Raw genomic sequence first — 57,671 nt, forward strand, 5'->3', positions numbered from 1 at the left:
TTGCGGTATCGGTGTAAGTATAATTTTGTTTGGCCTTTGCATCCACATAAATCATTTCAGTTATTGGCTTTAAAGCACCCGCTACTTCGTTAGTTCTGTATACATAAAATCCTCTGCTATCTACCGCGTTATCTCTCCATGAAATGACATTACCTTCTTTAGATTTTGAAACAGTTACCTGTGATGGTAATTCAGATTTTGTGCTCTTTTGAGATAGTGCATAAATTTTAACGCTTCTTTCGGTGGTTTGGCCTATTCTATCGTTCACCACCAGATAATAGTAATATTTTTGTCCAGCAATAATATCTCTATCTATATAATTGTAACCTGTAGTTGATTTGATCAGTTTGTAGCCATCTTCATACGCCGTAGAGCGAAAAATATTTACCACACTGATAAAATCGGGTTTTATAAACGACCAATTGAGGGTCACCGCATTTTTAATGGAATCGGCAGATGCCGTAAAAATTTTAGGGATCAGAAACTGCGAATCTACAGCGGCGATTTGGATGGTATCTGATACTACATTTGCACCACCTCCAAATCTATTAACAGGTGTGATGGTGTATTGATAAAGCGCTTCTTTACTTACATTCTGGTCTTCTAAAGTATAAATCACACTGTCGCCCTTTTGTTCGATGCTGTACGAATTAAGTAGTCTTTTAAAGGGAATATTGATTCCTTCACTTCGTTTTACGAGTAATACTTCAGGCAATTCTCCGCTTAACTTAGCTTTCCATTCCATTCTAAATACCTCGCCCGTAATTTTTCGCCCTGATTTTTTAGGTTTATTAACGATGAATTTATCATTTGCTGAAACTGGCAATGAAGTATATTTTCCCATTTCGGTACCATCAGCTTTTAGTTGTATCACTCTGTATTGATATGACACTTCTCTTTTTGCGGTAGTATCAACCAATAAAAGATTAAAAGCCATTGCCATAGGCTGCTGCGTAAGTTGTACTGAAAGCGAATCGAAATTAAATTTCATTTTGAAAATAGGCCAAACCTCTGCAATGTTGTACGCAGTAATTGGATTATGCTCAAAAGCATTGTTTATTGCTTTTTGATAATTACTTTGTAATTCGTTAAAAGTTGCTGGCGTGCTAAATTTATACAAGGTTTGCCAAGTGGTTTCTTGTACTGTTTTTCTATCCAACCTAAAACCAACAACTTCACCATCAGGATGGGCTACTGAGGCTGGTTTAAAGATATTATAAATATAATTGCCCTTGTAGCCGTTAAATGCAGCTGGAACTTCTTTTAGGGCATTTGCATTTAACCAAAATAACGAAACTACAGCTGGTAATATCTTTTTTAAACTCCTCATCATGATATTCATTTTTAAACTCTTCATTTTTATAGGAAATCGACTTTGAAATCTTTGGCACTAAACGAAGTATTCTCGATGGCAGCACCTAACTGTATTTTTACTTTTTTATTAAATTCGATTTTTTTACATGGTATCGGGCTACATACTTCAAACAATCCAGCATCCCAGCAAGGTGTTTGACAGCTACTGTTGCATATACCTGCACCTACATAGGCACTACCATTTAAATCGAACGTTAATTGTGCCTCTGCACTAAACGCAGGTGTCAAAGGAGATAAAGTACCTATTAAATCTGCATAAGCATCTACCCCCAAACTTATCCCAGCGCAAGCCAAGCCAACACTGGCGCCTGCACTTAATTTCACAAAAGCCCCCACCCTGCCACCAACGGTAAAACTTGTATTGTCGACGCCTTCGAAAAAATTAGCTTTAAAATAAGCTGTTGCAAAAAAGCCATGCTTAAATTCCATTTTTGCAATGGGTTCTAATGGCAAATCAAATTGTGGAATACCTGATATCGGCATTTCCGCTGACAGGATAAACAGCACACCTTTTACATCACCAAAAGTTTTATCGGCTTGTGGAGGCAGGCCCCTATCTGCAAAATGTTTATAGAATGAAGCTTTTTGAGTTGGAGTAATGGTTGAGTTACCCACCATAAAACCTATACCAATTTTCTTAAAAGGCGTATTTTCTACATCGGCTATGCCATTGCTAAACATGTACCAACTGCTGCTTCCTAACTTCATTTCTATATCTAAATCTAGGGTAGCAAAGCTTGTCTTCTGATTTACATGTCCAGAACCGATCAAAGCCTTTTCCTTAAAATCATATACGATACTCAAACCCTGAACCCCTCCCGCATCCATATTTTGCACCCCGATATTTGATGAATTAGCCACCACATCACCTTTGATGGTAAAACTCATTGGCGATGGATTCACGCCTGAAGCCCCAGTAAGATTACCTGAAAATGTAAAGTAATCCCATTCATTATTGGTGACCTTACTCGTGCCAGTAGCCTTATCCAAATAGCTTTCACTGGTATTGGCAATTTTTGCTTTATAGCTATCGTTGTGATTCATGACGCTATTGTTGTAAGTTAAATAAACCCTTGGCGTTGCATTGTTAATTTGTGTTGGAATGAAAAGTTTGGTTTCGCTTTTGTTTTTAGTGAGCTCTACATCTATTTGGTAGCTTGCCGATGGATCTTTATCAACTAAAACACCTTTTAAATACAATTCTCCACCACTGAACTTTTGGTCTTCGGGCTTATCAGAGAATTTCACTAACATTCCTTTGGTGTCTAAACCTAAGTTTGTGAAAGTCTTTTCGTGTACATGCTTTAAGTTTTTATTGGCATCTGCCCGATAAGTTAAATCGTAAACAACGGCATCAAGCCCAGTAAATCCAGGAATATCCATATTTAAATCGCCCCTAATAGTGAGGTATTTCGATGTTCCCCAAATGGTACCTGGCTTAAATTTGGCAATTTTATTTAAGGTAACTGGCGGTTGATTTTCGTCGAGAATTAACCTCGTATCGTTTTCATTGTCTGTATCGTAAAGATTGATGTTCTTAATTTGAATGACATCGGTAGGCAATAAATCATCCAATCCTTTTAAACCAGCTAGGTAAGTTTCCTTATCGCTTGATGGCTTAGCCAAAACTGATACTGACCAAGCGGCCTTTTCTTTAGAATAGCCTTTATCATAACCAAAACTTACCAACGCCTGGCTACCGTTTATGCTAATTGGAAAGGCATCTAATAGTTTTAAGTTGGTTACACTAAATCTACCAAAACCTATTTTATTGCTAAAGATCTGCAAATCGTTAAAAGGAATGGTTAAGCCTTGAGCTGCTAAGTTTCCATTGGTATAAAAACCTTTTGCACCATATTTCCACGTGGTCACACTTAACTCCCAATCTCGCAGTTTAATAACAAAAGCTTGTTCTTTAGATGAATTGAAGCTATTGGTGTTTAAAGTATAAGTTGCTGTGGCTAAACCAAACTTAGAGACTCCTTCTAAATTTGGAGCAATTACCCCCGTAAATTCAATACCCGCATTCGTTAGCGTTACTTTTCCGTCTGGAGTAATGGCAATATCGTCTGCACCATAAAATATAGGCTTTTCTTTTGCCAAAGTAGAAACCACATATTTATCCGCTAGTAAATCGGAATTAGCAGTAGAAAATGTGCTTAAATAAGGCGTAACTTTTGTTTCGGGAAGGGCAACTATTTGTGTATAACTCGCATCTTCCTTATTTAGATAAAGGTAATTTTTATCGCCAGTATAATCAGAGCGAGAATTGCTTACGCCTTTCGAAAAAGAAGTTAAATCTAAAGCTACCTTACCCATAATACTGCCTTTTTCTTGCTCCGCTTTTAAATAGAGCCCGTTTTTGCTCATTATTTTCACCTCATAATTATTAAATAATTTAGCATCAATACTATTTTGCGCAAAAGTCATTTCATTTACGGGAGCCACAACGGTGCCTCTACCACTAATTTTAAATACATCGACCAATACTTTGTAAAATTCCAATTTGCCCGTTGCAGGCGTTACTTTTAAATTGGTGTTTGTACCAGCGCTTGGATCCAATCTACCCGAAATAAGGTATTGCCCATTGTTTTGCTTAACAGCGGCAATGAGCTCCACAGGAAAGCCATGTATGGATTTGATATCCAGATCGGATATTTTTAGGTTTAGCGTTGCTGATAATGTACTGGCGCCATAAGAATAGCAATTTTTACTATCGCCCAAAAAGCCTTCTTTAGTAATGCCAACATAAATATATTTACTTAATGGCAATCTTCTAATGACCCTGGTATCGGTACTGGCAAGTGTAACCAAGGCAAGCGGCCCATTACCATAGGGGTTTACAATTTCATATTCATCATCGTCCATCCCATCTATAAAATAATTATAGTTAGATGCTTTTCTCGTTGCCTTTTCGAAGGTTCCAAAAAGGCCACCATTCGATACATATTTCATATACTCCTCAGTTGCTTTAATGGTTAAGGTTGCAGCTGGTTCTACTTCTACTGTGATACTTACCGGCGATGTTCCATCGGAATGTACCTGAGTTTTCGCGATGGTATAGTTAACATCATCTGGAACAACCCTCAAATCAAACTGAGAACCTCCCGTTGGTATAAGTACTTCGGTATACGGATTACCAAATGATAATTGTCTTTGGGTAAAATTGCTTGTGTTTAGCACGTTTACCTTGCTTGGCAAATATTTATTGGTGCCTTTTATTTTGCAACTTACATTGATTACATGCTGATTGTAATCAACTTTTAGCGTGACGTATTTGATTTCATTTACATTACTTGATGGTGTGATACTTTGATATACGGTAGTAGTTTTATAATTAACCCTATCGTCAGGAATGATGGTAAAACGAACCGACCCCGTTGGTGATTGCACCGCAGCACCAATAACGTAAAGTGAATTATAATCGCCCCAACTAAAATCATCTCCTACGATAATTCTGGCACTTATTTTTTTACCTGCATTATCTACCACATAAGCAGATAAATTAACTGGCAAGTCCATGAAAACTTTACCTAAATTACCACGTTGGCCATTTAACAAAGGTTTACCTTCTTGCACTTTTACGTAAGTAATTAAAAACCCCTTTTTAGTTAAGCGCAATAATTTCCAGCCATTGGCTTTTTCATTTACATTTTCGAAAAGAAAACGACCATTTGTTTTGGTGATGTCGTCATCCACAGGAGTTTTACCTACTAAAAAATTTGCTATTTGCGTATGATTTGCGGTACCTGCCAAACCAGTCATATCAAACAGTTCTACATAAACACCAGACAATACACTTGTACTGGCATTAGTACTTGGATACACTGCACCATCAATGTAAGGCACTAATGGTGTTAGCGGAATGTGGGTAAAACCGACGTTAAAATCTGAGGTTAAAATGGTCTGATCATTTGTAAATGCGCCTTGCTTTGCGCCCTCCATCCTATCGGTTGAAGTTAGATCCCAAGCATCCTTAGTTACAAAATTATCTTGACTGGTACTTGTTGGTTCGGCAATGATAAAATATTTTTCACTCGCATTTTTAGAAACCACTAATCTATTGAAAACAAATTCTCCCATTTTACCAGCATCAGTTGATGAGGTCGTTTTATCTATGATTTCATAATTTTCACCATTATTTATAATGGTTTTCTTAAAATAATTACGATCTGGATCTCCAATATTAACAGGTCTTTCTAAGTAATTTGAAGCGTAGAATTGCTCATCTTTAATTTTACGACAGAGGTATACATCTAAACCTCCTTTTCGCACAAGCTGTCCTCCCTCCATATACCCCACTTTAGAAATATATTTATACTGTCGTACCGTTGCTGTTAGCTCAGGCAGGATGATGTTCTCTTTTTGGTTATATTCAATGGAAGTAGGTTCCGAAAAATAATAATCACTAGACACCAATATCACCAAGTGCGCCCCAGCGCTATTAAAGTCATTATAATCTGCTAAACCTACATCAAAACTATACTCTCCGTTTTTTTTAACAGTTGTGGTATTGATTATCCTTTCATCTTTTAAAATAGTACCTTCTTTAAAAAAATCCTTTGAAACCATATTTCCTTTAACCAAGGTTAGGGTTGTACCTTCAGGAAGCGGCAATTTGGCGTTGGTTTTACCATAGCTATTTTTCCAATGATAAACATACCTGCCTGAGATCTTCATACTGATAAACTTAGGCCCAAAGGTTACTTGTTCGGTAAGGTTACGATAAGCAAAATCGGTAGCGGCAAAAGTGGTGGCTTTACCTTGTGCATTGCTCACATATCTCGGACTAAAATACAAGCCATCCTGTTCATCATTCGGTTCGAAATAAACGGTATAACCATCATTAATTTTAGCACCTGCTACTGCCATTTTTGTAAATGCAACATTAAGTTCGCCAGTGTTTTTGGCATCAATGTTATTCACTCCAACCACAGTATAACTCGCTAAATTGCTGCCCACTACAACGGTTTTACCCTTCGCAGTTGTGGCCGTTTTATAGGTAGGAATTTCCTTTTTTACGCCAACTAGGTTGCCTACCTCACCATTTAACAGGTTGTCGTCGTTGCGTAGCAGATACATTTTGCCTTTAAAATCTCTCTGGCTATTCGACTGTAGTTTCACATTGGCATTGTAACCATATATTTCTACTGTTTGCTCATCAAGTGTAAGGCTGGTTTTATCTGAATTCGGAATGATGTACCAGTTAGGATCGGAGAAGCGATTATCATTAACCCTTACCACTAAACCTTCTACCAAAGCATAAGGAGCAGTTCTGTTTGGAACGACAACATTAGGATCTAGTACTTTAAATTTAGATTGATCGATGGGGATGTTTAATTTAAAATTGCCCATTGCATCGGTAGTGCCGCTTGCAATAACAGTTGATGAAGATAATTTGGGAGCTCCGTAAGGATAAATCTGTAAATCGCTCACCAAAGCAACACTGTCTTGCATCTCCAATTTAGTTATTTCCGCTCCGTTCTCTATTTTCGTTATTTTTCTGTTTACCCTATATTTCGGCGCCAATAAGGTTACTTTTAAAATCTGGATACTTTTATTTGCCAATGGATAACCTCGCTCCTCTGAGCTTAATGCGATATCGGCGTTAGGGTTAACTTGTAGTTTATTTCTTTTTGCGCTGCCCGTAATGTAATCTTTATAGAAATTATATTTTAAACCTCCCGATAAGGCTATGGTATAATTAACAATTGCTTTTTCATATTTTATGGTAAACTGACGTTTTTCGGAAATGGTACCGCTAGCTACATCTTTCACATACCATTCGTAACTGTTTTCGTCTTTTAAATAGTCTTTTAGTTGTTGTGAGGTTTTATAGGTGATATTTGTGGTATTAGTAGGTACTGCAATACCAACGTCTTTAGGATTAACAGGCGCAGCATTCATGCTTCTAAGCGCCCTTTTTTTCGCGGCGGCTTCCGATACACTATCTGCCTTTTTTTCTTCAGGCGTTTTCACTCTTATTACATGTAGCTCGTATTTATTAGCACTATAGTTTTGCTTCATTGCAATACCGTTATAAAAGCCTACATTATCGTTTTGTGAGCTGTTATCTGTAAATATCCAATCGAACTTTAAGTCGTTAAAATCTTTATACCTTCTTTTTAATTCAGGAGTATTTAATGTAAAAGATGATGGTACAAAAGCCCTCTCGCCATACCTAAATTCGGCAGCCGTACTTACCCCATTATTTTTAAATACAATTTTACCAGCAGGATCATAGGCTTTAATCCGCCATGCGTAGCGCTGCCCTACCGCTAGCAAAGCGGCTTCCGACGGTTGTAATATGGTGCTCGTACTAGTATAAACATCTCTATCAACCAATAATAACGAAGTAGAATTTAAAATTTGGTTAGGGTCTTTTCTTTCCAAAGGAGGCATTGCTGCAAGCTGAAATCTGTAAGCGATACCTGCTTGCGGGTAATTACTCATCCAAACAAAGGGCTGACCTGTAAGTGCTGGTATAGTGGTATTGGCAAGCGGGTTAATTAAAACTGGCGCATCTGGATAAATAATGCTCAGCGATGAGCAGCCCATAGGTGCTGTGGCAGATAGCACCTGATTGCTGCCCATATCTATTGCTCTTATGCAAAAGCTATAATTGCCTTCGGGTAGCCGGGAGGTTTGTACTATTTTTACTTTATCTACACCATAAACATTTAAGCTATTTAAATCGAAAATATCTTTTAACGCCAAACCATTAAGTTGTTTGGTTTCGTTTGGCGCCAACACTATTGGTTGTAAAGGCACATAGTTAGATCTTGTTGAGATTTTAATACCGTTATCGCCCACCAATTCTCCAGCTAGTTTGATATTTTTTTGTGTGGCTGTTAAATTTTGGACAATCAATAATACTTTAGAAGCATTTGGACCTGCATAATCTGAATAGAATGGGGAATACGGGGGTGAAATAGTAACCGTAATATTTACAGATGGCGCAGTTGGTGTTTGTGCTAAAACATCCGACTTTCCTAATACAAAAATCATCAACAACAATAAAATTGCTGCTTTTTTAATATTGGCTATAAAATGATAAAAATTGGTCATAATATTGATGATTTTGCATTAAAAACTGTGCACTAAGCCAAGGTTTGATCTTAGTTCATTAAATGATGGCATTACCATATCCTCAGCATTACTTTTTAAATAAATAAGTGCAAAATTGGCTGCATTACGTCTACTGAATTGGTAAGTACTGTTAAAGTTTGCGTTGAATATGTTCCCAACATTTTGCCCGTTATTTTTTTGCCACTGGTAACTGGCAGATGCGCCCAATCCAAGTTTCCCCTTGGCCAGTGCTTGGTTGATGCCTAGGGTTGGACCGTAGAAAACAGAGCGCCCAGCACTCATCTCGGCCGTGGTGTAACTTACATTAGCACTGGCACCAAAATATTTCTTGGGCAAACCAAACTGATAAGAAAAGTTGAGCATCTTACTATCAGATTGACTATTTGGTCTAGTAAAACTATTCAAGTCCACCAGCGATTGTAAATTGCCTATCAATATAAAACCATGAGACACTAGCTCATTATTGATGTTATATCTCAATGATGAACTTAAATTATGGTTGGTTCTTGCCACTCGAAACTGGTCGATGATTGGGTTTAGACCACGATCTTGTGTAATGCCAAAATTGGTATATCTCAAATCGATACCATAACTCGGTTTATTATAAGAGATGTTTAATGAGCCTATTTTTCGATTGGAACGAATTGCTTTATCTTTTAAAACATTATCATTCTGCAAGCCAAAGCTACCTCCAATTTGCATTCGTCCTTTCATTAGCCTTACCATGGTTTCTATTGTATAATTTTGTACGTCGGTTTCGAAGTAATATGCTCCCATACTTTTATAATCGGGGTCTACCCTGCGATACTTTAATTTGATGTTATAGTTAGTAGCATTATAGCTTATACTAGTTTGTCCTGCGGTCAGTAGCTGCGTTGAGGAGTTAAGCGTCACTAAATCTTTAATAAAATCTACTTTGTCTAGTTTTAAGTTTTTAACGGTATCTGATAATACGTTTCTGGTATAGATACTTCCCGCAACATCCATATCAAATACAAATCTTTTCAAGAAACTGAACTTAGATGAAATCCCTAGCACCATATTTTCTGATGGATTTAAGATGCCCGAAGTAATGGGCTGGGTAAGAGAATTAGGGTCGTCTTTTGCATTCAGAAAGATTACATCAACGTGGTTACGCTCCGTTCCCAATCCAATTTTAGCACTATAGCCTGTACGTTTGTAGGCAGGTTGCTGTGACAAAGCTAGTGGTTGATTAAGGTCTTCCTCTATTGCCTTATTAAATCTTCCATAAATAAAACCCAGTCTCAACTTCCCAGGATTAAGTTCTATGCCTCCTCCCAAAAAATTATGTCCTGCCAAAGTAAAAGGCGAAAACTCTAAACTACGCCAACCTGCGTGTACGGTAATCCATTTATAGGTTGGGCTAATGCCGTATTGGTTAAAAGGCTGGGTATAGCTTCGTTGCTGATCACTAACTACTATCGAGAACGGAAAAGAAACCCCATATAACGACAATGTGGGTGCCCCATTAAAAATATAGTTAAAATCTCTTTGCCTAGCGGGGATCCCTTTTACATTATAAGTACCTAAACCTATGCCCAAACTGCCACTTAAAGCAAAAGGCTTTTGCTTTGCGATTTGCGCAACATCTTGTGCTACAACCACAGCTTGAACTAAAATATTTAGAAAGAAGATGATGAACAGCCTTTTCATATGCATTAATAATTAAGGTTTAATGGTTAAGCTGATGTGTACTGAAATATCACATCAGCCCTTTAGGCTATTATTTCAACTTTATAAAATCTTTATCGCTTAAATTGAGCTTTTGCATAGTTTGCAACATGGGTGTATTTGGATTGATGTTGCTTAAAGTTCCTGTTGAGCTTGGCGGCACAACAACTATCCTTACTTTATCAATATTGATTAAAGAAGGCGACGTTGTATTGTATTTGGAAATAACTCTCACTTTTGCTGTGGTGGCATCAATCCGTAAGCTATAATTATAAAAATAGCTTACCCCAATGTTATAATCGGTAAAATTTAGCTGTTTCCAATTAACCACCCCTGCTCCGTTATTTATACGTAAATAGACGAGTACTGTACCTGTTTGTGCAGCAGCAATATGGGCCGCAGGGATATTGTAGACTGAGGTAGAGTCGTTATAATTTCCATTCCTACGCATCATCAGATTTCTAACATCAGTGGTTTCGTAGGCCCAATCAAACGTAGCCGCATCAGCAGTTTCCAAGGCAATTACATTCGAGTTGCCGTCTGCTCCTTTTAAACTAACGCCAGGATATGGCCATGCACCGCCGTTTTTAGGTCCGTACATGGTATAAGTAGTCAAGTCGATGTAGTAATCGCCGTTATTGCCTTGTGTATTTTGTGGAGGGCCACCGCCATTTAAAATGGTATTTCCATTGGTACCGTTAGTTCCATTTGCACCATCGGCACCTTTTAAACTAGTACCTATGCCCCAACCTAAATTGGCATTTTTTGGTCCGTACAGCATTACAGGTAACCTAGAAATGTAGAAATCTCCAGCTTTACCCAAGGTTGGGTCTGGTGCTGTCTCTCCACTATAAATTACAGTTCCATCTGTCCCTGCTGGGCCCATTGGTCCCTGCGCTCCATCAGCACCACGCAATAAAACTCCAGCTCCCCAACCTATATTGTCTTTTGGACCGTATAATAAATAATTTGTTTTATCTAAATAATAATCGCCTAAAACACCAATAGATAAGTTAGGTGCACCTAAGCCCGCATGGGTTGTACTGCCATTGGTTCCATTTGTACCGTTAGTACCGTTTGAGCCCCTTAAAGCAGTAGGGCCTCCCCAACCCGCGGCGGTTTTAGGCCCGTATAAATTACCTGTATTTTTATCTAAATAATAATCGCCATTTACGCCTAATGTAGTAGCAGGTGCGCCTGTACCACTGTGCATAATACTACCATCTTTACCAGCTGGCCCAGTTGGCCCTTGTGCGCCATCTGCCCCTCTCAATAAAATTGGCACGCCCCAACCCGCAGCCGTTTTTGGGCCATAGAGCAAAAAGTTGGTTTTATCAAGAAAATAATCGCCATTAATACCTGTTCCTATCGATGGCGTTCCGTTGCCACTTAAGGTTGTACTGCCATTAGTGCCATTGGTACCGTTAGTTCCGTTAGTACCATTAGTTCCGTTGGCTCCTGTTGCACCCATTAAGGTTAGGGGCGTCCCCCAACCTGCTGCCGTTTTTGGCCCGTACAAATTGCCATTGCTTTTATCCAGATAATAATCACCGTTTACGCCAAGTGTGGTAGCGGGCACACCCGTTCCGCTGTACATAATGCTGCCGTCCTTACCTGCAGCACCTACCGCTCCTGCGGGCCCTTTGGCACCTGCAGGTCCTTCGGGTCCAGTTAAACCAGCTTCCGAGCAAGCATTAAACAATAATGCTATACATATAACAGTTAGGAAAAAATTGCTTTTTCTCATCGTTCTATAAATTTTAGATCTCTGAATTTATAGAAGTATGAGGTGCAAACTGGTAAGTTATCGATGAAGGGAAATGAATAATCGATAAAGGGAAACTAAAGCTATCGTTGGTGAAGGTTTATTGCTTTTCAGCGAAAATTACCGACATCGTTGTCCCCGATTCATTGCTAGTAAACTGCAAGGTTGCACCAACTTTTTGCAATAGTTCCTTCACAATTAATAAGCCATACCCTGTTGATTTGCTTTTGATATGCGTATCGTTCATCAGCTCTTTTATCTTCTCCACTGGAATCATTTCTCCCTGATTTACGATGGCAATAAATGCTTGATTTTGCTCATTAAAACCTGTGCTTAAGCGAATGGCTGTTCCTTCAAAGGAATGGTTGATTGCATTTTGCAATAGATTTCTCAAGACGATAGTCAACAGGTTTTCATCGCTTTGCACACGCTTAACCTCCAAATCTCCAATACTAATTGCTATATTTTTTGCATCGGCTTGATTTTGCATTAATTGTATCGCATCCGTAAATAAGTCATCAATAGCGATTGGAGCGATCACTAATTCAAAGTGTTCCAATTGACTTTTAGACCAAATTAGCAAATCTTCCATGGTAGCCAATAACTGTCTGGATGATTGAATGAGTTTTTGCTGATGTTCTTGTTTATTTTCTGAAAAAACATCGGGGTTAGCTTGCTGCAACTTTAAAAAAGTAAAAAGTTGACTTACAGGGCTTCGTAAATCATGTGATATTATGCTGAAAAGCTTAGCTTTAGTTTGGTTAGCATTACTTAATTGCTCGTTCAAGATATCCAGTTGATTATTTTTTTGAGCTAGCAGTAAATTTGCCTTCTGTTTAACTCTATAACTATATAAAATGCCACCCAATGCCAGCAATAATAAGATGGCGCCACCAATCAATAACCATCTAGTTGTTTTTTCTTGCCGTAACTGTAAATCCTTGATGTCATTCTCTTTATTGAGCGAAACTATTTTCTGCTGCTTAAATTCATTTTGAAATTTGGCCTCCATTTCTGCCAAATTCAACGATATTTTACTTTGATTTAAGCTATCCGACAAAGCGATATATTGATTAAAATGCGTGTGCGCCGATTGCTGATTTCCTGACAAGATCTCTACGGCAGTAAGTGATTTTAATAAATCTACGTATTGCTGTTTATTATATGTTTTTGACGCATTTTCCGCCAACTTATAATACTTAATGGCTAAAGGATAATTCTTTATTTCTTTGTAATAATCGCCGTAAACCACATTTACTGATGAAGTAAGAATTTCCTTATTATCTTTTTTCGCTTGTACATCAGCTTTATCTATGTATTTCTTCGCCTGTGCAAAGTTGCCAGTTTTCATTTCTAAAGCGGCTATCTCAAGACTAGAGGATACGAGTTCTGACCAAGTGCCATCAATCTTATGCAACAGTTCATAATATTTTAAGGCTTCCTTTTTGTCATTTAATTGTGAGTAACTGCGTATAAATTTCCCTAAAGCGGTAACATCAAAAATATTAGAAAGGCCTAAGTATTGCTTTGTTTCATTTAAATACTCGATAGCCTTTTTGGGCTGCTTCATTTGAATGTATATCTCCGCTACCATCGATAGCATCACAGCATAGTCTAACTTTAGTTTCACAATTTTGGTCGTATCTGCAATTGGCTTTTGCAGCTCTACGGCTTTTAAGAAATTACCTAACGCAATACTGTAGTAAAACTTTTGTTGTTGGTTATAAATACCCAAGTTATAGTACGTATTAGCTTTAGTTTTTAAAGTATCATTACTTTCAACAATCAATTTCAGTTTCTGCGCCGCGGAATCGGCCTTTGTTTGCAAGCCAAGATAATGGTATAAAACCACCAAATTTCCTAGCGGCTTTAAACTCTTCTCCAGCAACTTTGCTTGCAGTGCTTCATCATAAGCAATTTCAAAATGTTGCTGTGTTTTTTTGAAGTCTTGTTTATAGTAAAATCCAGTACCAATAGCCATATTAAAAGCAAATTTAAATTCATGGTCATTTGCTTTCGCCATTTTTAAACCGCTTTCACCTTCATTAATCAATGCTTCTAAAGTTTCAGGCTTACCACTGAAAGTGGCCAAAATCTGTTCACATTTTTTTTGCTGCTTCTTTAAGCTAGCAGAATGTTGGTCGCCTTGCGCAAACGCCAAAGTAACCAAGCACATTAGCAATAGTGTAGATAGGTAGTTTTTCATAGTCTTATTTAAAAACTTGTTTCGTTTCTTTTAAGTAGGTTTTTCCAATTGGTAAAACCACTCCATTCATTAAGGTAAGTGCTTTAGCGGCGCAAGTTGAAATACGGCTGGTGGGAACAACATAACTCCGATGGATTCTTTTGAATTTCCCTTCAGGTAGCGATTCCAAAAAACTTCCTAAAGTTGTTAAGGTCAAATGATCTTTTTTATCGGTCACAATTTTGGTGTAGTCACCGTAAGCTTCTAAATAAACAACCTCATTGGCATTGATGCTCACTTGGTTATGACCCTCTTTGAAAATAATCTTTTCATTTTCAAACAGCACATCGTAAGCTTCCGCTTTGTATCTTAATTGAGCAAAATCGTAAATCCGTTTCACGGTATGCTCAAATCTGTCGGTTTCCAATGGTTTTAAAATAAAGTCGAACACATTTAACTGAAAACCTTCCAATGCATATTCTGGATGAGAAGAAATGATTACATTGATCGAATTCAAATCACCAATACATCTTACTAAATCCAAGCCGTTTAATTCTGGCATATCAATATCTAGAAAAAGAATATCAGGCATAGTGTTTTTAAATGCCGACAATGCCTCTATCGGATTACCAAAACTTCCTACTATTTTGAGCTTCTGCAACAAATTAATTTCCGTTTCTATAGCAAGCCGATCAAGACTGTCATCATCTATAATGGCGCATGTTAGTTTCTCTTTCATAGATATTTAGCTTATCTAGTTAAATATACATAAAAGACAACAAAAAAGTTACCTACGAAAATTTCGTAAAAAAATAATCAAAAACTAATTTTTTAGTTAACTTAGTGAAATGAGTTTAAAGCACTATTTTACATTTTTATTTATGCTTTTCCAATTGTCGGTTTTTGCACAAGACAATTTTAGCATTAGCGGAACCGTGCGAGACGAAAAGGAAACCATTCCTGGCGCAGCTATTTACTTAAGTGGCACCAAAATCTCTACCATTACTAATACCGATGGAAAGTTTACGATTTCTAAATTACCTGCTGGGAACTATGATGTGCTTGTACAGGTAGTTGGTTATTTACCTTATTCAAAAAGCGTGATCATTTCCGACAAATCAGTGAATATGGATGTGCTATTGACTTCCAATCCTGTAATGTTAAACGAAGTGGTGATTAAGCCAGATCCCAATCGATTAGCTTACCTCAGCTTGTTTAAGGAATTTTTTATTGGAAGAACACCCAATGCGAAAGATTGTAAGATTTTGAATAGTGAAGTGCTGAACATCGATTATGACAAACAGAGAAAAGTGTTAACCGTAAGTAGTAAAGAGTTCCTCATTATAGAAAACAAAGCATTGGGGTATAACATTAAGTACATGCTTCAAAATTTTGAATATGACTACCGAACGAGAATAGTTTACTTCGCTGGATTTCCATTTTTTGAGGAGATGAAAGGTTCAAAATCAAAAATTAACCGATGGAATAAAAAACGTAACACCGCCTACTTTGGCTCGTCACAACATTTCTTTCAGTCTTTATACGAAAGCACATCGGAAACAGAAGGTTTCGTGATACACAAGTTAGCAACTATTGGCAACAAAAACAGGCACCCAGATAGCGTTATCAATGCGAATATCAAAAGACTTACCGCTGGCTCAAAAGCCATTAATATGCTCACGTTCAATAGAGATGATTCATTAAATTTTTGGCTAAAAGAACGTAGCAAGCCCAAAGCCATGGCCGTGTTAAATAAAGCCAAAGTACTTACCGACACTTTAGTGAAAACCTACAACCAAGATATCAAGTATATTAACTTTACAGATGAGCTGTTTGTAATGTACACCAAAGAAAAGGAAACAGAAGAGTATAGCTATTTGGGATTTCAGGTGAGCAGAGCTCCAGATATGGGAAACTATCAGGTATCACTCATCAACTTAGTAGCCCCCCCAATGTTTTTTTATAAAAATGGAAGCATCGCTAATCCAAGAAGCTCCTTATACAAAGGTTTTTGGGCCTACGAAAAAATGGCGGATGCCGTGCCTATTGAGTTTAAGCCCATTGAAATAAAATAATCAACAAATTACCATGACCGCTTAAAATTGCTAATATTTTTAGTAATTTTAAGCAATGAAAACAGTGCAAGAAAATACAAATGACTATCTCAGTGGAAGGGGTGCGCAATTAAATACAGACAACAAGTATCTAAAGAATAGCATTACCAAAGAGCATGTTGAAGGAATTGATCATTGGGAAATCACCAACGAAAAAACTTCCTTCATTATTGGGAATTCCAAAAGCATTGTCAATAAAGTAGAAAGCCCCGATGTGAACATGTTGTATTCGCTCAATCCTTACCAAGGCTGCGAACATGGCTGTATTTATTGCTACGCCAGGAATTCTCATGAGTATTGGGGTTTCAGCGCAGGCTTGGATTTTGAACGAAAAATCATCGTCAAACAAGATGCACCCGAGCTTTTCAAGAAATTCTTGGAAAAGAAAAACTGGCAGGCCTCTCCCATTACCATTTCAGGAAATACCGATTGTTATCAGCCCTGTGAACGAAAGTATAAGTTAACCCGACAATTGCTTCAAATTGCACTGGAATACAAACAGCCTATTTTTATGATCACTAAAAATGCGCTCATTTTGCGTGATTTGGATATTCTACAGGAGTTGGCCAAACATCGGCTAGCAAGTGTTTTTGTTTCTATTACTAGTTTAGATGAAAACCTACGACAAAAGTTGGAACCTAGAACTACCACCGCTAAACAACGTTTAAAAGTGATTGAGCAGTTGAGTCTAGCCAATTTACCCATGGGTGTAATGGCAGCTCCTATGATTCCAGGCTTAAATAACCATGAGATACCAGCCATTTTAAAAGCCAGTGCCGATGTTGGTGCAGTATCTGCGGGCTATACGGTAGTAAGGCTAAATGGTTCTATCAGCAAGATATTTGAGGATTGGCTTTCCAAAAATTTCCCTGACAGGTTTGAAAAGGTTTGGCATCAAATTCAAGATTGCCATGATGGAAATGTAAACGACAGCCGCTTTGGCACCAGAATGCGTGGAGAAGGGAATTTTGCACAGCTCATGAGCAATACCTTTAAGCTGCATTGTAAAATCAACAAGCTTAACCTCAAAAGAATTGAACTCGATAGCTCACAATTTAAAGTACCAAAGGCACAGATGAGCCTGTTTTAGAGTGGTGGATATAAATTTAATTTTTCGAAGACCTTGGAGTCAAATATTTATAAAATTGGTTTATAAAAAAATTGGTTCGACTCTTACGGAGTCGTATACTTTGAATCACCTTCTGTTCTACAAACATTGAAATCCTTCGGATTTTTGAAACCAAGCTTATTGTCAAATATTTTACAACAAAAATAAAAAAGCCCCGTAATTACGGGGCTTTTCCTATCCTACTCTACACTTCCTTCTTCTTTCTTTTTCTTTTTGCTTGGGCCTTTCGGCGCCACTACAATTTCTTCTTTTTCTTTATTGTAGTTTACCTCCAAGGTATCGCCTTCGTGAACTTCTCCTTTTAGGATTTCCTCAGCAATTGGATCTTCCAAGTATTTCTGGATCGCACGTTTCAATGGACGGGCTCCAAAATTACTATCAAAACCTTTCTCCGCTATAAAATCTTTGGCTTCGTCAGTAAGCTTAATTTTGTAGCCTAAAGTTTCTACTCTTCCGAATAAAGCTCTCAACTCAATATCAATAATTTTGAAGATTTCTTCTTTACCAAGAGAGTTGAACACCACTACATCGTCAATTCTATTCAAGAACTCAGGTGCAAAAGCACGTTTAAGTGCATTTTCAATCACTCCACGGCTATGTGCATCGTTTTGATTGATCTTCGCTGTAGTAGAGAAACCAACACCAGCACCAAAATCTTTCAATTGGCGTGCACCAATATTCGAGGTCATGATAATAATGGTATTTCTGAAATCTACTTTACGTCCCAAACTATCAGTCAACTGACCTTCATCTAATACTTGTAATAAGATATTGAATACATCTGGATGGGCTTTTTCGATCTCATCCAAAAGGATTACCGCGTAAGGTTTACGACGTACTTTTTCAGTCAACTGACCACCTTCTTCGTAGCCAACATACCCTGGAGGCGCTCCCACTAAACGAGATACCGCAAATTTCTCCATGTATTCGCTCATGTCTATTTGAATTAGAGAATCCTCCGCATCGAACATGAAACGAGCCAACTCTTTAGCTAATTCAGTTTTACCTACACCCGTTGGGCCTAAGAAAATGAACGAGCCAATTGGTTTTTTAGGATCTTTCAAGCCCGCTCTGGTGCGTTGTATCGCTTTGGTTAATTTCTTAATAGCATCATCCTGACCAATAATCTTATCAGCAATGGTGTCGTACATATTCAACAACTTATTGCTATCCGTTTGTCCAACACGTTGCAAAGGAATACCAGTCATCATTGAAACTACCTCAGCCACGTTGTCTTCAGAAACTTCATAACGTTTAGTTTTAGTCTCTGCTTCCCACTCGGCCTTTGCTTTGTCCAATTCCTCTAGCAAATTCTTTTCGGTATCACGTAGTTTGGCAGCCTCTTCATATTTTTGGCTTTTTACTACACGGTTTTTCTCTAATTTAATATCCTCTATTTTACTTTCAATAGCAATGATATTATCAGGAACGTGAATATTGGTTAAGTGAACACGTGAACCAGCTTCGTCTAAAGCATCAATGGCTTTGTCGGGTAAAAATCTGTCAGTAATGTATCTTGAAGTTAAGGAAACACAAGCATTAATTGCCTCATCGGTATAAGTTACACCGTGGTGTTCTTCATATTTCTCTTTAATACGATTTAAAATTTCTATTGTCTCATCTGGAGAGGCAGGCTCAATCATCACTTTTTGGAAACGACGGTCTAAAGCGCCATCTTTCTCAATATACTGACGATATTCATCTAACGTAGTTGCACCAATGCATTGTATCTCGCCTCTGGCCAATGCAGGTTTAAACATATTCGAAGCATCTAAAGAGCCCGAAGCGCCGCCAGCACCAACAATGGTATGGATCTCATCAATGAACAAAATTACATCGGTAGATTTCTCCAATTCGTTCATCACCGCTTTCATGCGTTCCTCAAACTGACCACGGTATTTTGTACCTGCAACTAGCGAAGCCAAATCCAATGTCACTACTCGTTTGCCAAACAACACTCTCGAAACCTTCCGTTGTACAATGCGCAAAGCCAAACCTTCGGCAATGGCACTTTTACCAACACCAGGTTCACCAATTAAAATCGGGTTGTTTTTCTTTCTACGCGACAAAATTTGCGAAACACGCTCAATCTCTTTCTCACGACCAACAATTGGATCTAATCTACCTTCTTCCGCGGCACGGGTCAAATCCCTTCCGAAATTATCTAGTACTGGCGTTTTTGATTTAATATCCGAAACCTTTTTAGGAGCGGTGAAGCTTTCTTCTTCTTGATAGTCATCATCGCCTCCAGCGGTACCGCCACCTTGTGCTTCGTCCTTAAATCCGTTTTTATTAACTTCTACTTCCTGTTTAAAGGTTTCGTAGTTAATACCATATTGTAATAAAATTTGTGAAGCGATATTGTCGTCATCTCTTAAAATAGACAATAACAGATGCTCCGTTCCAATTAAATCACTTTTAAATATCTTAGCCTCTAAATAGGTAATCTTCAAAACCTTTTCAGCTTGCTTGGTTAAAGGAATATTTCCCAAATTAACCGTAACGCTCGAAGTGCCTCTAACGGCTTCTTCAATAGATCGACGAAGTTTCAAAGTATCCACTCCTAAAGATTTTAAGATCTTTATGGCCATACCATCTCCTTCGCGAATAAGGCCCAACAACAAGTGCTCTGCGCCTATATAATCGTGTCCTAACCTCAGGGCTTCCTCCCTGCTGAAAGAAATCACGTCTTTAACCTGTGGTGAAAATTTAGCTTCCATAATCTGTATGTTATCGGGGACGACACTAAACTATAAATTTGTTTTATAAATACGGCGTCTCGATTTTTATATTTTATCAACAATTACGCCATATTGGTGGATTAAGCAACCATCATGCTATATTATACAACAACATTATCAATCAAATATGTTGTGAGCTATTGTTTTGTTACCCTATTTAGATAAGATTTTTACAATAATACATACGAAAAGACACCAATTGTCGGTTTTTTGTAAGCTTTTGAACAGCATTATTTACTGACAAAAGTTACAAAATCTAGTTGATAAGTAGAATTTTTGTCAGCTTTAGTGATCATTTGTAAAGCAATGTTTAAATCACTATTAAAGCAAGTCCCGCTATCCTTTCAAGTCCTCGCTCATTAAATTTCGCTGCGGGCTTTTCATACTATCGGGTTTAGATTACTAAAAACCTGAATTCTATCTTCGTTTTCTAACCGCAAAGGTTAGATAAGTTGTCGCAAAGGGGCGCAAAGACTTGTCTTAAAAAACAACCTAGATAAAACTATTGTCTCTTTGCGTTCTTAGCGGAACTTCTTCTATTCTTCGCGATTATTTTTTCATCGCTCAGAAATTTAAAAGACCAAACTTCAAATCTTACCGCCAAGATTTTTAAAGCTTTCGCAAAGGAGCGCAAAGATTAATCTTCAAAAGCTGCATCAACATTAAGTACAAATCCAGTCAAAACAGATGAGCCAATCGTTTCACCTAATGTAAATATTTTAGATGGCTCATATTTACCATCATTATTTAAAGTGTATTTCAAAATGGTTTGATCACTAAAGCTAACGATCCAGTACTCTGTTACTCCAAATTCTTCGTACACCTTATATTTATACAAAAGTTCTTTCTTATTGTTTCCAGGAGATAAAATTTCCACTACTAAATCTGGTGCGCCTAAACAGCCTCTATCATCTAACTTTCTTTTATCGCAAATGACACAAAGGTCAGGCTGAAGAACGGTATAGATATCTTTATCCGCTTTGCTACTCTTCGGAAAACGCACATCAAATGGAGCGGCATAAACATCACAAGGCTTTCCTTTTAAAAAACCAGCAAACGCATGAAGCATATTTGCTGAAATTTTCTGGTGCAATCTGGAAGGCGCAGGGCTCATCTTATAGATTTTCCCTTTAATCAATTCCAATCGGTCTTCAAAAAGCCAGTTTAAATAATGCGCATAGCTATAGGTTAACGATTCATCTAATTCGTTAAGCGAATAAATCTTCTCGTCAGGTTGTGGATATGTTTTTATAGGTGTCATAACCAAATATAACAAATTGAACGCAGGAGTTAAAATTTCATCCGTTGAATACGAACCGCATTTAAGATGGCCAAAAAGGCAACACCTACGTCAGCAAAAACAGCTTCCCACATGGTTGCCAAGCCCCCAGCACCCAAAATAAGCACCACCGCTTTTACCCCAAAAGCTAAACTTATATTCTGGTATACAATCTTTTTGGTAGCACGACCAATTTGAATAGCAACGGCAATTTTGCTCGGCATGTCATTTTGGATTACCACGTCAGCGGTTTCTATGGCCACGTCACTTCCCAAAGCGCCCATTGCCATCCCCACATCACTCAGTGCCAATACTGGTGCATCGTTAATCCCGTCACCCACAAAAGCTACTACTCTGCTCGCATCTTTCTTAATAGACTCTAGTTTTTCTACCTTACCTTCTGGCAACAAATCACCATGCGCTTGGTCTACTCCCAACTCATCTGCCACCTTTTGGGTAATTGCGGTTTTATCACCACTAAGCATCACTATTTGGTCAACTCCTGCAGCGTGCAAGGCCAAAATCGCTTGTTTGGCGTCAGGTTTAATTTCATCAGCGATGCTTACAAAGCCTGCATATTTTCCATTTACCGCCAGTAAAACGGTAGTTTCAACTTTTTTATCCAAATCCTCAGGATAAGCTATTTCAGACTGTCTTAGCAATTTGCCATTACCTGCCATTATCGTAGCGCCATTTACCGTAGCTTTTAAACCATGACCAGCAATTTCCTTCACCTCCTCTACCCGCAATAACTCCTTCAAATTGGCATGGGCCACTACCGCTTTTGCGATAGGGTGCGTAGATTGGCTTTCAAGACTAGCCAAATAAGCTAAAAATTCTTGTTCTGGTATTTCAGCCTGTATTTCCTTCACCTTAAAAACCCCTTGAGTTAGGGTGCCTGTTTTATCCAACACTACGGTATTCACTTTGGTAATCAAATCCAAATAGTTAGACCCCTTAAACAAAATACCATTGGCCGAAGCCGCTCCAATACCACCAAAATATCCTAAAGGAATAGAAATGACCAGCGCACAAGGACAAGAAATCACCAAGAAAACCAAAGCCCTGTACAACCAATCGTTAAATTGATAATTGGCCACAAAAAAATAGGGCACAAATACCAGCGCAATAGCTAAGAAAAACACAATAGGTGTATATATTTTGGCAAATCGACGAATAAGCAATTCCGTTTTGGCTTTCTTAGCACTTGCATTTTGCACTAAGTCTAAAATTCTGGAAAGTGCACTATCTTCAAACCGTTTGGTTACTTTTAAGCTCACCACCCCATCTAAATTTAGCATTCCCGCCAATACTGTCTCCCCCTTTCTAAGGGTGTTTGGTTTGCTTTCGCCAGTTAATGCCGCAGTATTAAAACTGGCACTGTCACTTAGCAGTTCTCCATCTAAGGCCGATTTTTCGCCTGCTTTTAGTTGCAAAGTCTCTCCAATTTCTACTTCTTGCGGCTTTACTGTTTGGTATTCCCCATTTCTGTAAACCATTGCGGTATCTGGGCGTACATCCAACAAAGATTTAATATTTTTTTTAGCCCTATTTACCGCTGCATCCTGAAAAAGTTCGCCAATGCTATAAAACAACATTACGGCTACCGCCTCTGGATATTCGCCTAAAGCCAATGCTCCTATGGTTGCCAGCGTCATTAAAAGAAACTCCGTAAAAATATTTCCCTTAGCGATGGTGGCAAAAGCCTCCTTAATTACTGGCCATGCCACTAAGAAATAAGCCAATAAATACCAAGCTAACCTTAAATAGCCTGTGAAAAAAGAAAACAATAGCTGGTCAAATGCAATGGCGGCAAGCAATATTACCAAGCAAATAACTACAGGTAAATAGGTCTTAAAAGAAGACGAATCTCCGTGGCTATGATCGTGGTCGTGGTCATGATGATTTGGATGTTTTTCATGGCGCTGATGTCCGCAGCAACCATCCTCATTATGATTTTGATGTGGTGCCATATTTTATTATTTAGAACTATTCAAAACTACGCTTTTCATGGACTATTCAATCTTATTTATGTCACATTATTTTTCAATCCTATACAATAAAAAGTGTTAAACTATGTTAAATGTATTAGATAAGTATACCAACATGAAGTCTTTCAGATTATCATACATTGCTAATGAGTTGCTCCGCAAAATAGGGCTGGCAAAACTTTATTACTGGTTTAATAAGTAATATTTCTATTAACAATATCAATCACATTTTCATTTTCATTAATTTTCATCCTTTAAATTTACAACATTAATGAGTGTCCTATTTTTTACACCATTTAGTTAGAAATTGGTGAAGGCATTTATTACTAACTTATCACAAAAGAGATGAATATTAATCAGTTTAAAACTTTTTTTGCTGCACTTGGTGTAGTTACCGTCGGTGTTGCAAATGCCCAAACTCCTATCAAAAAGTTTATTGACCCAGCAAACATGGATTTAAATGTGAAGCCAGGAGATGACTTTTATCAGTATGCTAGTGGTACTTGGGTAAAACACAACCCTGTTCCTGCAAAAGAAACTCGTTGGGGTTCTTTTAACGAACTACGCGACTTCAACGTAAACGCCGTAAGAAGTCTAGTAGAAGCTGCAGCTGCCGACAAATCTGCTCCTGCAGGCTCAGTAACCAAACGTGTTGGCGATTTTTATGCTGCCGCAATGGACAGTGTAACGATTGAAAAATTAGGTTACACACCAATTAAAGCCGATTTGGAAAAAGTGAAGCAAATTAACACGCTTCAAGATGTATTGAACTTTACTACCTACATGCGTACTAACGGACTTGGTGGTGCTCTTTACGGTTTTGGTGTTGGTCAAGACAGAAAGAATGTAAATAAGTACATGGTTAACATTTCACAGGGTGGAACCACCCTTGGCGATAGAGACTATTATTTGAAAGATGACAGCCGTAGCGTAAAAATAAGAGAAGCTTATGAAACCTACATGACCACATTGTTTAACCTTGTTGGTTATACCGAAGCTGTTGCTCAACAAAAGGCAAAAACGGTTTTAGCGATTGAAAAAACGTTAGCAGAAGCTCAAATGAGCCGTTTAGAAATGCGTGACCCATATAAAACCTACAATAAGTTGACGGTTGCAGATTTTAACAAAATCATTCCTAACATTAATTGGACTAACACTTTAACGCAATTAAAAGTTACTGGTCAAGATACTGTTTTAGTGAACTCACCAGCATTTTTCAAATCGTTAAACAACTTATTAACTTCTACTCCAGTTGCTGATTGGAAAACTTATTTAGAGTGGAACATTTTAAAAGGTTCTGCGGGTAGTTTAAGTTCTCCTTTTGTGAAAGCAAATTTTGCCTTTACACAAGCGCAAACTGGACAAAAAGTTCAAACGCCACGTTGGCAACGCATGTCGTCGTTAACTGATGGTGTACTAGGTGATTTATTAGGTCAGTTATATGTAGCTAAATATTTCAAACCAGCGGCAAAAGCTCGTATGGACGAATTGATTGCTAATCTTCGCAAAGCTTTCGAGATCCGCATTAAAGGTTTAGAATGGATGAGCGATGAAACCAAGCAAAAAGCTTTGGCTAAACTTCACGCTTTCAGACCAAAAGTTGGTTACACCACTAAATGGAGAAACTACGATGGTTTAGTGATCAGCAGAACTACTTACTTCCAAAACTTACGTAACGCAAGCAAATGGGCTTACGCTGAGAACATTGGTCAATTAGGTAAACCTGTAGACAGAGAGCGTTTTGGCATGACTCCTCCAACGGTAAATGCTTACTACAGCCCAACATTGAACGAAATTGTATTCCCTGCAGGTATTTTACAATTCCCTTTCTTCCACCCAGATGCTGATGATGCGATTAACTACGGTGGTATTGGTGCGGTGATTGGTCACGAAATGAGCCACGGTTTTGACGATACTGGTAGCCAGTATGACAAAGATGGTAATTTGAAAAACTGGTGGACTGATGAAGACAGAGCTAAATTTAACGCCAAAACAAAATTGTTAGGCGAGCAATTTGACAAATACACTGTTTTAGATACCATTCACGTAAATGGTAAATTCACCATGGGTGAAAACATTGGTGACTTAGGTGGATTAAATGCTGCTTATACTGCTTTTAAAATGACTAAACAAGGTCAAAGCAATGAGAAAATTGACGGCTTTACTCCTGACCAACGTTTCTTCTTAGCTTGGGCACAAGTTTGGAGAGGTAATGTGTTACCAGAAACAGCTGCACAGTTGATTAAAACCGATACGCACTCTCCTGGTCCTTACAGAACCATTGGAGCACCAGTAAACATGGATGCTTGGTACAAAGCGTTTGATGTACAACCTGGTGATAAACTTTACAAAAAACCAGAGGATAGAATTAAACTTTGGTAATCGATTAATTCGATGATTTGACCATTAGCTAATTCGATAATTTTTGAATTGGCTAATGGTCTTTTTTTTACAATACTATTCAATTGGCTCATCAGCCAATTATCGCATTAACTATATTTCGCCTGTGTTTTCTTAGGCAGTTTGCTCAACACCAACTCCCTCGACCGCTCAATTCTTTGCTTTAGCTCTTGCACACCAAAAACATCTAAACTATCTACAAAAACCCATTGCTTTTTAGCAAAATGTGGGGCTTGCTTAACACCATCTCTGGCGGCCAATTCTTCAAACTCCTCAGGAGTGCATTTCATACAAAATCCGTGACTATCCAAATCTACCAGCACAAATATTTTCTCTTCAATCATAAAACAAAGGTGTTCCCATTTCATGCCTTCGGTGGTCCCTGGTAAACTCAGGCAGTATTCTCTAAAACTTTCGATATCCATAGGCTAAAGATAAAGGAACAAGGATAAAAGAACAATAATCTTAGTTTGCTAATTATTAGAAAAGCATCCACAGTATTACTATTCATTGTTACGCCCGCTTTTCGCTACAATCTTTTTGTCAACCTTCTTATTGTCATTCCGAGGCACGAGGAATCTCCTTCTAAACAGCATAATCAAACAGATTCTTCGCTACGCTCAGAATGACACAAAACAAAAAGTATTTCCGCTGCAATCGGGTTTATAAAGCAAGTGTATTGCACGGATTTAAGTATTTTAAACCCGATTGCAGCGGCATCCTTGGAGCGAAGCGGAAAGATATAGCGTAAAGCGGGACTAAAGAAGCCAGAAGCAGCGAAGCACCTTTCCAAAAATCCAACCATAAACAGTGTAGCAATACGGCAATTTAAGTTTAATTTTGCCTCATGAACATCCTTACCCAAACCGCCGACGGCTCTAATACTTTGTTTAACGAAGAAATTGGCGAACATTACCATTCGGCACATGGTGCACTGCAGGAAAGCAAACACGTATTTATTGAGGCTGGTTTAAAACACGGATTAGAAAAATTAGGCACCAACGAAATCAGCGTTTTAGAGGTGGGTTTTGGTACTGGGTTGAATTTTTTGTTGAGCTATGCGCATTGCGATAACTTGAATAAAAAGCTTAAATATTGTTCCATCGAAGCCTTTCCGTTAGCTCAAGAAGTAATCGCTTCTACCGCATATCAGCAATATGTGCCGCAAAATATTTGGGATTCGTTCATCACAAAATATGAGGATTCCTTGAACCATGAGATTAAGGTTTCTGAAAATTGCAGTTTGGAAATTAGCCACATCACGCTACAAAATTTTACCGCCAATAAGCAGTTTGATGTAATTTATTATGATGCATTTTCGGTGAGGCACCAGCCTGAATTATGGACCGACGAAATCATTGCCCATGCCTGTAGTTTTCTGAAAAATGGAGGCATTTTTGTAACCTACGCCATTACCGGCAACCTTAAAAGAGCGGTTAAAAGTTGTGGTTTTGAGATTGAAAAACTACCTGGAGCGCCTGGAAAAAGAGAAATGTTGAGGGCTTGTAAAACCATTTAGACAAATAAATGTCTAAAGTGTAGATTTTTTTGTAATTTATTCCTGTTAAACCAACCGCATGCAAATACAACTACCATTTATTGTTAGGCTTACCCTCGCTCTACTTTCCATTTTGATGTTGGGCTACTTGGCTATTCTTGGAAAAAGCCTGTTATCGCCGCTTTTATTTGCATTGTTGCTGGCTTTTTTAATGCTGCCTTTGGCTAATTTTTTAGAAACCAAATTGCGTTTTAAACGAAGTATAGCTACCATACTCACCGTAATCATTATGTTGGGTGTATTATATGGCATTGGCCATTTTTTTGCCATGCAACTAAGCGAGCTATGGAGCGATTGGCCTTTGCTGGAGAAGCAGGTGACCAATTCTTTTCATGAAATACAGCACTGGATTTCGAAAACATTCCATGTAAATATTAGCAAACAAGAAACTTATTTAGCCGACAGTGCTGAAAAAGCACTCGCCACTAGCGCCACAGTAATTGGCTCCACGCTCATTACGCTGTCTTCGAGCCTACTGTTTGTCGCTTTCACTTTGCTATTTACATTTTTTTTGCTCAACTACAGACGTTTGCTGTATAAATTCCTTACCTCAGTTTTTGTAGAAGACCATAGGACCAAAGTAATTGAAACCGTTAATGAGATACAGCATATCATCAAAAAATACATCACGGGTCTATTCATCCAAATGATTATCGTGAGTATACTGATGGTGCTTACACTTTCCATTTTAGATGTAAAATATGCCATCTTATTGGGTTTGGTTGCGGGTATTTTTAATATCATCCCCTACTTGGGAATTTCTGTTGCGCTAATTATTAGCGTGCTGATTACCTTCGCCACGGCGGGTGCCACCAAAGCGTTATTTGTATTGTTGGCCTATGCTGGCGTACATGCTATTGATGGCAATATTTTAATGCCTTTAATTGTGGGTTCGAAAGTTAAAATTAATGCGCTAATTGCCTTTATTGGTATTGTGATTGGTGAAATGTTATGGGGAATATCTGGCATGTTCCTTTGTATGCCTTATTTGGCCATGCTCAAAATTATTTTCCAAAAAGTAGATAGTTTACAGGCTTGGTCTATTTTACTGGGAGAAGAACAGAAACTAGTGGTTAAGAAAAAGCGGACACCATTTTTTGCTAAAAAGAAGAAAATTGAAGCAGATGAGTAACAACGGCGACCAGTCTTCAAAATCTACCCACATTCTTAGTACTTCGGCTAATTTATTGGGTTTCTGCTTTGTGGTACTTACTTCAACCAAAATCACCAAACTTAACGAAGCGAGTTTTATTGATGAGGGTGCTGCTTTAGCTGTCATGTGTTTTATGAGCAGCTGTTTATTGTCTTTTTTGGCCATCAGGAGCAAAAGTGAAAATCGTTCAGTTAAATTGGAAAAACTGGCCGATGTTTTATTTCTTTGTGGACTGGTTACCCTCTCGCTCACTACCATTTTAATCACATTCAACATTATATAAGCTATGCCTGCTAACATTCCTCCTTTAAGTTCTTCAACTGCTGATGGGGCCTTTTTAAGATTGTTAAACGTATTAGATACTTTGCGCACGCAATGTCCGTGGGATAAAAAACAGACCATGGAAACCTTAAGGCACTTGACTATTGAGGAAACCTACGAACTTTCTGATGCCATTTTAGAGGGTGATATGCAGGAAATTAAAAAGGAACTGGGCGACGTAATGATGCACCTTGTTTTTTATGCTAGAATTGCCGACGAACAAAACGAATTTAACATTACCGATGTGCTTAATGGCGTTTGCGATAAGTTGATTAGCAGACACCCACATATTTACGGAGATGTAGAGGCTGACACAGAAGAGCAAGTGAAACAAAACTGGGAAAAGCTGAAGTTAAAAGAAGGTAATAAATCGGTTTTGGCTGGCGTACCTACCTCGCTACCAGCCTTGGTGAAAGCCAGTCGCATTCAAGAAAAAGCCAGGGGTGTTGGTTTTGATTGGGAAGAAAAGCAACAAGTTTGGGAAAAGGTAGAAGAAGAACTACAGGAGTTTAAAGATGAATTTAACATTGCCGAAGGAAAAGAAATAAACGTCGAAAAAGCAGAAGGAGAATTTGGTGATTTACTTTTCTCGTTGGTCAACTATGCCCGTTTTATTGACATTAACCCAGAAAATGCTTTAGAAAAGACGAACAAAAAATTCATTAAACGTTTTCAATATCTGGAAGGAAAAGCGAAAGAAAGTGGAAAAGCTTTACAGGACATGACCTTGGCGGAAATGGATGTGTATTGGAATGAAGCGAAGAAGTTGTAGGATGTTTTATTCCTTTAACCACCTAAGATATTTTAGTTTTTTGAACCGTTAAGGAATTAAGAAACATTAAGTTTTTGGACATGTTCATTTCTTTATGTTTTATTTATTTACCACATAGGCATTTAAGGACATTAGTTGCATATAACCAACTTAGATGCGCTAAGGTGTCTAAGGTGTTAATTTAATTTGAATCATCTGAGACATTTTAGTTTTTTGAACCATTAAGGAATTAAGGAACATTGAGTTTTTGGACATGTTCATTTCTTTATGTTTTATTCTTACCACCTAAGACATTTAAGAGCATTTTAGTTGCGTATAACTAAACTTAGATGGGCTAAGGTGTCTAAGGTGTTAAAATAATTAAGACATTTTTATTTTTCTTCATACCTTAATGTTTCCTAAATAATCAAAAATGGAAAAATACACCACCGTTGACGAATACATCTCATCTTTCCCTGAGGAAACCCAAAAGATATTACAGCAGTTAAGGGAAGATTTACAGCAAATGGTCCCAGAGGCAAAGCAAAAAATAGGTTATGGCATCCCCACTTTTACCCTAAATGGAAACCTTATTCACTTTGCTGGCTATAAAAGTCATATTGGCCTTTATCCTGGAAGTAAAGCAATTGAAGTTTTTGCAGATCAACTGAAAGGTTATCATACTTCGAAAGGAACGGTACAATTTCCAATAGATAAGCCCTTGCCCATGGACCTGATTAAAGAATTAGTGGATTTCTGCGTGGTTGAGAATTTAGCAAAGGGTAAGAAGAATTAGGTTGATGTTTTTAACCACCTTAGCCACCTAAGAACACCTTAGCAATGCCCAGCTTAAATGGACTAAAATGTCTTAGATGGTTTATTTATTTTTTTAACCACCTTAGACACCTAAGAACACCTTAGCTAAACGACCTAAAATGATTTAAACTAGTCTTCTTCGAAGAAACTACCCAATAAACCATCCGTTTCGCGGCGGTCTCTTTTCGTTGGTCGGCCAGTTCCTCTATCTCTTTTTAAGGTAGGTGCATGAAACACTGATTTGAAAGCATGGGTTTCTTCCACTGGTGTTAAATCTTTATACTTAGTTACCGCAATTTTAGCATCGGTACGGTTGTAAGAAAAATCAACCACCTCAAGTACTTTTCGCTCAAGCCCCTTACTAATTTGGTATACATCACCAATTTTCACAATAGCCGATGGCTTGATGTTTTGTCCCTTGAGCTTTACACGTCCAGCTTTACAGGCGTCAGTAGCCAAACTTCTGGTTTTAAAAATGCGAATGGCCCAAAGGTATTTATCTACCCGTAGTTTCTCTGCTTCTCCCATTCTTCAAAATTAAACAATATTGGACAGTTAGTAGTTAGTATTTAATAATTAGACGAACTAATCAGACTGGCGAAATCTAACTTTTAACGTTTAACCTTTAACTTTTAATTTATAAAGCCTTATTTTGCATAAATTTTTAAAATACAATGATTGCTGAACTAAAAAAACAAATAGAGGAAGCTTGGGAAGACAGAAGCTTATTACAATACAAAGAATACTCTGAAGCGATTGAAACTGTAATACAACAGCTTAACTGCGGTGAAATTAGAGTGGCTGAGCCAGTTCTAAATGGCTGGGGCATTAACGAGTGGGTAAAAAAAGCGGTTATCCTTTATTTCCCAATCAAACAAATGGGAGAAACTAAAGCTGGTCCTTTTGTTTTTCACGATAAAATGGATTTAAAAACTGACTATAAAGAAAAAGGTGTACGTGTAGTGCCTATGGCAAGTGCTCGTTACGGTGCTTTCTTGGCTCCAGGTGTGATCATGATGCCTTCTTATGTAAATATTGGTGCTTACGTTGACGAAGGTACGATGGTAGATACTTGGGCTACAGTAGGTTCATGTGCGCAAATCGGCAAGCGTGTTCATTTAAGTGGTGGTGTAGGTATTGGTGGTGTTTTAGAGCCTGTACAAGCTGCTCCTGTCATCATCGAAGACGATTGTTTCTTGGGTTCAAGAGCTATTGTAGTGGAAGGTGTACGTGTAGAGAAAGAAGCCGTATTAGGTGCTAACGTAGTGTTAACAGCTTCTACTAAAATTATTGACGTTACTGGCCCAGAGCCTGTGGAGTACAAAGGGATTGTTCCTGCTCGTTCAGTAGTGATCCCTGGTTCATACACTAAAAAATTCCCTGCTGGCGAATATCAAGTGCCATGCGCTATCATTATTGGAAAACGTAAAGAATCTACAGATAAGAAAACTTCTCTTAACGATGCATTGAGAGAAAACAACGTAGCTGTTTAATTTTGGTTGAAGGTTACAGGTTGGGAGTTACGGGAGAAAAGCTCATAACTCACAGCCTGTAACCCATAACTAATTTGAAGAATGCGGAGGATATTGTGCTAAAATTTCTTTCACCCCTTCGTTAATCCTCTCTTCTCTATTTTTAAAACTATCTAGATTAAAGCCATCGCCTCGACCGTGCCAAACATGCATTTTAGTTTTTGGGTCTAAGAAGTCGATGATAAACAATCCTTCTTGGTAACGGTCAAAAGAACGCATTCCAACGCCCCAATACGGACCCCAGCCCCAACCCCAGCCTCCTCGCCATCCCCATGGGCTATAAAAACCATTATCGTACACATCGGTACGTTCACGTTTCATTACCACCAAGTTGACAAATAAATCTGGATTAGCGGTCTTTGTAAAGCCTTTGGCCTGCATCTCTGTATCCACGGCAGCCATCATTCGCTTTTTATCTAAGCCATTCACCTCGAGTTTTTCCAAACCCTTTTCGTAAAAGTTATAGGTTTTGTAGTTTTTAAAATCCACGTCTTTATCAAAATCTGACGCAACGCGTAAACTTGTACAGGCGGATAGTAGTACAGCGACTACTAAAAAACCACCTAATTTTTTTAATGAGTTCATAACATTTGTGTGTTTCGTTATACATCCATTTATCATTATAAATTTAACGATAACTTTTTGCGTTTTATATAGGCTTAACACATCTGTACGTCAAATGTTGGGGTAAAAAATGTAATAAATTAGGTAGATAAGCTTGATTTGTAATGCTTAACTTTGCTACATGGCAATGAGAGAAGAAATCAACAAAGCGTTAGAGGTACTTAAAAATGGCGGTGTAATTCTTTACCCTACGGATACGGTTTGGGGATTGGGCTGCGACGCTACCAATGAAGAGGCTGTTGCAAAGGTGAATGAAATCAAAGGCAGACCTGCTGAAAAAAGCTTAATTGTACTGTTAGATACCGACAACAAACTACAAAGTTATGTAAATGAAGTGCCAGAGGTGGCGTATGACTTAATCGAATATGCCGAAAAACCTTTAACGGTTGTATTTTCCAATGCCAAGAATTTAGCCAGCAATGTCATTAATTCCGATGGAAGCGTAGGCATCAGGATACCGAAACACGAATTCTGCCAACAGTTGATTCAACGTTTTCGCAAACCAATTGTATCTACCTCCGCTAATATTAGTGGAGAGGTTACCGCCCGCTTTTTCGACGAAATAAGTGAACAAATTAAAGATGCGGTGGATTACATTGTGGACTTAGAACAGGAGAACAGAACACCTAAACAACCTTCTACCATTGTTAAATTAGGTACTGGCGGACAATTTGAGTTTATCAGGAAATAGTGTTTTTGTTATTGAGAGGCACAAAGTAATCTTCCAACTATCAGATGGCTACTTTTCGCTTTGAGATTGCTTCATCCGCAGTATTTAAAGGTTTTTCTTACTTTTGCTATCAATATGCAAATCAATCAACAGACTGGCGATACCAACTTTCCATTAAGCAAGATGGAAGCTCCTATATTTAAAGTATTAGCCGAAACTGCCGAAAAAACCAACACAGAAATCTACGTTATTGGCGGATTTGTTCGTGACCTTTACTTAGACCGACCCTCCAAAGATATTGATGTAGTGGTATTGGGCAATGGAATTGCGTTTGCTGAAAAAGTGGGACAAAAGCTAAAAACCAATGTAGCGGTTTTCAAGAATTTTGGTACGGCCATGCTGAAGCATTCAGATTTGGAAGTAGAATTTGTAGGTGCCCGTAAAGAAAGTTACCGAGCAAATTCGCGTAAGCCAATTGTGGAAGATGGCACTTTAGAGGACGACCAACTCCGCAGGGACTTTACCATTAATGCTTTGGCAATTTCTCTAAATCAACCGAGTTTTGGTCAAATAGTTGATCCTTTTAATGGACTAGAAGACTTAGAAAACAAACTCATCCGTACGCCGCTAGACCCTGTGGTAACCTTTTCTGACGATCCATTGCGAATGATGAGAGCCATCCGCTTTGCTAGCCAACTTAACTTTAAAATAGACCAAACGGCTGTTGATGCCATCCAATCGCAGAAAGAACGCATAAAAATTGTTTCGAAGGAGCGGATAAGCGATGAATTGAACAAAATCATACTTTCTAAAAAACCATCTATTGGCTTCAACTACCTATTTGACACAGGGTTATTAGAGCTCATATTCCCGCAAATGGCCAAGCTTTACGGAGTGGATGTAATTAAAGGACGTGCGCATAAAGACAACTTTTATCACACTTTAGAGGTTTTAGATAACATTTGCCAAACTACTGATGATCTTTGGCTACGTTGGGCGGCCATTCTTCATGATATTGCCAAACCAGCCACCAAACGTTTTGAGGAAGGTCATGGATGGACTTTCCACGGACATGAAGACAAAGGTGCCCGCATGGTTCCCCAAATTTTTGCACAGCTTAAACTTCCTTTAAACGAAAAAATGAAATTTGTGCAGAAACTAGTACAATTACATTTACGTCCTATCGTATTGGCTCAGGATATTGTGACCGACTCGGCAGTGAGACGTTTATTGTTTGAAGCTGGCGAAGATATAGAGAGTTTAATGTTGCTTTGCAATGCAGATATCACCACTAAAAACGAGTATAAAGTCAAAAAATACCGCAACAACTTTGAACTTGTAAAGCAAAAACTCAAAGACGTAGAGGAGAGGGACCAGTTGCGCAACTGGCAACCCCCTATTTCGGGAAATGATATCATGGAAACTTTCGGACTTTCTGCAGGCAAGGAAGTAGGTATTTTAAAAAATGCCATCCGCGAGGCCATTTTAGAGGGCGATATTACCAATAGCTACGAAGAGGCTTTTAACTATATGCTCCAAAAAGCCAAAGAGTTAGGTTTAAGTCACGTTTGATTTACAATTTGAAATTTCTAAAACACCATTTAACGATTAACGTTATACATCGGAGAACCTGTTTTCAGACTTCCTGACTTCGAAGTTTTTTTATATTTTTACCCCACAATAAAGCAGTATTATAGGACATGGCCATTTATAGATTTAGAGTTTCTTTCGAAGATTACGACGATATCACACGTGAGATTGATATCAAAAGCAACCAAACTTTCGAAGATTTACATAGAGCTATACACCGCAGCACTGGATACAATGCCGATAAGTCTTCGTCATTTTACGTAAGTACCGACAACTGGATTAAAGGCGAAGAAATTGCCATACATCCTACTCAACGTAAAATTGACAATGGTGTAACTTTGATGGAGAAATCGAAGTTGAGCAGTTTTATTGAAGACCCACATCAAAAATTCTATTATATCTACAATTTTGATAGGCCATACGATTTCCACGTAGAGCTGATTAAGATTATATTGGATAACGACCCTAAAATTGAATATCCTTATTTGGTAAAAAGTGTTGGAGAAGCACCAAAAATTATCGACAAAAGCAATATCGATAGCATTGTAGCAAGTAGCGCCGCAGTGGACAACGATTTTGATTTCTTAAATGAAATGGATTTCGTTCCTGAAGATACAGATGAATTAGAAGCCATGGGAGGCAGAGGAATCAATGCTCAAGAAGAAGAAAGCGATGACGAAGAGGACGAGCAAGAAGATGAATTTGGCGATGGTGAAGAGGATTATGGTAACGATGAGTACGGCAACGACAAAGACGACTATTAAGATCGTTACAAGTTCTGAGTTGTAAGTTATAAGTTTCCTATATCCAATTGTAAAAGTCATGGCACAAAAAACATTAATCGTAATCGTTGGGCCAACGGCAATTGGAAAAACTTCGCTGGCTATTGAACTGGCCAAGCATTTTCAAACTGAAATTATTTCTGCTGATTCAAGACAGTTTTTTAAAGAAATGAGCATTGGAACTGCCAAACCTTCCGCAGAAGAATTGGCGGCAGCTCCTCATCATTTCATTAATTCGCATAGTATTAACCAGCTTTTTAGCACTGGTGATTTTGAAGTGCAGGCCTTAGCTTTAATGGAGAAACTATTTGCCAAACATGATGTATTGGTGATGGTTGGAGGTTCTGGCTTATACATCAATGCCGTTTGCAATGGTTTGGATGACATGCCTGAAATTGACCTTGACATTCGTGAAAAGCTTAACCAACAATTTGTTGATGAAGGCATTGAATCCATTAGAAAGCAATTGGCAGTGCTTGACCCCGAATATTTTGCAAAAGTGGATCAAAGCAATCCGCAGCGTATGATTCGTGGTTTGGAAGTGGTATTATCAACAGGACAAAAATTAAGTTCCTTTCTTACCTCCAACAAAAAAGAGCGTCCTTTTAACATCATCAAAATAGGTTTGAATACCGAACGGGAAAAGCTTTACAACCAAATTAACCATCGGGTAGATTTGATGATGCAAGAAGGCCTGCTAGAAGAAGTAAAATCTTTGGAGGCTTATAAAGAACTGAATGCGTTAAAAACAGTTGGCTATTCCGAAATTTTCGACTACTTGGAGGAAAAGATTGACTTAACTACTGCTATTGATAAGATTAAGCAGAATACCCGCCGATTTGCCAAAAGGCAATTAACTTGGTTTAAAAAAGACACACAAATCACTTGGTTTGAACCCAGGCAGAACAAAGAAGTGCTTGATTTTGTCAATCGAAGTTTATAAAAACACATCGGAACTTAAACTTCATTCTTTTTGTTTAGATAATTCGATTTAGGATTGCTTCATAAACTCGCAATGACGCTCCTACTATCATTTTTGTAAGGAAGAATGACGAAGCAATCTTTTTGAATACAACCGAAGACCTAAAATCTAATCCTTCATACATTTCTTAACATACATCAAAAACTTTGACCCGATATTGAAGTTATCTTTGTATCAAAGAAAGGAAATTTATGGAATTAGGTATTGGAATGTTTGGCGATTTACAAATTAACGCCAACGGTCAAGCACAACCAGCACAACAACGTTTACAAGAAATTATTGAGGAAATTAAACTCATGGATCAAGTGGGTTTGGACTTTTATGGGATTGGGGAGCATCATCGACCAGATTACGCCGTATCCACTCCAGAAATTATCCTCGCAGCTGCAGCTACCGTCACTAAAAATATCAAGTTAGGCAGTGCTGTTTCGGTATTGAGTTCGTCGGACCCTGTAAAACTGTATCAAAGCTTTGCTACGGTAGATTTAATTTCGAATGGCAGGGCCGAGTTAATGGCTGGTCGTGGTAGTTTTATCGAATCATTCCCTTTGTTTGGCTACAACCTTGCTGATTATGATGAACTTTTTGAGGAGAAGTTGAACCTTTTGGTAAAAATCAATCAACAGGATACCATTTCATGGAAAGGAAAATTTAGACCAGAGCTGAAAGAACAACAGGTTTTACCTCGTGCGGTAAATGACCATTTAAATATTTGGGTAGCTGTTGGTGGCACTCCAAACTCTGTAGTACGTGCTGGGAAACTAGGCTTACCTGTGATGTTTGCCATTATTGGTGGCGATCCTAAACAGTTTCAGCCTTTGTTTGAGTACTATAAACAAGCTTACGAAGATAGTGGCCACGACATGAGCAAATTTAAAGTGGGTGTACATATGCATTCGTTTTTTGGCGAGGAAAGTCAAGCTACTGCAGACTACTATTACCCTGTTTATTCTGCACAAATGGATAGAATTGGCAAATCAAGAGGATGGCCGCCATTCCAACGCGGACAGTTTGATTTTGGACGTTCGAAACATGGTGCTTTGATTATTGGAGATGCCAATGAAGCGGCAGAGAAAATCTTACAAATGCAGGAATTATTTGGCTTAACTCGCTTTTCGGCACACATGGACGTAGGCGCGCCATCACATGAGCACATGATGAAATCTATCGAGATTTTTGGCGATAAGATAGCACCTCAAGTGAGAAAAGCTTTAGAAAAATAAAAATATTGCGCCGTCATTTCGACTGGAGCGCAGCGAAATGGAGAAATCTTTTAAGTGTAATTACTTAATCCAAAGATTTCTCGGCTACACTACGTTTCGCTCGAAATGACGCATCCATATTTTTAGACAATCCCTTAACTTATCTTTAGCTCTTATTTCGTTACCTTTACTGCTATATGGACAATCATTTAGTTGTTGCTGTTGGGGCAGCTTTTGGAATTTTAGCGATTATTCTGGGTGCTTTCGGTGCACATGCTTTAAAGAAAATTTTATCTGCAGAGAAATTGGCCTCTTTTGAAGTTGGTGTAAGGTATCAAATCTACAGCGCCCTGTTTCTGTTGGTGCTCGGTTATAACGCTAATTTAGAGCTGAGTGCTATCAGATGGGCTTTCTATCTGGTATCGATTGGCACCATCCTTTTTTCTTTTAGCATTTATCTTTTATCACTATCGGAATACCTTAAAAAGAACTTTAAATTTTTAGGGCCAATTACACCGCTAGGCGGCTTATTGATGATTATTGGCTGGAGCTGTTTGTTATATGCTGCTCTTTAGCTTTTTCTTAGTATCAATATAAAACCTCGTAGGTTTCGAAAACCTACGAGGTTTGTTGGTTCATAAACCCGATAGTAGCGGAAATACTTTTTGTTTATGTCATGCTGAGCGTAGCGAAGAATCTGAAGTTAAAGTAATGCAAAAGAGATTCCTCGTTCCTCGGAATGACAGCAAGAAAGTTAACAAAAAGATTGAAGCGCATAGCGGGACTATCCTACAATAGCAGCAGCAGTTTGCTTTTCAAATCAAATAAGAAGTCTTACAAAGCAGCTTTTACCAGATATGGCAATATCTCTTTTTGGAAGGTTACAAAGTTCTTGCGGACATCTGAATCACTTACCGAAGTAAAGGCAAACGAGAACACAATGCTTTTGCTGGCTTTCAGCAAAAATGCCAGTCCACCACGACGAGCTGGGTTGTTTTTAAAGTGATCAAGCTCTAAATAGGCGGATAACAACAAAGCCTCCAATTGGTCGGAAAGATGTTTCAAAAACTCCTGCGAATTGGCATTTTCACGAACGAAATCCCAACCGATAAACTCATTACAAGCCGTAAAGGAAAGTCGGCAGGTTTTCATAACCAATGCCTTTAAATGTTCTTCTTCACTAGCAAATTGTGCCTTGTTGGACAAAATACCGTGTAGATTAACATCTAGATAGTCCATCAAAATAAAATCGAGGATTTGCTCCTTACTTTCGAAATACTTATAGATGGTAGCCTTAGCGATACGGGCCTTTTTGGCAATTTCGTTCACACTTGTTTTGTGATAGCCGTATTTTCTAAATAGCTCCTTTGCGGCCCTAAGTATACTTTCTTTTATTTTCTCTGGCTCCATTAATTTCTTACTAATATTTGTTGCCCCGCTATGTTCAAAGCATATCTTTTTAAAGCTCTTTTTGCGGGTGCTTTTTGCGGACTACCATCAAGCAATGAAAACTTACCGCCAGAACATGGGTCAAGGGCGAGGAATACGCCACCATCTTCTGGTGTAACAGCGCAAGCTTTTTCAGGGTTAACAGTACTACACCTGTCAAAAGCGACATAATCATTGGTAGATATCCTCACTATCATTAAGCCTGCCACTCCTTGATTGGGTACCAATAGTATTCCGTTTGTAGCTCTAATGCTAAACTCGGCAAGGGTAATACTATAATTTACTGGATAATCTGGAATATAGTTTTCTTCTTTCCCGCATGATGCGAATAGTAAAAAAACAATGGCAATAGTGGCTAATTTTTTCATTTTATATCAGGGCTGATTGGTATTGTTTCAAGAAACGAACATCGTTTTCTGAGAACAAGCGCAAATCTTTGATTTCGAATTTGAGGTTGGCGATACGTTCTATTCCCATCCCAAAAGCAAAACCGCTGTATTTCTTACTGTCGATACCACAGTTTTCCAATACATTTGGATCAACCATACCACAGCCTAAAATTTCAACCCAACCACTGCCTTTACACATATTGCAGCCTGCGCCTTTGCAAATGCTACAAGAAATATCCATTTCGGCAGACGGTTCTGTGAATGGGAAATAGGATGGACGGAAACGCACTTTGGTTCCTTCGCCGTAAAGCTCTTGTACAAAATAGAAAAGTGTTTGCTTCAAATCTGCAAAAGAAACCTTCTCATCTACATATAGGCCTTCTACTTGATGGAAAAAGCAATGCGCTCTGGCTGAAATCGCTTCGTTACGGTAAACACGACCAGGCATTAATGCCCTAAATGGCGGCTGACCTGCTTCCATCATTCTCACCTGTACCGATGAAGTATGGGTGCGAAGCGCAATATCTCCATTTTCGCCGCCTTTTTTAATGAAGAAGGTATCTTGCATATCTCTTGCAGGATGCTCTTCTGGGAAGTTAAGGGCCGAAAAGTTATGCCAATCGTCTTCAATTTCTGGACCTTCGGCAACGCTGAAGCCTAGCTTATTGAAAATTTCGATGATTTCTCTACGTACAATGGCCAATGGGTGACGCGTACCTACCTCAAAACCTTCTCCAGGCAACGTCAAATCAAGTTGATTGCTTTCCGAAGTGTCTTGTGATGCTGAAATCGTTTCGTTTAACGTTTGAAATTTAGCTTCTGCTAATTGCTTAAACTCATTCAACACCTTTCCCAAGGTTCTTTTTTCTTCTGGGGAAACGGCTTTAAATTCATCAAATAAATCTTTGATGATCCCTTTAGTTCCCAGAAAACGTATTCTGAACTGTTCTAGCTCTGCAGCATTAGCGGTAGAAAACGCATTGATTTCGTTAGTGTATTGCGTTATTTGGTCTTGTAACATGCGCCAAATATACAGGAATTTATCCTATTTTTTTGTCAGAGTGAGTTCAAAAACAAAGTTCAAAGACTATTGCAGCCATAAAATGAACCCGAATTCATAACATATTGATTACAAATTAGCATTTAGGTAAGCCAGTAGCTCTACAAACACTAATTGAATGTTTCCAGTTTTCGTGAAATTGTGGTCGGCCCCCGCAATTTGAACGAATTTATTAGGCACACTAAGTTGATTTAATTTCGTTGTAAAAGCATCGAAAGTTGTCCTTCCCTGTTTTGGCAAATCTCCCACAGCATTGTTTTCAGGGAAAATAGTTAAGGTCGGTATTTTTTGATTTGAATTAGCGACATACAAAGGACTAATGGCTTTATAATGTTGTTCGTTAGCCACACTCACCTCAAATCCTGTGTATCGATAACCCATTTCTAAAATATAGGATGGCAGCAAATTAAAAGAAGGAATGTCGGTAAAGGTTTGGTCCAACGCTCCAGCCAAATTTGCTGCCACTTTTACTTTATTGGTGTTTTTGCTACCGTAGCTGTACAGCAAACCTAAGGTTGCCCCAGCACTGTGCCCCGCAATGGCAATTCTGCTTTTACTCACTTGCCATTCATCTGCATGGGCAATGGCATAATCAACGGCCGCACTTACATCATCTACCTGATGTTGAATTAATATGGCGCTTTGCTTGTGCGTTACAGGATTAGTTTGCAAACCGCTGCCATCTACCAAACGATAGTTGATATTAACTACGGCAAAATTTCTCCTTACTAATTCTTCTACTATTGCAGTATATTCACTTTTATCGCCACCAATAAAGCTACCGCCGTGTACAAATACTACCACTTTGGTCTCTGAATTTCTGTTAGCTGGCAAATAAACATCCATATTTTGCAAAGCGTTACTGCCATAACTTACATTTAGTTTTGTTTCGGCTTTTAATGATTGGTTGCTTGATTTTTTACAGGCAATCATCGATATGGATAATACTAGGAAGCAAAAGCTTTTCAGGAAAATTTTCATTCGTTAAATCTAATTTTTAATGACACCTAGCTCCTTGCCTACTTTGGTGAAAGCAGCAATGGCTTTATCCAAATGATGTTGTTCATGCGCGGCAGAAAGCTGTACCCTGATACGTGCCTTACCTTGCGGCACTACTGGATAAAAGAAACCAATCACATAAATTCCTTCTTCCAACATTTTAGCTGCAAACTCTTGAGCTACTTTAGCATCGTACAACATTACTGGAACAATAGGATGAAAACCTGGCTTGATATCGAAACCTGCCTCGGTCATTTTCTCTCTAAAATATTTGGTGTTATACTCCAATTTATCACGTAAAGTAGTGGTTTCGCTCAACATATCTAATACTGCTACGGATGCACCAGCAATAGAAGGCGCCAAAGTATTTGAAAACAAATACGGACGTGAACGTTGACGTAACATATCCACAATTTCCTTACGACCAGAAGTAAATCCGCCAGAAGCACCCCCAAAAGCTTTACCCAGAGTCCCCGTAATGATGTCGATACGGCCCATTACATTAAAATGTTCATGAGTACCTCTACCCGTTTTACCAATAAAGCCAGAGCAGTGCGATTCATCAATCATCACCAAGGCTTCGTATTTATCTGCCAAGTCGCAAATTTTATCTAAAGGGGCTACAGAACCATCCATCGAAAAAGCACCATCGGTAACAATCATTCTATGACGGCAATCTTTTGCGGCAATTAACTGCTTTTCCAAATCTTCCATGTCGCAGTTCTTGTAACGGAAACGTTGTGCCTTACATAAACGCACCCCATCAATAATAGAAGCATGGTTCAATTCATCAGAAATGATGGCATCTTCAGGGCCTAACAAAGGTTCAAAAACACCGCCATTGGCATCAAAAGCAGCCGCATAAAGAATTGTGTCTTCTGTTCCTAAAAACTCCGAAATCTTTTTTTCTAGCTCTTTATGCACATCTTGCGTACCGCAAATAAATCTTACAGACGACATTCCGTAACCATATTTATCGATAGCATCTTTAGCTGCTTCAATCACTTTTGGGTGAGATGATAAGCCTAAATAGTTATTTGCACAAAAATTAATCACCTCATCGCCAGTGCTCACTTTGATATCAGCACCTTGTGGCGTTACAATGATTCTCTCTTTTTTATATAGCCCTGCTTGTTCAATTTCAGCAAGTTCCTTTTTTAAAACGGGTTGTAGGGTTTTATACATGGTGTTATTTTAATAGATTTAACACAAATATAGTATTTTGGTTGTTGTGCAACCTTAAGAAACATTACATCGTCTTTGAATAAAAACTAAAAACGCATGAACCTAAACAAAAAACTTCTACTCCTTATCAGCTTCGTTACTTTATCACTAGGGGCTTTGGCACAACAATTTGAAGTCAAAGGAAAAATAACCGATAGTGACGGACAGCCCATCCCATTTGTTTCTGTTTTTATCAAAGGAACAACCAAAGGGGTTTCTGCAAATGCAGAGGGCGCCTACAGCATCAACGTGGATAGGGGTTTAGTGACATTAACTTTTACCATAGTAGGTTTTAAACCTGCTACGCAAAGTATCGATGTTTTTAGCAACACCACCTTAAACCAAACCTTGCAAACGGAGCAATTCACTTTAAATAGTGTTGTCATTAAAGCCAATGGCGAAGACCCAGCTTATCGAATAGTAAGGAATGCCATCAAAAATAGGAAAGCTTATTTAGAAGAGGTTTTTGCCTATAGTAGCGATGTGTACATTAAAGGGATGCAGAAATTAGTAGGTGCTCCTAAAAAGTTTTTCGGGAGGGATATTCAAAAAACCTTGAACTTGGACACTAACAGAAATGGCATTTTATACCTCTCTGAATCTCAATCAAAATTCTCATACATGAAGCCTGATAGGATAAAGGAGGAAATGATTTCTTCAAAAATATCGGGACGAAACAATGCTTTTAGTTTTAACAAAGCTTCTGATATGAGAATCAACTTCTACGAAAATCTGCTCCTTGAAAATAGCGGACTAAGCGCTAGAAGTTTTGTTTCGCCCATAGCCGACAATGCAATGTTTTACTACAAATACAAGTTGTTAGGCAAAACAGAAGAAAACGGATTGACCATTAATAAAATTGAGGTAAGCCCGCGTCGTAAAAACGACCCTGTTTTTAGAGGGATTATTTACATTGCCGATGATACTTGGCGCTTAATGGGCACCGATCTTAACTTGACTAAAGATGCTGGGGTTAACTTGATAGATACCTTAAATATAGCTCAACATTTCATCAAAATTGATAAATATTACATGCCAAGCAATTTGAGATTTCAGTTTAACGGTAATGTTTTTGGCTTCAAATTCCAAGGGTATTTCATCAGTTTTTACAGCAACTACAACATCAATCCTAAATTTGAAAAGGGTTATTTCACACCCGAGATCTTGAAAATCACGAAAGCGGTAAACAAAAAAGACTCAGCCTATTGGGCCAACAACAGACCTATTCCACTTACCGAAGAAGAACGTAAAGATTATATCAAAAAGGACAGTATCGCCCTGCGAATGCAAAGTAAAACCTATCTCGATTCAGTAGAAAAAGCCAATAACAACTTTACTTTAGGCAAAATACTGGTTACCAGTTATCAGCATAATGACAGGTACCACAAACGGTATTATACTTTTGATCCACTACTACAATCGGTATTTTACAATACCGTAGAAGGTTTTGCGATTAAATACGGCGTGACCTATCGTAAACAGTACGAAAACAACAAGTATCTTTTTATTAGGCCTCAAGCCAGATATGGTTTTGCCAATAAACGTTTTACCGCCAATGTGAACGCTTATTACTATTACGACCCTACCAAACGTGCGAGCATTAGCTTGGGTTTTGGTAACGAAATAGCTGATTTGAATAACTATGGTTCAATGTCGTTGCTATCAAACACGCTGAATACTTTACTTTTCGAAAGAAACTATCCTAAGTTTTATAAAAGAGATTTTGTAACGATAGGTACGCAGAGAGAATTGGCAAATGGTCTGCAAGCCTCGCTATCGGTAGATTACTCTAACAACCATGCATTGACGAACAGCACCCTATACAAAATTAGGGACTATAAAGACAGGGAATTTACCTCGAACAATCCTTTAAAGCCAAATGATGATGCGCCATTTTTCGCTGATTATAAATCGACTTCGGTTACCGCGACCTTAACTTATACGATAGGACAAAAATACATTACCCGTCCAGATGCGAAAATTTATACCGAAGCAAAATATCCTCGATTGAGTTTGAGGTATAAAAAAGGACTTGATGGCATTTTTGGCGGAGAAACCGATTATGACTTGATTATTTTTGAAGCTTACCAGGAACGCATTGGCTTAGGTTTATTTGGTTACACTTCATTTGTGGTAGGCGCAGGGAAGTTCCTCAACAGCAACAAATTATTTTATCCAGAGTTTAAGCATTTTAGAGGTAACAACGCCATGTTCTTCCCTCCTAACCTTAGAAAATTCAGGTTCTTGGATTTTTACCAATACAGTACCAACCAACATTATTTTGAAGCACATTTAGAACATAATTTTTCTGGCTTTATCCTCAACAAAATCCCATTATTGAGAAAATTGAAGCTGGAAGAAGTAGTGGGCATCAACTACCTTACGCAACCAGAAAAGAAAAACTATACAGAATATTATTTCGGAATACAACGTTTAGTTTTCGGAATCAGTTACGGTTTTGCCTTTGATAACGGCAAGAGAACTGACCAAGGCTTTAGGTTTTCTTACAATTTTTAGGTCAAACTACATTTTTAATGACCAAAACGTCAATTTAACAAAAGCTTTTTGTTAAATTGACGTTATCAATTGAATCTCAATAGAGCTTTTTTTTTAAATGATAGGCTACCTCCGCTGTTGTATTTTATGTTTGCTCAATTTTGTGGCCTTCGCGGTGTCGGCACAGCATTATGTACTCACTGGAAAAGTAACCGAAATTAAGGGTTCAAATGTGCCTTTCGTGTCTGTTTATGTAGATAATACCACGCAAGGTACTTCTTCCAATATCGACGGACAATACAAACTCACCCTCCCAGCAGGAAAAGTAGAATTGCTATTTACCGCAGTGGGTTATGAAGACCGTAGGGTTACCGTAGTGATGAAAGAAAATACCATTTTGGACATTGTACTTGCTCCAAAAATCTTCATGTTGAATGACGTGATTATCAAGTCAAGAACAGAAGATTTGGCCAATGAGATGATTAAGAAGGTAATCGCCAAGCGAAAAACTTATCTCAACGAAATTGATGCTTTTTCTACGGAAGTTTACACCAAAGCCATGCAGAAATTGGTAAGCGCCCCAAAAAGGTTCTTTGGACGGGATGTAGCCACTATTTTAGATTTAGACAGTAACCGACAAGGTATCATCTATTTATCGGAAACCGAATCAAAATTAGATTTTAAGCAGCGAGATAAGGTGAAAGAAATAATGATTTCGTCTAAAATTGCTGGTGACAATAATGGATTTAGCTTTAACAAAGCCTCCGACCTCATCGTCAACTTTTACAACAATGTATTGTTTGAAGACAAACTCTCAGTAAGAGGTTTTGTGTCGCCAGTGGCCGACAATGCATTTTCGTATTACAAATACAAGTTTTTAGGCAATAGTGAGGAGAATGGTAAAACCATTAGTAAAATACAGGTCATCCCTAAACGTGGTAGTCTGCCTGTTTTTTCGGGGGTTATTTATATTGTGAAAGACAGTTGGCGAATCAATGCTGTGAATTTATTTGTAACGAAAGAAAACGGCATTGAGCTAATAGATACGCTTACAGTAAAACAGCAGTTGGTAGAGATCGGCGACGTTTATGTCCCCCAATCTATACAATTTAGTATTGCTGGAAAAATATTGGGTTTTAAGTTTACAGGTTATGTAATGGGGGTTTATAAAAACTATAACATCCAACCTCATTTCAATAAAAACTTTTTCACTAAGGAAATTTTAAGGGTAGAAAGGAGTTCCAATCAAAAAGACCCGCTCTATTGGGAGAAACACCGTTCGGTACCGCTTACACTTGAAGAACATAACAATTATGTACGCAAAGACAGCATCAGTGCCTTAAAGGCTTCACAAAAATACCTCGACTCGGTTGACCGCATCAAAAACCGTTTCAATATGGCACAAATATTAGTAACGCCTTACGTTTATTACCGCAGTTACAATAAAAAAAGCATTACCTACGACCCTTTAGCCACCAGCGTATTTTACACCACGATTGAGGGTTTAGCCTTAAAGTATGCAGTAAACTTACGACAGGGATTTGACGACGGTCGGTTCTATTCGATTAGGCCCGAAGCTCGGTATGGATTTGCCAACGAACGTTTTAACGCCAATATCAAAGCTAAATATTTATACGACCCTATTAGAAATGCCACGATATCTGTTGGTTTTGGTTCAGAAGTGGCTAATTTAAATTCACTAGAGCAAACTAACCTACTTCGTAATAGCATCAATGCGCTGTTCTTCGGAAAAAACGTCGCTAAATTTTACGAGCGGAGATTTTTCAATGTAGAGGCGTCTAGGGAATTTGCGCCAAGCTTTGAGCTTAAATTAAGCGTAGACTATGCCAAACGCATTGCGCTTTCAAACAGCAATTTCAAAAGCTTACGTAGTAGCACCCGATTTACGTCCAATAATCCATTTACTCCCGAAGACGAGAATAATTTGCTCTTTCCAGAGCATAAAGCATTAGTGGTGAGTGGCACTTTGGCTTATACTGTAGCCCAAAAATATATTACGCGTCCCGATGGTCGTTTTTATATGGAAAGTGATTATCCACGTGTCGAATTCAATTATAAACGAGGAATCAGAGGCGTATTTGGTTCTAGTGTTGATTACGATTTCATTTCGGTAGAGGTTTATCAGAAGAAACTACATTTCGGTATGTTGGGCAAATCTTCCATCCTTTTGGGTGCAGGAAAATTCTTAACCTCAAAAAGCTTAAACTATCCCGACTGGAAACACTTTAGGGCCAATCAATCTATGGTATTTGATCCTGACGAACGGAACTTCCAATTTTTGGATTTCTATATTTTTAATACCACTAAGCAGTATTTCGAAGCCCACTTTCAACACAATTTTGGTTCATTTTTTCTTAGTAAAATACCTTTGCTAAAACAATTAAAACTAGAAGAGATTATTGGTGGAGCCTACTTATCTTCTCCAGAGAAGAGAAACTATAACGAGTTTTATTTTGGCATAAAACGGTTGAATTTCAGGATCCACTATGGTTATGCCTACGATAGAGATGAATTGATTAAAAAAGGATTTAAGTTTTCTTATGGGTTTAATTTGTAATTTGAGCCACAGATACACAGATTTTATTTTAGTTTCCGTATTTTTTTGCATTCGTTTGAAGTGATTATTTATCGCAAAGAAAAGAAGAGCTTCGCTAAGAACGCAAAGAAAAATCACGATATCAAATCTGTGCATCTGTGGCTAATCAACTTATTTCGCGAACTTCTCTTTGCGAGAACTTTAAAAGCACTTTAAAATCACTTTGCGTTAGATTATTTTACCGCGAAGAAAAAAAAGATACGCTAAGAACGCAAAGTCACATCTGTGCATCTGTGGCTACTAACCAATTTATGATGAAAATCATCTTTGCCAAAAAATAAATTACACTTATCTTTGTATCGCCTTAAACGCCGTTTGCAGCGGTATCAATGGAAATATGAAATACAACACCCTACTTTATTACTGCTATTCGCCAATAGCAGAGGCAGAACAATTTGCTGCTGATCATCTTCAATTTTGCAAATCATTAGGTTTAGTTGGCCGTATTATCGTGGCTGATGAAGGTTTAAATGGCACTGTATCTGGTACTGAAGAAGCTTGCAAAGCCTACATGGAGCATGTGCACGCCGATGAACGTTTTGCCAAAACTGAATTTAAAATTGATGAAGTTGACCAACCCTCATTCATCAAAATGCACTGTCGCTACAAAGCCGAAATTGTACATTCGGGCTTACGGGACACAAGCATCATCGACCCTAACAAACAAACTGGAAAGCACCTAGAGCCTACAGAATTTAGTAAAATGATGCATGACGAAGATGTAATTGTGCTTGACGTAAGATCAAACTACGAACATAACTTAGGTAAATTCAAAAATGCCATTACGCTAGACATCGATAATTTCAGAGACTTTCCTGAACAAATTGAAGCGCTAGCTCAATATAAAGACAAAAAAGTACTGACTTACTGTACAGGTGGTATCAAATGCGAAAAGGCTTCAGCCCTATTACTACATCACGGGTTTAATGATGTTTATCAACTGCACGGCGGCATTATTAAATATGGCAAGGAAGCTGGCGGCAAAGATTTTGAAGGCAAGTGCTATGTGTTTGACAACCGCATTGCTGTTGACGTAAATTCGGTTAATCCAACTGTAGTAAGCAAATGCTTTAATTGTGGTACTACTACGCCAAAAATGATCAATTGTGCCAATCCTGAATGCAATGAACACTTTACGCAATGCGATGCCTGCGGCGAAGAACTACAAGGATGTTGCTCCGTAGCTTGTAGCGAGCACCCACGTAAACGCCCGTACGATGGCACAGGTTATTATGTGAAGGTTCCACAACCCGTAGCGATGAAAGATTAAAAGATAAAGAATGGGCTGTCCAAATTAGGATGGCTTTTTTTATAATTAGGCTATAAACCTCGTAGTTTTTTTATAAGACTTATGAAGTTTTGAAAACTTCATAAGTCTATCCTATTATTGCAACGTCTAAACAGTGATGTTTCTTTTTATTTTTATTATTTTGTAATTATTGCAGTATCAACCACTTTCGTATGAAGCTTAGCTTATCAAGAATTTCCTTTCTTTTTATTCTTTATTTTTTTGGTCTTAAGCAACTAGCGGCTAACGATATTCCCAGAATTGGTGTTCCATACGTACAAAACTTCCATAAATCACTATATGCCGCTGGCAACCAAAATTGGTCTATTGCCAAAAATCAAAAAGGGATTATGTATTTTGGAAACTCGGGCGGTTTATTAAGTTACAACGGCAAGTACTGGGAAAAACACGAACTACCAAACAAACAAATTGTAAGGTCTGTAGCGGTAAGCAACGACGGGCTTATTTATACTGGGGGCTTCGGTGAATTTGGATTTTGGGACTATCAGCATAAAAAGCTTGCCTACACCTCACTCACTAAGCTACTTCCCAAAAATGCAAAACTTACTGGCGAAGTTTGGAAAATATACACCCTTGGCAAGAAAATATACTTCCAAACCTTTTCGCACATTTTCCTTTACGAGAACAAGAAAATAACCGTCATCAAACCTGCCAATAATCTCCTCTTTTTACACAAAGTAAACGACAGGCTTTTTGCAGAAGTGATTGAAAAGGGCTTATTTGAACTTAAGGATAGACAGTTAATTAAGTTAGAAGGCAGTGAAATATTAGGCAACACAGGTGTTTTATCAATTCTTCCCTATAAAGATAACCAGTTCCTAATTGGCACCAGTAAAAACGGGCTATTCATTTACGATGGAAAAACGTTTAGTCCTTTTGCCAATCAAGCCAATCAGTTCTTAAAAACCTATCAGCTCAACAACGGCGCTAGGGTGCTCAATAATTACTATGCCTTCGGCACCATTCTAAATGGTATTATCATTATCGATGTCAATGGCAATGTAGTGCAAACCATCAACAAAACCAGCGGATTGCAAAACAATACCGTACTCAGTATTTATAACGACAATGAAAACAATCTTTGGGCTGGATTGGATAATGGTATAGACCGCATCGAACTAAACTCGCCACTATCTTTCTATTTTGATAAGACTGGAAAATTTGGAACAGTTTATTCTAGCTTAATCTTTGGAAACAAAATTTACCTTGGCACCAATCAAGGCTTATTTTACGGTAACTGGAGCAATAATGCCGCAGGTAATTTCGATTTTAAACTGATTCCCAACTCACAGGGGCAAGTATGGGATTTAAGCCGCATAGACAACCAGCTTATTTGTGGACACAACAACGGAACTTTTTCAATTGTTGGTGATAGGATTGAAAAAATCTCCAGTATAAATGGCGGTTGGACCTTAAAGAAACTCAACAGTAATCCAAACTACCTTATTCAAGGCACTTATACAGGCTTAAGTATTTATGTTAAAAATAGTGGAGGCAATTGGACTTTTAGTCATCGAATTGAGGGCTTCGGCGAACCTTCCCGCTACGTAGAACAAGACCATAAAGGAAACATCTGGGTAAGCCATGCCTATCAAGGACTTTACCGTATCAATGTAAGCGAAGACCTTAAAAAAACAGTCAAAATAAAATATTATGATGATAAAAATGGGCTGCCGAGTAGCTTCAACATCAACGCTTTTAATTTAGAAAACAGAGTAGTTTTCTCTTCCGATTCTGGCTTTTATGTATACGACGACATCAACGATCGTTTCAATAAGTACCATGCCTTAAACAACAAGCTGGGGAACTTCAGCACTTCCAATAAAATCATCAAAGCAAGTAACGGCAAATACTGGTTCATCAATCACGGACGTATGAGCTTGGCCAATTTTAATGAACCTGGAAAGATTGTCATCGATTCGAACCGTTTTAACATCCTTGATGGGCGCATGGTTCAATACTATGAAAACATTAGTCAAATTAGCAATAATATCTATTTGATAAGTGTTGATGATGGTTTTGCCATTTATAATGATGCTTTGGCTAGCACGATTAAAGCGTCAACCAAATTACCACAGGTGCTTATTGGCAAAATTGACGACATTACCGACAAATACAGCATCATTGCTGAAAGTGTAAATAGTGAAGAAGAAATTGAAATCCCATTTTCTAGAAATAGCATTCGTATCTCTTTCGCCCTTCCCTATTATCGCTTGTCCAAAATCAAATTCCAATATTACTTAGAAGGATTTTCTAAACAGTGGTCCGAATGGAGCCCTGCAACGCAAAAAGATTTCACCAATTTAAGCAATGGCACCTACGTTTTTAAAGTGCGTGCAAAAATAGATGAACATGCCATCAGCGAAATCAGTACTGTAAAAATTGTGATTCTTGCACCTTGGTACGCCAGCAACTGGGCTTGGGCTTTTTATTTCATTTGTATCATTATTGGCCTCATTGTAGGTAAAAAAATATACGAAGCAAAGCTTAAAAAAGACCAGCAGAAAATAGCCCATAAACTTCAGCAAGAGAAGGAAGACTATTTGAAAAAAGAAGCGGAAGCAACCGAAAAACAGATTGCCAAATTACAAACCGATAAATTACAGGCCGAGTTGGCGGGCAAAAGTCGTGAACTAGCTAATTCTGCCATGAGCTTGGTATACAAAAATGAGCTGTTACAGAAAATTAGTCAGGAGCTTTACAAGCTTAAAGACAACAAAGACCAAAAGCCTCAAGACGACCAATTGCGTAAAATCCAAAAAATCATTGATGATGGGATGAATGATGAACGGGATTGGAATTTATTTGAAAACAGTTTCAATGAGGCCCATGAAAGTTTCTTCAAAAAGCTAAAAGCGAACCACCCAGACCTTGTTCCAAATGACCTGAAGCTTTGCGCTTACCTGCGCATGAACATGAGTAGCAAAGAGATGGCATCCTTACTAAATATCTCTGTTAGGGGCGTAGAAATACGTCGGTATCGTTTGCGTAAAAAACTAGCAGTACCTCATGACAAAAACCTTACGGAGTTTCTCATTGAACTTTAATACTACATCATTACCTCTCATATCACTTTCTCGATTACTTTAAAAGTCTGTATAAAAACTCGCTTTGTAGTAGTACCATTTCCTCAATCAAACAAACAAAAACCGCTGTTTAGACAATAAAAACAGCGGTAAAAGCTAAGCTTGAGATAACGTCATTACCACACTTGATGTAGTAATGTGCAAGTATTTTTTGTTGTTCATACCAAACAAAAGTTCAACATTCGTGTAGTCAAAACTGGAGTAGCACCGCAAAATGTCTCCACTGACTGTGTGTTCAAATAATCAAATATTAAATCAACGGTATGAAAAAAATCTTTACAGAACTCTCTGTTTTAGCTTGTTTTTGTTTGCTTTTATTATCAGACGTTGCCTTTGCCCAAAACGTTACAGTTACGGGTGTGGTAAAAGACGATCAGAACCTTCCGATCCCTTCGGTAAGTATCATGATCAAAGGCACAAGCAACGGCGTACAAACTAATGCAGCTGGAAGTTACACCATTAGTGCACCAGCAAACGCTACTTTGGTGTTTTCCTTCATTGGCTTTGCCAATCAAGAAATCCCTGTGAACAACAGGACAACAATTAATGTAACCTTATTACCATCAGCTAATGATTTGCAGCAAGTGGTAGTAGTGGGTTATGGTACTCAGAAAAAAGCCGATGTAACGGGCTCCATTTCGAGTGTTAAAGGAGAAGATATTGAGAAGTTTACCGTAACTAATCCCATTGCAGCCTTGCAAGGTAAAGTTCCAGGAATGACAGTAGCTAATTCAGGAGCACCAGGCGCTAGCCCAATAGTACGTTTAAGAGGTATTGCAAGTACCAAATATGCCGATCCTTTATATGTAGTAGATGGCTTGCTGCAAGACAACATTGATTTCCTAAACCCTAATGACATTGAAAGCATCGACTTATTGAGAGACGCTTCATCAACGGCAATTTATGGTTTAAGAGGTGCCAATGGTGTCATTGCCATTACCACCAAAAGAGCAGCTAAAGGAAAAACTACCATCAACTTTCAAAGTACAGTGGGTGTACAACATGTAGCTAATCGCATAGACGTTGTAGATGCAGACGGATTTAAGAAACTATATTCGGCACAATTAGCCAATGCTGGTTTACCTCCGTTTGACTATACCAATTTCACTGCAAATACAGATTGGCAGGATCAAGTACTTCGCAATGCAACCATCAATACCAACTCATTAACGATTTCTAATAGCGGAGAAAAATCAACTACCTTACTGAATGTTGGCTACAACAATCAAGATGGGGTGGTTAAATACAACAACTATAAAAAGTTTGTTGCTCGTTTAAACGAAGAAATCAGAATAAACAACAATATTAAAGTTGGCGGAAATATTACAGGCTTTCACTGGAGAAACCAGCCTACATCTGTAACGCTAAACCGTGCAATATGGGCGGCACCAATAGCGCCAATACAGGTTAACGACAATACCTATTATCAAATGCCTTCATTTCAAACACAGGTGCTAAACCCAGTAGCCGAGATGAATCGCAATAGAAATACCTCAATAAACAGGGGCTACAGATTTAATGGAAGTTTATACGCAGAGGTTAAATTCTTAAAAGACTTCACTTGGAAATCAACGGTATATGCTGATTTAGGTTTTAATAACGCTCGTAGCTATACACCACTCCCTTTTAGGTTTGTCCGTTTAGGAGAAGGCACTCTTCCAACGGAAACAGTTTATGACAATTCTGCAAGAACTACGGTTGCTCAAAACACTTTCGAAGGTAGAAAATATCAACAAGATCATACTTTAAGTTACAGCAAAGAGCTTAATGGCGGTCATAGAATCGATGCTGTAGTAGGTTTCACCACGGTATATATGTCAAACACTTCATTAAATGGATCTCGTAGAGATACTACCTTAAATGTACCATTTGATCCTAAATTTTGGTATTTATCAAACAACATCATTAACGAAAACAATCCTACTTTTAACGGTGGTGGAGGTAGCGAAGAATCCAACGCTGGTGGTTTTGCCAGAGTTAGCTATGCCTACAAAAACAAGTATTTGTTAAATGCAACCATTAGAAGAGACGGAAGCTCAAGATTTGCGCCGAAAAATAGATGGGGAACCTTTGGTAGTGTAGGTTTAGGATGGGTTGCTAGTGAAGAAGATTTCTTCAAAAACAACATCAAAGGAATTGACTTTTTAAAACTCCGTGCTGCATGGGGTAGATTAGGTAACTCTAATGGAGTAGATCCAAATCTTTACCAATTAGCATTAACTACAGGAGAGTCAGCTGTTTTCGGAAATAACGTATACCCTTCTATCAGAAACGCTTATCTTCCTGACGAAAATTTACGCTTTGAGATAGTACAGGGTGTTGATGTAGGTGTAGAATTAAGAGCCCTAAGAAGCAGATTAAGTGCAGAAGTAACTTACTATAACAAAACTACCGACGGAATCCTTACTCAAGTAATATTACCGAGCGTAAGTGATAACTATTTCACCAATTTAGGTAAGCTTACCAATAAAGGTGTAGAGGTTAGTTTAGGCTGGAATGATGTAATTGGATCTGACTTCAGGTACAATGTCACTGGTAATTTCAGTTACAATAAAAATGTGGTGAACTCCATTGGTAATACTTCGAACTTCCAAATCGTTAGAGGTGGAGGAACAAATGTTACCGAAACAGGAAGATCAGTTGGTTACTTTTTTGGCTACAAACAAATCGGCATTTACCAAAGTTCTGCCGATTTGGCAAAAATGGCCAGTTTTCCCGATTCTGCTCCTGGTGATATTGCTTTTCAAGATACCAATGGCGACGGAGTGATCAATCCCTTAGACAGAACCTACTTAGGCACACCTTTCCCTCCTTATAGCTACGGGCTTAACCTTTCTATGAGCTATAAAGGTTTTGATGTAGCCATTGAAGGTCAAGGCGTGGCAGGAAACCACATTTATACGCAACGTCGTACAGGAAGTTTCGCCGTGTTAAATTACGAGACCAACAGGTTAAATGCATGGACAGCTCCAGGTACTAGCAATGTTGAACCCATCATCAACAGAAACCGTGCGAACAACTATTTATTTAGCAGCTATTTCTTAGAACCTGGTGATTATTTCCGTATCCGTAATGTACAATTAGGTTATGCTTTTGCTAATGCAGCAATGAAGAGCATTGGTGTGCAAAAATTACGTCTTTTCATCAGTGGACAAAATATTAAAACATGGACAAAAGCCACAGGATACACGCCTGAGGCTCAAATAAGCGACATGCTTCAAAGTGGTGCAGATAATGGAATTTATCCAGTTCCAGCCGTTTACTCTTTTGGATTAAATGTAACTTTTTAACCACCGTAATTAATTTTTGAAAAATGAAAACATTATATAAAACAACAAAGAAAATTGGTGTAGCGTGTTTAGCAATAGCGCTTATGGCATCAATCTCTAGCTGTAAAAAATTTCTAGATACACAAAGACAAGGACAGTATACCGACGAGGACTATCCTTACCCAGGAGGTTCAGGCCCATATGACCAATATATTTTTGCGGCCTATAAAAGTTTAAGAGCATACGGTGTGCATTCCTTTGGCTTTGTTCTTTCTACAGCAGTAAGAAGCGATGACTCAGATATTGGCAGTTCTCCTGGTGATGGCGGTGCAAACGTACAAACCTTTGAAACATTTCCACTTTCACCTGCTAACGGCATTATTAACGGCATGTGGGTAGAATATTATGGAATGATAGACAAATGCAATATCGTGTTAGACCAAATTGAGAATAACAAAGAGATTGTTGCTACTGATGCAAATAAAATCCAATCTCAGGCAGAAGCTAGATTTTTAAGAGCTTACGCTTACTTTAACATGGTAAGATTCTTTGGTAGAATTCCTTTAGTGACCAAACCGCAAACACCTGGACAACCTGGTGTACCACAAAGCACACCAGCGCAAGCCTATGCCTTAATTGAAAGCGATTTACAATTTGCGGCAACAAACCTGCCTCCTACTTGGGACCCGCGCTTTGTTGGACGTGCAACTAGCGGTGCCGCAAACGGGCTATTAGCTAAAGTTTATTTAACTCAACAAAAGTGGGGAGCAGCAATGGCTGCAGCTAACTTAGTGATGACTAGCGGACAATACAATTTAAATACTCCTTACAGCGAAATTTTCAAGGAGGAAGGAGAAAACAGTAAAGAAAGTGTTTTTGAAGTGCAAGCAACCGCAACAGCTGCTATTCCAACAAATAACGGTGTACAGTACGCCGCAAATCAAGGCGTTAGAGCTTCTGGCGATTGGAACCTTGGAGACGGCTTCAACGTACCCAACACCACCTTAGATTTAGCATATGAACCTAATGATCCTCGTAAGGCCCGAACCTTCCTTTATAGAAGCACTGGTACCACTACTTACCGATCAGTATATGGTGATGCAACAGGTACTACTTGGCAAAATCCAATTTATAATCACAAAGTTTATACTAATCCAGCCAGAAGAGCTTCAATTGGCAACAGATTTGGTTGGTGGATGAACATAAGAATATTACGCTACGCAGATGTGGTATTAATGTACGCTGAGGCAGCCAACGAAGTGGGTGGCACCGCTAATTTTACCGCAGCTACAAACGCTTTAAACAGTGTTAGAGCGAGAGCAAGACAGGGAGCCCCTGCTGGAACATTACCTGATATCGTTTTTGTAGACCAAGCGCAATTGAGACAAGCTATCCGTCAAGAAAGAAGAGTAGAGTTGGCAATGGAACACGACCGCTTCTTCGACTTAGTAAGATGGGGCATTTCAGGGGCAGCAATGGCTGCCGCAAACAGACCTAATTTTGCTGAATTCCGCGACGTATTAATGCCTATCCCTATTGTTCAAATAGACTTAAGTAAAGAACCTAATAAGTTAACCCAAAACACGGGCTATTAATCATTACTCATATGAAATTTTCAAATATATATACAAAGGGTTGTTTGCTAGCATTAACACTAGCAGCAACTGCTTTCTCTTCTTGCAAAAAAGACGGAAACCCAAACAATTTGCCAGAGGTTAGTCCTGCGGATTATGAAGGCACCATCGATGGTTTCAGAACGACCGAAGACGTTTTCAAAGAGAATATGGTGGCGTACTTTACTTTTGATGACACTTATAATGAAAAGCTTTCCAATACTGCGCCAACCTTAAAAAACGGTGATAGTTTTGTGGCAGGTTTTAAGGGTAAAGCGTTAAACTTAAACTCAGGATATGTTTATTATGGCACACAATTCAATGCCTTTAAAACAGACGTATTCAAAAGCTTTACCATCAGTCAGTGGATCAAGATTTTAAACAACGGCACCAAACGTACCATGTTGTTAACCATTGCCA

39 protein-coding genes (2 of these 39 running past the window's edge) are annotated in these 57,671 nt (G+C 38.3%); 22 read left to right on the plus strand and 17 right to left on the minus strand.

Annotated elements, in window-relative coordinates:
• From DUT70_RS07900 to DUT70_RS07930, 6 genes are all read right to left on the minus strand, one after another.
• Positions 1-1,357: the 5' portion of a fibronectin type III domain-containing protein gene (locus DUT70_RS07900; RefSeq protein WP_113646786.1), read on the minus strand. Its footprint begins 677 nt before the window's first position; 1,357 of the gene's 2,034 nt are visible here — the first part of the coding sequence; its start codon is at positions 1,355-1,357; its stop codon lies beyond the left edge, outside the window.
• Between the two features lie 2 nt (positions 1,358-1,359).
• Positions 1,360-8,442, minus strand: a complete 7,083-nt coding sequence (locus DUT70_RS07905; RefSeq protein ID WP_113646787.1) for a hypothetical protein — start codon at positions 8,440-8,442, stop codon at positions 1,360-1,362.
• 18 nt (positions 8,443-8,460) lie between these two features.
• Positions 8,461-10,137 (minus strand): hypothetical protein, encoded by a 1,677-nt coding sequence (locus DUT70_RS07910; RefSeq protein ID WP_113646788.1) that lies wholly within the window; start codon positions 10,135-10,137, stop codon positions 8,461-8,463.
• A gap of 70 nt (positions 10,138-10,207) precedes the next feature.
• Entirely contained in the window at positions 10,208-11,902 is a 1,695-nt protein-coding gene (locus DUT70_RS07915) for a collagen-like domain-containing protein (protein WP_162926590.1), read from the minus strand.
• Positions 11,903-12,020: 118 nt separating this feature from the next.
• Positions 12,021-14,126, minus strand: coding sequence for a tetratricopeptide repeat-containing sensor histidine kinase (locus DUT70_RS07925; protein WP_113646791.1), 2,106 nt, complete (start codon positions 14,124-14,126; stop codon positions 12,021-12,023).
• Positions 14,127-14,130: 4 nt separating this feature from the next.
• Positions 14,131-14,844, minus strand: a complete 714-nt coding sequence (locus tag DUT70_RS07930) for a LytR/AlgR family response regulator transcription factor (protein WP_113646792.1) — start codon at positions 14,842-14,844, stop codon at positions 14,131-14,133.
• A 142-nt stretch (positions 14,845-14,986) separates the two neighbouring features.
• On the opposite strand from DUT70_RS07930, the gene DUT70_RS07935 reads away from it, so the two are divergent.
• Together DUT70_RS07935 and DUT70_RS07940 are read left to right on the plus strand one after the other, a co-directional pair.
• On the plus strand, positions 14,987-16,180 hold the full coding sequence (locus DUT70_RS07935) for a carboxypeptidase-like regulatory domain-containing protein (RefSeq protein ID WP_240432057.1): 1,194 nt from the start codon (positions 14,987-14,989) through the stop codon (positions 16,178-16,180).
• Between the two features lie 55 nt (positions 16,181-16,235).
• Positions 16,236-17,309 (plus strand): PA0069 family radical SAM protein, encoded by a 1,074-nt coding sequence (locus DUT70_RS07940; protein WP_113646794.1) that lies wholly within the window; start codon positions 16,236-16,238, stop codon positions 17,307-17,309.
• Positions 17,310-17,527: 218 nt separating this feature from the next.
• Here DUT70_RS07940 and DUT70_RS07945 read toward each other — a convergent pair whose 3' ends face one another.
• The 3 genes from DUT70_RS07945 to DUT70_RS07955 all read right to left on the minus strand — a co-directional run bounded on the left by DUT70_RS07945 (position 17,528) and on the right by DUT70_RS07955 (position 23,341).
• Positions 17,528-20,068 carry an ATP-dependent Clp protease ATP-binding subunit gene (locus tag DUT70_RS07945; RefSeq protein ID WP_113646795.1) on the minus strand — a complete coding sequence of 847 codons (2,541 nt, stop codon included), beginning with the start codon at positions 20,066-20,068 and terminating at the stop codon, positions 17,528-17,530.
• Positions 20,069-20,726: 658 nt separating this feature from the next.
• Positions 20,727-21,350: a Uma2 family endonuclease gene (locus DUT70_RS07950; protein ID WP_113646796.1), complete on the minus strand. Its 624-nt coding sequence runs from the start codon at positions 21,348-21,350 to the stop codon at positions 20,727-20,729.
• 29 nt (positions 21,351-21,379) lie between these two features.
• Positions 21,380-23,341 carry a heavy metal translocating P-type ATPase gene (locus DUT70_RS07955; protein ID WP_113646797.1) on the minus strand — a complete coding sequence of 654 codons (1,962 nt, stop codon included), beginning with the start codon at positions 23,339-23,341 and terminating at the stop codon, positions 21,380-21,382.
• Positions 23,342-23,704: 363 nt separating this feature from the next.
• On the opposite strand from DUT70_RS07955, the gene DUT70_RS07960 reads away from it, so the two are divergent.
• The gene (locus tag DUT70_RS07960; RefSeq protein WP_113646798.1) at positions 23,705-25,741 is read left to right on the plus strand and encodes a M13 family metallopeptidase; all 2,037 of its coding nucleotides are present in this window, start codon (positions 23,705-23,707) and stop codon (positions 25,739-25,741) included.
• 107 nt (positions 25,742-25,848) lie between these two features.
• Here the strand turns inward: DUT70_RS07960 and DUT70_RS07965 are convergent, their stop codons facing one another.
• On the minus strand, positions 25,849-26,184 hold the full coding sequence (locus DUT70_RS07965) for an MmcQ/YjbR family DNA-binding protein (RefSeq protein WP_113646799.1): 336 nt from the start codon (positions 26,182-26,184) through the stop codon (positions 25,849-25,851).
• A 422-nt stretch (positions 26,185-26,606) separates the two neighbouring features.
• Between DUT70_RS07965 and mnmD the strand changes: the two genes are divergently transcribed.
• The 5 genes from mnmD to DUT70_RS07990 all read left to right on the plus strand — a co-directional run bounded on the left by mnmD (position 26,607) and on the right by DUT70_RS07990 (position 30,338).
• Positions 26,607-27,278, plus strand: a complete 672-nt coding sequence (gene mnmD, locus DUT70_RS07970) for a tRNA (5-methylaminomethyl-2-thiouridine)(34)-methyltransferase MnmD (protein ID WP_113646800.1) — start codon at positions 26,607-26,609, stop codon at positions 27,276-27,278.
• Positions 27,279-27,336: 58 nt separating this feature from the next.
• Complete coding sequence (locus tag DUT70_RS07975) at positions 27,337-28,449, plus strand: AI-2E family transporter (RefSeq protein ID WP_113646801.1); 1,113 nt, start codon at positions 27,337-27,339, stop codon at positions 28,447-28,449.
• Entirely contained in the window at positions 28,442-28,753 is a 312-nt protein-coding gene (locus DUT70_RS07980) for a hypothetical protein (protein WP_113646802.1), read from the plus strand. The genes DUT70_RS07975 and DUT70_RS07980 overlap by 8 nt, the downstream gene beginning before the upstream one ends.
• 3 nt (positions 28,754-28,756) lie before the next feature.
• Positions 28,757-29,563, plus strand: a complete 807-nt coding sequence (mazG, locus tag DUT70_RS07985; protein WP_113646803.1) for a nucleoside triphosphate pyrophosphohydrolase — start codon at positions 28,757-28,759, stop codon at positions 29,561-29,563.
• Positions 29,564-29,975: 412 nt separating this feature from the next.
• Entirely contained in the window at positions 29,976-30,338 is a 363-nt protein-coding gene (locus DUT70_RS07990; protein ID WP_113646804.1) for an iron chaperone, read from the plus strand.
• Positions 30,339-30,487: 149 nt separating this feature from the next.
• Here DUT70_RS07990 and DUT70_RS07995 read toward each other — a convergent pair whose 3' ends face one another.
• Positions 30,488-30,886 carry an RNA-binding S4 domain-containing protein gene (locus tag DUT70_RS07995; RefSeq protein ID WP_113646805.1) on the minus strand — a complete coding sequence of 133 codons (399 nt, stop codon included), beginning with the start codon at positions 30,884-30,886 and terminating at the stop codon, positions 30,488-30,490.
• A 146-nt stretch (positions 30,887-31,032) separates the two neighbouring features.
• Here DUT70_RS07995 and DUT70_RS08000 point away from each other — a divergent pair, with 146 nt between their 5' ends.
• Positions 31,033-31,851, plus strand: coding sequence for a 2,3,4,5-tetrahydropyridine-2,6-dicarboxylate N-succinyltransferase (locus DUT70_RS08000; protein ID WP_113646806.1), 819 nt, complete (start codon positions 31,033-31,035; stop codon positions 31,849-31,851).
• 69 nt (positions 31,852-31,920) lie between these two features.
• On the opposite strand, the gene DUT70_RS08005 is transcribed toward DUT70_RS08000, so the two are convergent.
• The gene (locus DUT70_RS08005; RefSeq protein ID WP_162926591.1) at positions 31,921-32,475 is read right to left on the minus strand and encodes a DUF4136 domain-containing protein; all 555 of its coding nucleotides are present in this window, start codon (positions 32,473-32,475) and stop codon (positions 31,921-31,923) included.
• Positions 32,476-32,641: 166 nt separating this feature from the next.
• On the opposite strand from DUT70_RS08005, the gene DUT70_RS08010 reads away from it, so the two are divergent.
• From DUT70_RS08010 to DUT70_RS08035, 6 genes are all read left to right on the plus strand, one after another.
• The gene (locus DUT70_RS08010) at positions 32,642-33,205 is read left to right on the plus strand and encodes an L-threonylcarbamoyladenylate synthase (protein WP_113647209.1); all 564 of its coding nucleotides are present in this window, start codon (positions 32,642-32,644) and stop codon (positions 33,203-33,205) included.
• A 114-nt stretch (positions 33,206-33,319) separates the two neighbouring features.
• Positions 33,320-34,756, plus strand: a complete 1,437-nt coding sequence (locus DUT70_RS08015; protein ID WP_240432058.1) for a CCA tRNA nucleotidyltransferase — start codon at positions 33,320-33,322, stop codon at positions 34,754-34,756.
• A gap of 128 nt (positions 34,757-34,884) precedes the next feature.
• The gene (locus tag DUT70_RS08020) at positions 34,885-35,538 is read left to right on the plus strand and encodes an IS1096 element passenger TnpR family protein (RefSeq protein ID WP_113646808.1); all 654 of its coding nucleotides are present in this window, start codon (positions 34,885-34,887) and stop codon (positions 35,536-35,538) included.
• A gap of 58 nt (positions 35,539-35,596) precedes the next feature.
• A complete protein-coding gene (miaA, locus tag DUT70_RS08025) occupies positions 35,597-36,499 on the plus strand; it encodes a tRNA (adenosine(37)-N6)-dimethylallyltransferase MiaA (RefSeq protein ID WP_113646809.1) in 903 nt (300 codons plus the stop codon).
• A 230-nt stretch (positions 36,500-36,729) separates the two neighbouring features.
• Positions 36,730-37,761, plus strand: coding sequence for an LLM class flavin-dependent oxidoreductase (locus DUT70_RS08030; RefSeq protein ID WP_113646810.1), 1,032 nt, complete (start codon positions 36,730-36,732; stop codon positions 37,759-37,761).
• 176 nt (positions 37,762-37,937) lie between these two features.
• Positions 37,938-38,315, plus strand: coding sequence for a DUF423 domain-containing protein (locus DUT70_RS08035; RefSeq protein WP_113646811.1), 378 nt, complete (start codon positions 37,938-37,940; stop codon positions 38,313-38,315).
• 259 nt (positions 38,316-38,574) lie between these two features.
• Here the strand turns inward: DUT70_RS08035 and DUT70_RS08040 are convergent, their stop codons facing one another.
• The 5 genes from DUT70_RS08040 to kbl all read right to left on the minus strand — a co-directional run bounded on the left by DUT70_RS08040 (position 38,575) and on the right by kbl (position 42,822).
• Positions 38,575-39,150, minus strand: a complete 576-nt coding sequence (locus tag DUT70_RS08040) for a TetR/AcrR family transcriptional regulator (protein WP_113646812.1) — start codon at positions 39,148-39,150, stop codon at positions 38,575-38,577.
• Positions 39,150-39,557: a Rieske (2Fe-2S) protein gene (locus DUT70_RS08045; RefSeq protein WP_113646813.1), complete on the minus strand. Its 408-nt coding sequence runs from the start codon at positions 39,555-39,557 to the stop codon at positions 39,150-39,152. The genes DUT70_RS08040 and DUT70_RS08045 overlap by 1 nt, the downstream gene beginning before the upstream one ends.
• Position 39,558: 1 nt before the next feature.
• Positions 39,559-40,599, minus strand: coding sequence for a phenylalanine--tRNA ligase subunit alpha (gene pheS / locus DUT70_RS08050; RefSeq protein ID WP_113646814.1), 1,041 nt, complete (start codon positions 40,597-40,599; stop codon positions 39,559-39,561).
• Positions 40,600-40,707: 108 nt separating this feature from the next.
• The gene (locus DUT70_RS08055) at positions 40,708-41,619 is read right to left on the minus strand and encodes an alpha/beta hydrolase (protein ID WP_113646815.1); all 912 of its coding nucleotides are present in this window, start codon (positions 41,617-41,619) and stop codon (positions 40,708-40,710) included.
• 9 nt (positions 41,620-41,628) lie between these two features.
• A complete protein-coding gene (gene kbl / locus DUT70_RS08060) occupies positions 41,629-42,822 on the minus strand; it encodes a glycine C-acetyltransferase (RefSeq protein WP_113646816.1) in 1,194 nt (397 codons plus the stop codon).
• A gap of 96 nt (positions 42,823-42,918) precedes the next feature.
• Here kbl and DUT70_RS08065 point away from each other — a divergent pair, with 96 nt between their 5' ends.
• The 7 genes from DUT70_RS08065 to DUT70_RS08095 form a co-directional block, all read left to right on the plus strand.
• Positions 42,919-45,378, plus strand: a complete 2,460-nt coding sequence (locus tag DUT70_RS08065; RefSeq protein ID WP_113646817.1) for a DUF5686 and carboxypeptidase regulatory-like domain-containing protein — start codon at positions 42,919-42,921, stop codon at positions 45,376-45,378.
• 97 nt (positions 45,379-45,475) lie between these two features.
• Positions 45,476-47,935, plus strand: coding sequence for a DUF5686 and carboxypeptidase regulatory-like domain-containing protein (locus DUT70_RS08070; protein WP_113646818.1), 2,460 nt, complete (start codon positions 45,476-45,478; stop codon positions 47,933-47,935).
• 376 nt (positions 47,936-48,311) lie between these two features.
• Positions 48,312-49,244, plus strand: coding sequence for an oxygen-dependent tRNA uridine(34) hydroxylase TrhO (gene trhO, locus DUT70_RS08075; protein WP_113646819.1), 933 nt, complete (start codon positions 48,312-48,314; stop codon positions 49,242-49,244).
• Positions 49,245-49,435: 191 nt separating this feature from the next.
• Positions 49,436-52,330: a triple tyrosine motif-containing protein gene (locus tag DUT70_RS08080; RefSeq protein ID WP_113646820.1), complete on the plus strand. Its 2,895-nt coding sequence runs from the start codon at positions 49,436-49,438 to the stop codon at positions 52,328-52,330.
• 302 nt (positions 52,331-52,632) lie between these two features.
• Positions 52,633-55,659: a SusC/RagA family TonB-linked outer membrane protein gene (locus DUT70_RS08085; RefSeq protein ID WP_113646821.1), complete on the plus strand. Its 3,027-nt coding sequence runs from the start codon at positions 52,633-52,635 to the stop codon at positions 55,657-55,659.
• A gap of 23 nt (positions 55,660-55,682) precedes the next feature.
• A complete protein-coding gene (locus DUT70_RS08090; protein WP_113646822.1) occupies positions 55,683-57,233 on the plus strand; it encodes a RagB/SusD family nutrient uptake outer membrane protein in 1,551 nt (516 codons plus the stop codon).
• 11 nt (positions 57,234-57,244) lie between these two features.
• Positions 57,245-57,671, plus strand: the start of a protein-coding gene (locus DUT70_RS08095) for a LamG-like jellyroll fold domain-containing protein (protein ID WP_113646823.1). Its footprint extends 461 nt past the window's final position; only the first 427 of its 888 coding nucleotides appear in the window; it begins with the start codon at positions 57,245-57,247; its stop codon lies off the right edge, out of view.

Source organism: Pedobacter chitinilyticus, assembly GCF_003313385.1.
Lineage (GTDB): Bacteria > Bacteroidota > Bacteroidia > Sphingobacteriales > Sphingobacteriaceae > Pedobacter > Pedobacter chitinilyticus.

What these genes read in the sequence shown, in the direction of transcription:
- DUT70_RS07905 (WP_113646787.1), bottom strand. Translation starts at nt 8,442, where the DNA reads ATGACCAATTTTTATCATTTTATAGCCAATATTAAAAAAGCAGCAATT.
- DUT70_RS07910 (WP_113646788.1), bottom strand. Translation starts at nt 10,137, where the DNA reads ATGAAAAGGCTGTTCATCATCTTCTTTCTAAATATTTTAGTTCAAGCT.
- DUT70_RS07915 (WP_162926590.1), bottom strand. Translation starts at nt 11,902, where the DNA reads ATGAGAAAAAGCAATTTTTTCCTAACTGTTATATGTATAGCATTATTG.
- DUT70_RS07925 (WP_113646791.1), bottom strand. Translation starts at nt 14,126, where the DNA reads ATGAAAAACTACCTATCTACACTATTGCTAATGTGCTTGGTTACTTTG.
- DUT70_RS07930 (WP_113646792.1), bottom strand. Translation starts at nt 14,844, where the DNA reads ATGAAAGAGAAACTAACATGCGCCATTATAGATGATGACAGTCTTGAT.
- DUT70_RS07935 (WP_240432057.1), top strand. Translation starts at nt 14,987, where the DNA reads ATGCTTTTCCAATTGTCGGTTTTTGCACAAGACAATTTTAGCATTAGC.
- DUT70_RS07940 (WP_113646794.1), top strand. Translation starts at nt 16,236, where the DNA reads ATGAAAACAGTGCAAGAAAATACAAATGACTATCTCAGTGGAAGGGGT.
- DUT70_RS07945 (WP_113646795.1), bottom strand. Translation starts at nt 20,068, where the DNA reads ATGGAAGCTAAATTTTCACCACAGGTTAAAGACGTGATTTCTTTCAGC.
- DUT70_RS07950 (WP_113646796.1), bottom strand. Translation starts at nt 21,350, where the DNA reads ATGACACCTATAAAAACATATCCACAACCTGACGAGAAGATTTATTCG.
- DUT70_RS07955 (WP_113646797.1), bottom strand. Translation starts at nt 23,341, where the DNA reads ATGGCACCACATCAAAATCATAATGAGGATGGTTGCTGCGGACATCAG.
- DUT70_RS07960 (WP_113646798.1), top strand. Translation starts at nt 23,705, where the DNA reads ATGAATATTAATCAGTTTAAAACTTTTTTTGCTGCACTTGGTGTAGTT.
- DUT70_RS07965 (WP_113646799.1), bottom strand. Translation starts at nt 26,184, where the DNA reads ATGGATATCGAAAGTTTTAGAGAATACTGCCTGAGTTTACCAGGGACC.
- mnmD (WP_113646800.1), top strand. Translation starts at nt 26,607, where the DNA reads ATGAACATCCTTACCCAAACCGCCGACGGCTCTAATACTTTGTTTAAC.
- DUT70_RS07975 (WP_113646801.1), top strand. Translation starts at nt 27,337, where the DNA reads ATGCAAATACAACTACCATTTATTGTTAGGCTTACCCTCGCTCTACTT.
- DUT70_RS07980 (WP_113646802.1), top strand. Translation starts at nt 28,442, where the DNA reads ATGAGTAACAACGGCGACCAGTCTTCAAAATCTACCCACATTCTTAGT.
- mazG (WP_113646803.1), top strand. Translation starts at nt 28,757, where the DNA reads ATGCCTGCTAACATTCCTCCTTTAAGTTCTTCAACTGCTGATGGGGCC.
- DUT70_RS07990 (WP_113646804.1), top strand. Translation starts at nt 29,976, where the DNA reads ATGGAAAAATACACCACCGTTGACGAATACATCTCATCTTTCCCTGAG.
- DUT70_RS07995 (WP_113646805.1), bottom strand. Translation starts at nt 30,886, where the DNA reads ATGGGAGAAGCAGAGAAACTACGGGTAGATAAATACCTTTGGGCCATT.
- DUT70_RS08000 (WP_113646806.1), top strand. Translation starts at nt 31,033, where the DNA reads ATGATTGCTGAACTAAAAAAACAAATAGAGGAAGCTTGGGAAGACAGA.
- DUT70_RS08005 (WP_162926591.1), bottom strand. Translation starts at nt 32,475, where the DNA reads ATGAACTCATTAAAAAAATTAGGTGGTTTTTTAGTAGTCGCTGTACTA.
- DUT70_RS08010 (WP_113647209.1), top strand. Translation starts at nt 32,642, where the DNA reads ATGAGAGAAGAAATCAACAAAGCGTTAGAGGTACTTAAAAATGGCGGT.
- DUT70_RS08015 (WP_240432058.1), top strand. Translation starts at nt 33,320, where the DNA reads ATGCAAATCAATCAACAGACTGGCGATACCAACTTTCCATTAAGCAAG.
- DUT70_RS08020 (WP_113646808.1), top strand. Translation starts at nt 34,885, where the DNA reads ATGGCCATTTATAGATTTAGAGTTTCTTTCGAAGATTACGACGATATC.
- miaA (WP_113646809.1), top strand. Translation starts at nt 35,597, where the DNA reads ATGGCACAAAAAACATTAATCGTAATCGTTGGGCCAACGGCAATTGGA.
- DUT70_RS08030 (WP_113646810.1), top strand. Translation starts at nt 36,730, where the DNA reads ATGGAATTAGGTATTGGAATGTTTGGCGATTTACAAATTAACGCCAAC.
- DUT70_RS08035 (WP_113646811.1), top strand. Translation starts at nt 37,938, where the DNA reads ATGGACAATCATTTAGTTGTTGCTGTTGGGGCAGCTTTTGGAATTTTA.
- DUT70_RS08040 (WP_113646812.1), bottom strand. Translation starts at nt 39,150, where the DNA reads ATGGAGCCAGAGAAAATAAAAGAAAGTATACTTAGGGCCGCAAAGGAG.
- DUT70_RS08045 (WP_113646813.1), bottom strand. Translation starts at nt 39,557, where the DNA reads ATGAAAAAATTAGCCACTATTGCCATTGTTTTTTTACTATTCGCATCA.
- pheS (WP_113646814.1), bottom strand. Translation starts at nt 40,599, where the DNA reads ATGTTACAAGACCAAATAACGCAATACACTAACGAAATCAATGCGTTT.
- DUT70_RS08055 (WP_113646815.1), bottom strand. Translation starts at nt 41,619, where the DNA reads ATGAAAATTTTCCTGAAAAGCTTTTGCTTCCTAGTATTATCCATATCG.
- kbl (WP_113646816.1), bottom strand. Translation starts at nt 42,822, where the DNA reads ATGTATAAAACCCTACAACCCGTTTTAAAAAAGGAACTTGCTGAAATT.
- DUT70_RS08065 (WP_113646817.1), top strand. Translation starts at nt 42,919, where the DNA reads ATGAACCTAAACAAAAAACTTCTACTCCTTATCAGCTTCGTTACTTTA.
- DUT70_RS08070 (WP_113646818.1), top strand. Translation starts at nt 45,476, where the DNA reads ATGATAGGCTACCTCCGCTGTTGTATTTTATGTTTGCTCAATTTTGTG.
- trhO (WP_113646819.1), top strand. Translation starts at nt 48,312, where the DNA reads ATGAAATACAACACCCTACTTTATTACTGCTATTCGCCAATAGCAGAG.
- DUT70_RS08080 (WP_113646820.1), top strand. Translation starts at nt 49,436, where the DNA reads ATGAAGCTTAGCTTATCAAGAATTTCCTTTCTTTTTATTCTTTATTTT.
- DUT70_RS08085 (WP_113646821.1), top strand. Translation starts at nt 52,633, where the DNA reads ATGAAAAAAATCTTTACAGAACTCTCTGTTTTAGCTTGTTTTTGTTTG.
- DUT70_RS08090 (WP_113646822.1), top strand. Translation starts at nt 55,683, where the DNA reads ATGAAAACATTATATAAAACAACAAAGAAAATTGGTGTAGCGTGTTTA.